The following is a 44,598-nucleotide window of genomic DNA, read 5'->3' on the forward strand; positions in this document are numbered from 1 at the left end:
CCCGACGCTATCGACCGGAAGAGATCGGGTGAACACGTGGAGTGACGGGAGGTTGACATGAATGTTGGGAATCAACGGCGGCGTGAACGGGCATTTGTGTGCTGCCGGCAGCGCGGCGCACCGCCCGACCCGATCGGTTGTGCCGGCCACCGCCGCGGCTGCGCCGCCATCGACGGACGCGACGGCTCGAGGTATGCGGGGCGCAACGGTGGCCCCCGTCGGCCGTGCGGTCAACGCAGGATCTCCAGTGCCTCTCGGAGTGGTCGCTCGACTCTGGGAAACTGCCGAGCCATCCTCGGCGGTTTCGCCGGTCATCGCCCGAACAGGATCGGGATCGATCAAGATCGGCAATCATGGCCCAGAGGGTGGCTGACCGCGCCGAGAGCGGCCAACTACCCGACGAAATCCTTGCCGTGGCGAAGCGGCTGGCCGACCTGATCGGCGGGCTGCCCACCGCCGACATCGCCATCCCCGGTGCGTCGTGGACCGTCGCCGAGGCGGCAGCACACTTGGCGATGGCCAACGAACTCATGGCGACGATCGCCGGCGGCCGACCGGCGACTCACGGCGACGGAACGAAAGCCGGGCTGGCCAGCGCGAACGCGCAGTCTCTGAGCTACGACGGGTTGACCGGCGGTGGCTGTGGAAGGACCGGGAGCACGACATCGCCATGGAGCTTCCGGTGCTGCCGGCGTCCCCGGCGAGTCGCCCGACCCGATCCAGCTTTGCCTGCCCGGGCGCGGCTGCACCGCCATCGACGGCCGGGAGGGCCCGAGCCCAGCAGCGATGAGTTGGACTGCGACCCGGCGTCAGTCACATAGCCCTCCAGCCCTGAGCCGTTGCGGTCCAGGTCCGCCCACGGCAGTTCCCGAGCAAGGCCGGGTCGGCGAGCGCGAACACCTGCTGCAGCACGGTGCCGAAATCCGAGGGAAGACGGTCGTCGAGGCGGTGCTTACGTCGCCAGGCCGCCCACCGTGATTGCGCCAGCGTCGCAAAGCCGACGAGGGCCTCGCTCAGCAGCACGGGCGTCACTACGCGATATTCGGCCACCCGCTGCACTGCCGCCGCCAGCTGGTCGCCGTCAACATCGTGGCGGCAGGACAGCAGGTAAACGTCGGCGAAGTCACGCCAGCGAGTGTTCGCCTCGCCTCGCTGCAACGCCGTCACCAACTTCTCCGCGTACACCATCGGGAGCGGATAGCCGGTGACCACGAACTCCCCGTCGAGCAGCCGCGGGAGTTTGATCGGCTGCGGATCGGGCCAGATCGGGTCGCCGACGTTGACGTCGACATGGAAGGTCAAGCGTGCGGCGGAGAGACTGCCGGTGAGGCTGACCCGCACTCCGGCATAGACGTCGTCGTCCCGGATCGTGTCCGCGCTGGCGCTCGCCGCGTCGAAGACCAGGCCGTCGTCGAGGTGCAGGGTGGCGATGTCGCGGACGATGCCGAGCACCTGATCCGTGTCATTCGAGATCCATCGGCCCTGAAGATCTACGTCGCGGGTGGGCCGGCGCGCGGCGTAGGCGGCCAGCAGAACCCCGCCCTTGAGGACGAGCTTGTCCGCGTACGGGGACTGGGACAGGCGGGCGAGGAAGCCTTCCAGGGCGTAGACCTGGTGCAGCTCGTCTGTGGGCCGACTGGTGCGACGAGCGAGGTTTTGGAGGTCGAGGTAGGCGCGGCCAGCGACGGTGGTACGCGTGGGACGTACGGTCACAGCAGGATCTCCAGTGCCTCTCGGAGCGGTCGCTCGGCTTTGGGGAACCGGCGAGCCATCGTCAGTAGTTTCGACGGCGAAGCGTCGCTCCGCCTCAGCCATCGCCGTAGCGCCGCGTACGCCACATCCGGCCCCTCCCGGTGCCGCAGACGAACGGCGTCGATGATGCTGCGTTCGGGGCTGTAGAGCCCGATCGAGGTCTCCGGGTCGAGTCGCAGTTCCGTGCGCCCAGTATCGAAGGTGGCCGGGTCGAACCAGTGCCAGGCGACCGGCGCGGTAGTGGCCGGTCGATGCCGCCCGCGAGGCAGCGCAACGTCGATACGGGAGGGGATCTCGTCGGTGAGGCCGTGCCGAGCCAGCGCGGTGGTCAGGCACAGGGTGGCAGACGGGGCGCGGCGGGCGACCTCGATGAGGTCGATATCCGCCGTCTGCGCGTCATGTCGCCGGTAGAGCCCCCGTCCGACAGGCTCGATGAGCCCGTGATCGCGCAGCCGGTACAGCTGCCGCTCTGACAGGCCAGCTTCAAGAGCTTGGGTGTAGCTGAAGGTGGCCGGGAGCATGCTCAGCAACACGCTCTCAGCCCCCGGTTCATCCGCTGACCCCATGGGGAAACTCTATACACGTTGCCGCCACCTGTAGCGGATTTCCTACCTGATGCGCTTCGGCCGATGGCGCCGGGATGGGGCGTGCAAGATCCGCGTTGACGTGAGACGAGGCGCCCTTGGTCTGATACCTGAAGCGGCCAGCGAAGTGCGCGAACCGTTCTCAATCATGAGCAGCTTCGGCCGCTCGGCTACGTCGCGCCCAGATGGGCGATCATCGTCTGGTTCGCGGCCCAGCCATCGGGGAACTTGACCGGCACGTCGAGGTGCACGGTCTCGGTCGAGGGGTGGGCGTCGAGCAGCTCGCCGATGCCCGCCCGGGCCACCACGATGCAGGCGTGCCGGTGCCGGGACGTCAGCACGCAGAGCCGCCCCGACTCCAGGTGGAAGGCCGTCGCGTCCCGCCGTCCGGAGAGTGGGTGCGGGACGATCGTCACGTCGTACTCGCGGCCCTGGAGCCGGTTGGCGGTGTCTACGGTGATGCCCGCGCCGGCCTCGCCGAGGTGTGCGCGGATGGCCGCGACTTGGTCGCGGTGGGCGGCCCCGACGGCGATCCGGTCCGCGGTGACCGGCGCGCCGGCCGGCGCGTGTTCGGAGAGCGCGACCGCTCCGCGCTGCAACACCCGCAGGGCGAGGACCGCGCAGGCCGCGGCGGCCTCCGCGTCGGTACGCAGAGTGTGCCGGGCCGGCAGCTCGTACAGCGCCCACCCGGAGGTGGCCGCCAGCTCCACCGCCGCGTCGACCGCGTCCCCTGGTCCGGACGCGGTGAACGCCAGGGCCCGGTCGTCGGGGCCGGTGCCGGCGCGGAACCCGGTGAACGGGTAGAAGGCCGCCGCGACGACCGGCGCCGCCGAGGCGGGCAGTCGCCAGGACACGGGCAGGCGGTGCACCGGAAGCTCCGGGTTGTGCCGCAGGAGCACCGCCACGGCCGACTGCATCGGATCCCAGGTCAGGCCGGTCCAGCGCGCGGTCTCGACCGTGGAGAAAGGGTCGAGCTGCCCGGGGTCGCCGACGAACAGCGCCCGCTCGAACCTGCCGGCCACGCGCAGCAGGGCGTCCGACCGCATCTGGTACGCCTCGTCGACGATCGCCCACGGCCAGGAGCCCTCGGTGACGGTGGCCCACTTGGCGGCCGTACCGAGGATGACGGCCGGACCGCCGAGGTCGATGACCTTGGCGGCGACCTTGACCGTCTCGTGGTCTCTGACCCGGGCGGAGGGCCGGTAGTCGGCGGCGGAGAGCCGGCCGATGCGCAGCTCGGGGGCCTTGCGGGCGAGGCGGTCGATGAGGTCGTCGACCTGCTCGTTGGTCTGCGCGATGATGATCAGGGGCTCGCCGGCGACGGCCAGCTCGACGGCGGCGCGGACCACGAGGGTCGACTTGCCGGCCCCTGGTGGGGAGTCGACCACCACGCCCCGATGCGTGCCGCAGCGCAGGTCGGCCAGCACCGCGCTGATCACGCGGTCGGCCTCCACCCCCGGCGGCACGGCCAACCCAGCGAGCATGGACCCGTCACCTCCCGACCCGGCACCCTACCGGCCGCGCACGCGCCTCCTGCGATACCGCCGGGTCGGGACCGGACGCGCCCTGCCTGAACTTCGACAACCTCGTCGATGGTCAGCGCACCTGGGAGTGCTCCCGGTCGCTCTACCTCCAGCCCGGCCATTCGAGTCACGCGCTAGCCGCGATTACCTCAAGAAGCAGTTTCGGGCGAATTCGCCTGCCGGTCCTCCACTGCCGATTCAGGCATACACCAGGGCGAGTCTGCGATGTTCGCGGTCGTCGGTGCGCTTGGCCAGGGCCCGCAACTGGGCCGAGGCGGTGGCGGGATGGCGCGCGCACCAGGCCTGCATGAGGGCGGCGGCGGTTTTCGGCGGGCTCCCGGTGGCGGTGGCAACCACCACCAGGACGAGCCCGGACCTCAGCGGACCGCCGAGCAGCGCAGAACCAGGCTGACCCCCAAGCCTGGCCGGCTCCTGGCGTTGTGGGGTCAGGGGTTCGAGTCCCCTCGGCTCCACTCCCGGAACGATGCCGTGGTCAGGTCAATGGAGGCATATGCGAACCGAGATCCGAGCGCGATCGGGGGGAGATGTCCGCGCCCCATCCTGCCGTTGTCGATCTGTCGAGGAGGCGGCCATGCACTGGGTCCGCACGAACTTGAGTCCGCCGGCGTTCGCCGCGGTCGCTCTCCTGTTCGCCCTACCGTTCGCGGCGCTGAAGGGTGAGGCCGGGGAATGGCGTGTGGCGGTGACCTGGACTGGTTGGGGCTTGACCGTCGGTGGCGGGGCTCAGGTCCACCTGGAGACCCTGCTCTGGGATGGCGACCGTGGTCAGTACGTCATGCAGGAGGTGCCGAACGAGGCGCCGCAGATCGGTCCCGAGGAGCCCATCTACCTGCCGGGGCAACCGCTCTTCATGGTCGCCGCGCTGGGTGTCCTGGCTGGCGTGCTTGCCAGGATCCTGGCCGGTGTCAAGTCCCGCCTGGTGGTATCGGCGGTAGCGGCATTCGTCGCGGCGGGGGCGCTTGCGCTCGGCCTACGGGGCGTACTGCGTCGCTTTGATCCGCCGCCTTACGACGAGGCCATGTCCGCCGTACCGGCCGTCGGGTTCTGGCTGGCGGTCGGCATCCTGGCATTGCTCGGCGTCGGCAATGCGATCGCGGCGTACCGGTTGCGGAGGCGTGGCGAAGCCCTCAAGCCTGAACTCGGTGACGAATTGACTGGGTAGGCCCCGTACCCGGACCTTGCCCGCTGGCTCTACGGCGGCTGATCCGCCTCACGTGGGTGGCCGACAGGAAAGCCGCGGAGCGTGGCCGCTACTGCGGTCAGTTCCCGCCGCGGTACGGGCCATCCACGTAGACGAGCGCGTCACCGACGGCCCTCGTCTGCAGGTGTAGCGGATTTCTCCCGCAGGGCTAACCGGGCGTCGCGTCGGCGGGGAAGCGCTCGTGCCCCAGCACGGCGAGCAGCTGCAGCTTCTCGCAGCCCTCGCTGCGCGGGGACGCGGTGAGCACGAGCAGTGCCTGGGACTGGTCCTCGGTGAACAGCGCCTGGCAGTCGAGTTCGATCGCACCGAGCTGGGGATGGATGAGCGTCTTGTGGTCCGCGAAGCGCTTGGCGACCTCGTGCCGTTCCCACAGCTCGGCGAACTCCGGGCTCGCCTTCTGCAGCGCCCGCACCAGCTCACCGGCCCGCGACTGCGGGCCCATCGATCCGTACGCGGCACGCAGGTTGGCGACCTGGGCGCGGCTCTGCCGGTCGCGGTCCTCCTCGGGGTAGCGCAGCCGCTCCGCGGGAGCCGTGAACCACCGGTAGATCTCGCTGCGGGCGAGGCCCGTGTAGCCCGACTTGTCGCCGAGCAGGGCTGCGGCCATCCGGTTCTGCACGAGCGTCTCGCCGAGGTTGGACAGGATGAGCGCCGGGGTGTCGTCGAGCCGGTCCAGCACGCGCAGCAGCGCCGGGGCGACGTGCGTCGCCGCGGACACGACTGCCGGGGCGTTGTGCCCCGCCACCCGGAACAGGTAGTCGCGTTCGTCCTTCGTCAGCCGCAGCGCCCGGGCGAGCGACGCGAGCATCTGCGCGCTCGGCTGCGGGCCGCGCTGCTGTTCGAGCCGGGTGTAGTAGTCGGTCGACATCGCGGCGAGGGCAGCGACCTCCTCACGGCGCAGGCCCGGTGCACGCCGGCGCGCGCCCGCAGCCAGCCCGACGTCCCCGGGCTGCAGCGCCTCGCGGCGGCGGCGCAGGAAATCGGCCAGTGCTGCACGATCCATGATCCCAGTATCCGGCTGCGGCGGGCGCGAACCAGGGATTGCGGATCCCCCGATGACCGGTCTCTGCCCCGAACCCGGGACGACGGCGAAGCTCGGTGCATGAACATCTCCGGAAACACCATCTTCATCCCCGGCTCCACGAGCGGGATCGGTCTCGCCCTGGCGCTCGAGCTGCGGGCCAAGGGCAACACGGTCATCGTCGGCGGTCGGCGCACCGACCTGCTCGAGCAGATCGCCGCGGAGCAACCCGACATCGACACCGTGGCGATCGACACGACGAGCGCCGCGAGCATCGACGCCGCCGCGAAGGAGGTGCTGGCGAAGCACCCGGACCTGAATGTCCTCGTCACGATGGCCGGCATCATGCGCATCGAGGACTGGCACAAGCCGGAATCGTTCCTCGCCTCGGCCGAGGCGGTGCTGACGACCAACGTGCTCGGCCCGATCCGCCTCATCGCCGCGTTCATCGAGCACCTGCAGGCGCAGCCGGACGCCACCATCGTCACCGTCTCCTCGGGCCTCGCGTTCGCGCCGCTCAAGGTCACCCCGAGCTACAACGCGTCGAAGGCCGCGATCCACATGCTCAGCGAGTCGATCCGGCTGCAGCTCGCGGACACGACCGTGAAGATCGTGGAGCTCGAACCGCCGGCCGTCCGCACCGCGCTGCTGCCCGGGCAGGAGACCAGCGAGTACGGGGTGCCGCTGGACGAGTTCGTGGCGGAGGTCGTCGCGCTGCTCGAGTCGCAGCCCGACGCGAAGGAGATCCAGGTCGAGCGGGTGAAGTTCCTCCGCTACGGCGAGGCGCGCGGCGACTACGACCAGGTCGTCGCGACGCTCAACGCGTCCGACCCCCACGGGAAGTAGTCTCGGCCGGCCCCGGCGGCGGGTGGCTCGCTTACGGGACCATGGAGCCGCCATGACGTCGGGAAACGGTCAAGCGTCACCTGAGGGTTGCCGAAGAAAAATAGCGCGCAGGTTGAAGGCCAAGATTAGGAAAGATTAAGAATCCGATTAGCGGAGTCTTACGTACGCACAATTCCGGCACCCAATGTGCCCGCTTGACAGCGCAGGGAATTGGCGTCACCGGCTCGTTGATTTCTCCGGGCCGTCCTCACTAATGTTGGTCAGCGTCCGTTCCGGATGTCGGTCTCCACCTGGAGTGCCCCGGGACGGCCACCGCCGAGTCGCTGGACGTCACTGGCGTCGCCAGGCGAGCCGGGGAACCACCGCAGGTTTCGGGGTGAATCCGCATCAGCGGTAGGGCGCCTTCCACGCCCGAACCCGTCAGCTAACCCGGCAGGCGGTCGAGGTCGGTGCACGTGGGGTGCGTCGGCCTCGAGTGGAAGGAGCCGAAGCCGTTGCCACCCGTGCGCACCCGGCCCGCCGGATCGCGTCTGTTCACCAGAATCCTCGCCGTCGCGGCGGCGGCCATGGTGGCCGTCGGGCCAGCGGCCCCCGCCCACGCCGCACCGTCGGCCGCCGATGTGCAGCAGCAGATCGATGCGGCGTGGCAAAAGCTCGAACCCGTCATCGAGCAGTACAACAAGGTCCGGTCGGAACTGGCCGTGGACCAGCGGAGGTCGGCCGAACTGAGCCGGAGGATCGAGCCGCTCGGCAAGTCGGTGGAGATCAGCAGGACCCGGGTCCAGGAGATTGTGACGGGGTACTACAAGCAGGAAAAATCGCTTTCCACATTCAACGCCCTGCTGTCCCGCGGCTCGCCGCCGATCGCGTTGGGGGATCAGCTCGCGCTCGTGAATCAGGTGGCAAATTCGGAGCAGCGACAGATCACCCGGCTGTCGGCCCAGCAGGCGAGCTACGACGCCGACAAGGAGAAGGTTGACGCGCTGATCGCGATACAGCAGCGCCAGCAGGCCCAGCTGGCGGCTCGCAAGAAGGCCATCGACGCCGAGATCAAGCGGCTGGATGCGCTACACAGACAGGTCGCCGCCGCGGAGGCGACCGCAACGGCCAAGGCGGCCGCGGACGCCGCGGCGGCCAGAGCCGCAGCCGCCGCGCAGACAGCCGCCACCGCGAGCAGCAGCTCACCCATCACGTCGACCAGTTCGCTGTTCATCGGTGGGAAGTGTCCCGCCGTCCCCATCACGGGAAGCGGCGGCGTCGCGGCGAAAACCGCGTGCAATCAGATCGGCGAGCCGTACGTGTGGGCGGCCGACGGTCCCGACTCGTTCGACTGCTCCGGCCTGACCCAGTACGCGTGGGCCTCCGCCGGGGTGCAGCTGACCCATTACACAGGTTCTCAATGGACCGCAGGTGTGGCGGTGAGCAGAGCAAACCTTCGCACGGGTGACCTCGTCTTCTTCTACTCCGATCACCATCACGTGGGCATCTACGTCGGCAACGGACTGATCGTCCACGCCCCGCATACCGGGGACGTGGTCCGAATGGCCCAGCTGGCGGATATGCCGTACAGCGGTGCTCGCCGCCCCGGCTGACCGTCCGGTCCCGAGCTGTAGGTTCTCAACCTCGATGACGCTTTCTCAAGATCATGCCGCCGCGGATGTGGGCAACGAGCCCGCTGGCGGTGCTCCGGCTCCGGGGCGTCACTCTGGAGGTCGGTGCTGGCGCCCGGCCTGATCGCCAAGAACGGCGCCAGGCTGAACGGGGCCCCGCTCGGGGACGATGCCTACGGCGTGCCGGGCAGCCGGACCGTGACGAGGAGACCGCCGACGGGGCTGGGGACGAGGTCGAGGGTCCCGTCGTGGGCGCGGACGATGCTGTGCACGATGGCCAGGCCGAGGCCGACGCCGGCGTGTTCGTCGGTGTGTACGCGTTCCGTTCCGCGCTGGAAGGGTTCGGTGAGGGTCGGTATCAGTTCTGGTGGGAGCCGACGACCCGTGTTCTCGACCTGCAGCACGCTCGTGTCGCCGTGCGCCTCGGTGTGGACCGTCACGGTGCCGTCAGCGGGGAGGTTGTGGACGACGGCGTTCTGGACGAGGTTGGTCACCATCCGCAACAGGAGCTCGGCGGAGCCGCTGGTCTGGGCCGCCCCGCCGGTGACGTCCAGCGTGATCCGGCGCTGTTCGGCGAGGGGAAGCAGCGTTTCGGCGGCTTCTTCGGCGATGAGGGAGAGGTCGACGCTCTCGCGGGTGAAGTTTCCGCGGTCGCCGCGGCTGAGCAGCAGGAGGGCCTCGGTGAGGTCGATCGCCCGCTTGTTGACGACGTGCAGGCGTTCGATGAGTTCGCCCCGGACTCGCGTGGGGTCCTGGCGGGCGACGTCCAGGAGCGTCCGCGAGATCGCCAGCGGGGTGCGCAGTTCGTGGGAGGCGTTCGCGGCGAACCTCTGCTTCTCGGCGACGTGGGACTCGAGTTGTTCGAGCATCGAGTCGAACGCGTCGGAGAGTTCACGGAATTCGTCCTGGCGGCCCTTCATACGGATCCGGTGGGACAGCGACCCCCTCCCGGCCATCCGTGCCGCATCCGTGATCTGTGTGAGTGGTGCGAGCATCCGGCCGGCGAGGGTCCATCCCCCGACGAGCCCGAACATGAGCAGGAAGACCATCGCTACGGCCGCGGCGGGGGCGAAGGTGTGCACAAGGAGGTAGCGGTTGGGCGAGATCCCGAGAAGGCCCTGGGAGGTGTCGGGTACGTAGCGCAGCAGGAACCCCCACACCACGGCCAGCAGGAGGGCGCCGGCGACGGCGAGGAACCCGGCGTAGCTGAGGGTGAGTTTCAGTCGGGCGCTGAGCCCTGGGCGTCTATGCATGCGTACTGCCGGGGGCGGTGGTGTCCCTGCCAGGGGCGATCGTGTTCATACCCGTGTCGATCCGGTAGCCGACGCCGGGAACGGTGGCGATGATCCATGGTTCGCCGAGCCGTTTGCGCAGTGCGGAGACGGTGATGCGCACGGCGTTGGTGAGGGGGTTGGCGTTCTCGTCCCAGGCCCGTTCCAGCAGCTCCTCGGCGCTGACGACCCCGCCCTCGGCGGCGACGAGGACTTCCAGCACGGCGAACTGTTTGCGGGTGAGCGCGACGTAGCGTCCGTCGCGGAAGACCTCCCGACGGAAGGGGTCGAGCCGCAGGCCCGCGATCTCGCGGACCGGGGGCCGGGCGTACGCGCGTCTGCGGTCGAGCGCCCTCAGCCGCAGGACGAGCTCCCGCAGCTCGAACGGTTTGGTGAGGTAGTCGTCGGCGCCGAGCTCGAACCCGGAAGCCTTGTCGTCGATCCGGTCGGCAGCGGTGAGCATGAGGATCGGGATGCCGCTGCCGGAGGCGACGATGCGCCGGGCGACCTCGTCGCCGGAGGGGCCGGGGATGTCGCGGTCGAGGACCGCGAGGTCGTAGGAGTTGACGCTGAGCAGTTCCAGGGCGCAGTCGCCGTCGCCGGCGATGTCGGCGGCAATCGCCTCCAGCCGCAGACCGTCACGAACCGCTTCGGCCAGGTAGGGCTCGTCCTCCACGATCAGTACGCGCATGCCTGAAGCCTATTGTCAGCACAAACTATCGCCGACGGGTGCATACCGGACACGCGCCTCAGCCTGCCGATGCCGGCGCGGGGCGAGGCTGGTCCGACGGCACCTCCGCCGTAGTGCGCCACCAGTGGCGCGACGCCAGCGCGGCCAGCACGGCGCCGGCGGCGTTGACCAGTACGTCATCCACGGAGGACACCCGGTCCAGCCGCAGGACGTACTGCGCGGTTTCGACCAGGACCGAACAGCCTGCCCCGAACGCCAGGATCCGCGGCACGGACGCCAGCGCCGCGAACCGCATCGGAGCGAAGAACCCCAGCGCCGCGAAGATCAGCAGGTTGCCGACGATCCCGACCGGCCCCATCGTGACCAGGTCCCGCAGCGGGACCAGACTCACCCGGCCGGGGACGATGCCGGCCCCAAGGCCCGGCATCATGGTCATCCACACGAACGGCACCGTCCCGTGGACCATGCCCACCTCGGCCAGCGACATCCGCCACGCCGATGTGACGCCAGCGGCACGCCGACGGCGCGCCAGAGCCCATACCACCAGAGCGGCCAACGGCACCGCGACCAGCATCATGAGCAGCACACCGTTGAACGTATCGAAGCAGCCGTGCCACCGCCCGGCCATGCACCTCGGAGCGGACATCATGAGCGGCCGCCGCACGGCGAACGCCACGCTCGCCACGCCCAGGATCGCCAAGCTGACAAGCACGATCCTGCGCGTGCGGCGAGGCGGTGCTGACAGGGATGCGCTGTGGTTCATGTTCCCATTGGAAACGGAGGGCCGTTGCGGTGGCGTATGCGATTTTGGATAAGTCCGCGATACACGGAATCCCCGGCGTCGTCGCCCGGCACCTCTGCCGCGACCAGAGCCCGCAGCCGGCTGTCGACATCGACGGGCAACCGGTCCACGACCCGGACGGTCAGCGCTTGCTCGACCCGGTGCAGCGCGGGAGCGCACGATCCGGTCGATCCGCCCGGCCACCGGCGGCTCGATCCGCTCCGTCCGGCAGCGCACCAGCAGCTCGTCGCGAACCGACTTCGGGCGCCGTTCGGCCTCGCACACCGCGGCATCGGCGGACTTCCGTCCCGTCGACGCCGCTCAACAACCCGCTGCGGAAAGCGCCATGATCTTGAGACAGCAGCGCCGACAGCAACCTGAGAAACCGACATGATGGCGCTGCCAAGTACACCCCACCCGCGACATCGGGTGTGAGAACCTACACGAGCCACCGGACACCGCTGACGCTTCCGCCGTAGTCAGGTGACGGTAGCGCCGACGTGGGTCTCGGCGCACACCGTTCGTGTGCGGTGCGCTCCTCCGCCCGAAGCGGGACCGCCGGGACGTACCCGACGGCCCCGACGGTCAACTCAGTGGACGACGACGGGCGTCTTCCCCTGCTCCCCCGGCTGGTCGTCGAGCAGGTACGACCGCTCACGCCGGCGGGGCAGGAACGCGGCCGGGATGAACGTCAGCAGCACCAGCGCGAACGCCACCCAGAACGTCGTGCCGAAGGAGCTGGCGGCGAAGTCGAGCCCGCGCTCGATGAGCGACGGGTCGACCGGGAACTGCTGGGTCAGTTCCGGCCGCTGCTGGGCGGCGATGGCCAGCCCGGCCTCGGTGATCGGCTTGCCGCTCGGGTCGGTCACACCGGGGATCGGCTGGGAGCCGTTCAGCTCGTTGGTGAGGATCACCGACATCACCGCGGCGCCGACGGAGCCGCCGATCTGCTGGAGGATGTTCACCAGCGTGGAGCCGCGGGCGACCTCCTGCGCGTGCAGGGTCTTCAGCGCAGACGTCATGATCGGCATCATCGTGCCGCCCATGCCCAGACCCATCACGAACAGCGAGCCGCAGAGCAGCACGTACGAGGTGTTCGGGTCGACCTGGGTGAAGGCGAAGAACCCGAGGACGATGAGCGCCAGCGCGAACGGCACCGTACGGCCGATGGGCACCCGGTCGGCCAGCGTCCCGGCGATCGGCATGGTGATCATCGCGCCGATGCCCTGTGGCGCCATCAGCAGGCCGGCGGCCAGCGTCGACTCGCCGCGCACCTGCAGGAAGTAGCTCGGGAACAGCAGGCCGGCGCCCATGAACGCGATGATGAAGACGAACATGGTCACCGCCGCGATGGTCAGGCTGCGGTTGCGGAACAGCCGCAGGTCGAGCAGCGGGTGCCGCGGCTTGAAGGAGTAGAGGACGAACGCCACCACCAGCGCGGCGCCGATCAGCATGGGGACCCACACCTCGGGGTCGGCGAACGTGCCGGCCTCGGGCAGCGAGGAGACGCCGTAGAGGAACAGGGCGAGCCCCGGCGAAAGCATCAGCATGCCGAGGAAGTCGAACGACTCCGACGGCTGGGGGCTGTCCTTCGGCAGGGCCAGCTGCGCGTAGATCAGCGCGATGGCGCCGATCGGCAGGTTGATCAGGAAGATCCAGTGCCAGCTCGCCACGTCGATCAGCCAGCCGCCGAGGATCGGGCCGCCGATCGGGCCGAGCAGCATCGGGATGCCGAGGACGGCCATCAACCGGCCGATCCGGTGCGGCCCGGCCGCCCGGGTCATGATCGTCATGCCGATCGGCATGAGCATGCCGCCGCCGAGGCCCTGCAGCACGCGGTACGCGATCAACTCCCCGATGGTGTCGGCGGTGGCGCACAGCACGGACCCGATCGTGAACAGCGCCAGGGCGACCATGTAGAGGCGTTTGGTGCCGAACCGGTCGGCGGCCCACCCGCTGAGCGGGATCACCGTGGCCAGCGCGAGCGTGTAGCCGGTCATCGTCCATGCGACGCGGGCGTAGGACGCGTCGAACTCGCTCTGGAACGTCGGCAGCGCGACGCTGACCACCGTCACGTCGAGGATCGACATGATCGCACCGAGCACGACGACGCCGGCCACCTTGAGAACCGCGGCGTCGAGCTTGTCCGATGTCGGGACAGGCTGCGGTGCCGCGACAGCTTGCTGTGTCACGAAGTCTCCTGAAGTCGGATCTGACCGAACGGGTGAGCGGTGGTGGCGGCGCGGCGCCGGCCGATGGGCGGGCGCGACGTGCGGAGGGGTGACGCTCGCAGGCAGATTAGCCGCCGCCACCGACACTCCGCGCTTGGATTAGCTCCCAGCGCCTCGACTTGTGAGGACGATTACGGCCGGCCCGGTGGCGAGCATGACGACAACGGCAAGGGCGGCGAGGACGTGACCCGCCGGCGCATTCACCACCGACCCGGTCAGCGGCTACCCACCCGGGACCCCGGACGCGCCGACCTGACACGGCCTCACCGGGGCTCCGCAAGGCGTGGCCGCATGATCGCGTTCCCCGCGTTGGTGGCGGCCTGCCCTGGCCGGTTCAGGCGTACGCCTGGGCGAGCCTGCGATGTTCGGGGTCGTCGGTGCGCTCGGCCAGTGCACGCAACTCGGACGATGCGGTGGCGGGGTTGCGGGCGCGCCAGGCGTGCATGAGGGCGGCGGCGGTTTCCGCCGGGCTGCCGGTGGCGGTGGCGACCACCACCTCTGCGGTCTCATCCGTCAGCTGGTCGATGGTCGGCACGGTGACGTCCTGCTCACGCAGGTGCCCGGCGAGCAGGCCGACACCCAAGGGGGTCGGTGCGACAACAGCTTCGCCCTTCTCGATCGCGCCGAGCCTGGCCAGCTGGTCGAGCAGGCGGTCGGTGTCGTTGTCGGCGAGCTGGCGCCAGCCCCGCTCCTGCTCCTCGCTGCCGGGGCCGAGCCCCAGTCCGTCGCACGCGGCCTGGTAGGCGAGCCGCCTCAGCTCGTCATTCTCGAGAGGTTCCGGCGCGATGAACAGGGCCATGGTCACGGCGAACACTGCGTCGTCGAACCGCCACCGCAGAACCGACTCGGCCCACCCTGCGCCGCAGACCGCCTCGCCGAGCTCGAACAGTGCGGTGAACGCCCGCCTGGCCAGCGCGAGCGGGTCCCCCAGCACCTTCGCCGCGCTCTTGACCGGCACGAGCCGCCCCTTCACCACCCGTATGACGCGGGCCGCCCGGGCCCAGGCGACCAGTACGGTGAGCCCGTACAGCTCGTCGCTGCTGCGGGTCTTGAAGACCCGGTCGCCGATCACCGCGTCGAGGACGTCGCCGGTTTCCAGCAGGGCGACGAGTTCCCGCGCGTCGGCCAGCCGCAGCCGGCCGGTGGTGGTGAGGATCCGCCCGTCACCGAGCCACCGCACAAGTTCCGGCAGTCGGCGTACGACAACGGACTCGGCGGCCAGCCCGCGGAGGGTGTCGTCGTCGGGCACGGCCACCAGCGGCAGCGGCGGGTGCCGGTCGGGATCCGCGCCGAGCAGGTGGTTGGCCAGCACCTGGTTGAGCAGGTCCTCGTCGACGGCGATGCGGCCGGCGTGCAGGTCCGCGATGAACCGCTCGGCGGCCGCCTGATCGCTTGGGTCGACGCCCTCGTGCAGCATCCGGCCGGTCCAGAACTTCGCGAGCCCGTACCGACTCTGGTCCGCCATCCCGTCGGCGAACGGCGCGGCAAGCTTGTCCAGGGCGACGTGCAGCAGGTGCCGGTCGGCGCAGCGCCGGTCGGCGAGGTCCTGGTCGAAGAGGAAGTCGACGAAGGCGCGTACGGTCGGCGTGACGGCGGCCCACTGCTCCGGCGGCAACGTCACCTGGCGGGGAAACCAGTCGAGCAGCGCGTCTTCCAGGTCCTCGGGTTGCCACCGCCCGAGCAGGCCGTCGCCGTCGGCCCAGCGGTGGTCGAGCAGCGACTCGAGGACGAACGCGTCGACCGGCCGGCGGTGCCGCCGCGCCCAACGGTCGAACCGCCGCACCAGCCGGTCGCGGGCGGAGATGAAGATCTGGTCCGGTGCCGAGGTGTAGACCATCCGCATGACGGCCGACACTACCGGCAGAGGCGGCTGGAGCGGGTCATGCCGGAGCCGGAAGGTACGACCACCTGGCCGTCCGCCGTCAACGGGTACCGCGTGTTCACCCCGAACAGCCCGGGCCGCACCGGTACGGACTCCGACGCAACTCGCCAGCCTGCAGACCCAGATCGACGCGATCGCCGGCAACCTCGGCACGGCTACTGTGACCCCACTCGACAGGGCGGGGGTCGCCTCGTACACCGACCCGGGCCAGCCCGGCGGCCAACCCGGTCATCCAGCCGTCGAGATCGGCACGCCGGTTGCCGACGGCCAGGCGTCGACGTCGTACCCCCTCTACGTGGCCACCCCGGAACTGCTCCGGCTCTACCGACTCGACCCTGCGGCGGTCGCGGCCGACACCGACGTGCATCCACTCACCCAGCAGGAGCTGGCAACGGCGCAGAACCTCGCCGCGAGCGCCGGCCTCACCGTCGAGTCCCGCAGGGAGCGGGCCTCGCTCGGGACGTTGCGGACCGGGGCGGTCGCCGCCGGTGCGCTGCTCGCCCTCGGCATCCTGGCCATGACCGTCGGCCTCATCCGAGGCGAGACGGCGGGCGGCCTCCGCACCCTGGCCGCGACCGGCGCACCGAGGCGCGTACGGCGCACACTGACGGCCACGACTGCCGGGGCACTCGCGCTGCTCGGCGCCATCCTCGGCCTGGCCGGCGCGTACCTCGGGTTGGTCAGCGTCCTGCACCGGGACCTCGGCGCGCTCACCGGCGTACCGGTCGCGCACCTGGCCGCGACAACCGTCGGGCTGCCGGTGGTTGCCGCGGTCGCCGGATGGCTGCTCGCCGGGCACAACCGCAGTCGTTAAGAGGGCGCGCAGATAGGTGGGTTTCATGGTCGGCGGGTGGGGCGGGTGTCCCACCGGTGCGAGATCCAGGCCTGCCGGATGAGGCTACGTATAGTGATGATCGCGTCGGCGAGGTCGAAGTAGGCGTGGACGACTGACTCCTTGCGTTCGTAGCAGCGTTGGAGCCGGTTGAAGGCGTTGTGCCAGGCGTTCGTGCGTTCGACGTGCCACCGCTGGGTGGCCTGGATAGGGGCTTTGACGCCCTTGCGGGCGATCTCGCCGGTCAGGCCGCGTTCGGTGAGTAGGTCGCGGCTGGTGGCCGAGTCGTAGCCGACGTCCAGGTGGACGGTGATGTCGTCGGGTAGCGGGCCGGGGCCGTCGAGTTGTTCCAGGGTGGGTTTGAGCAGTGGGGAGTCGTGGCGGTTGGCGCCGGCCAGGACGCGTCCGAGGGGGATGCCGCGGGCCTCGACCATCAGTGAGCGTTTCATGCCCTGCTTGCCGCGGTCGACCGGTGATCGCCCGGCGATCTCGCCGCCGCCGGGCGCTTTGGTGATGCACCCGTCGATGGCGAGGTCGTCGAGCAGGAGTCCGACGATGCGGTCGTAGGCGTCGAGTGTGATCTTCCTGAGCTGGGTGAACACGCCCAGGCGGATCCACTCGTCGCGGCGGTTGCGGATCGTGGTGGCCGAGCAGGTCGAGTCGGCGATGGCTTCGTAGGAGCAGCCGAACCGCAGTACTTGCAGGAGTTTGTCGAACACGACCCGGTCGGCGATGCGCCGACGGTGACAGCCCAGCGGGTGAGTCGCGGCGGTGGCGGGTCGTGCGGGCAGCAGCGCGGCGAACTGGTCCCACAAGGGGTCGCTCAGCCATGATGGGACAGCGGGCACAGGCGTTCCAGTGATCACTAGGCGTAGGAACCTTCATGATCACTGATGCCTGTGCCCGTCTCCTACCCGCCCGTGCCCCGCCAACCTATTTGCGCGACCTCTAAGCCGCCCCAGACTGGACTGAAACGCCTCGGGACGACGGCGCTACCTCGCGGAGTGTTGCCCCCTCGCCGGCTCGGTCAGCGCGAACGCTGGTCGGTCGACGGCTGGGCCGCCAGCCGAGGTTCCACATCCTCCGGCAGCTCAGCACCGCAGAGCGCGCAGATGTAGTCGTCGTCGCGGACGAGGTTGCGCTCGCCGCAGTCAAGACAGCGCCGGAAGACGACGGCCGCGGTGAAGCCTTCCGGGCGGCCGATACCCGCCCGGTCAAGGGCGCCCGCCACCGGTGCCCATGAGGTGGGATCGGGGCAGTAGCCGGTGGACTGATTGCCCACCTCGGTCACGGCCCAGCCGCCCCGCTCGCCAGCGAAGGCGATCTTCCCCGCTCCGAGGACCTCCCCACCGCCGGCGCAGGCGACGTGCTCGCTGCGTCTCGGCGCGAGCCGCAACGTACCGCCAAGGTCGATGACATAGGTGAACGGCTCGTCACGGTCACGCGGATCTGCGGCCGCCAGGTAGGTGTCGAGATCGACCGGTGATCGGATGGGCCAGCCCTCGGGAGCGTCGGCGACCGACGCCTGCACGTCCGCCGGGCCGACGTAGCGGTATCGACGCCCCGCCCCTACCACGGCACCGACCCTACGCCCGCGCAGCGGCCGCTGTGGACGATCGCGCCGATCCGGCCGCCTGGACCTGACCGCCTGCCCCTGGCGATCCCGTCCCCCGGGGCCTGGCCTCGTTCCGCGTCAATTTTCGGTGCTAGGGCGTCGCGGTTCAGCGGGTGAGCGCGGCGAGGAAGTCATCGACGAGTCGGGTCTGCGTGGCGGCCGGCAGCCGGTCGGGGTCGAAAAGCGCCTGAACCACCAGGCCGTGGGTGAACGCCAGCACGGTCGTCGCGAGCCGGCCTGAGTCACCGTCGGGAAGCTCGCCCAGCCGTTGGGCGTCCTCGATAGAGGTACGCAGCCCTGCCCGAATGCGTTCGTAGCGAAGGGTCTGGGCGGCAAACAGGTCGGGGGCGGACAGGGCGACGTCCCAGGAGCCGACCCAGATCCGGTTCATCGCCGCTGCATCCGGGGTCAGCGGGAGGATGTTGAGCATCTGCGTGCGCAGCGCCGCCAGTCCGGGTGCGGGAGCGGCCTGCCGGGGGCGCTGCGCCGTGCGTACCTCGAGGATGTCGAGGGCGTGGGCGATCAGCTCGCGCTTGCCCGCGAAGTAGTGGGTGACCAGTCCGGTCGAGGAGCCCAGGGCCGCCGCAACGGCGCGCATGGTGAGGCCGCCGAAGCCGTGCTCGGCCAGGACCTGCCAGACCGCCTCCGAGACGTCCTGGCGGCGGGAGTCATGGTCGGTGCGTGCAGGGGTCATGGCCTGTTAGCGTACATGCCAAACGTTTGTTATGTACGGAGGTTGTGATGATCGCGCTGCCCCTCGCCCCCTCGGTCATGCTGCGCCCGCTCGAGTCGTGGCACGCCGAGGAGTTCCTGGCCCACCTGGACCGGGCGCGCGAGCACATCGCGCCGTGGGTCTCACCTGCGTTCGTCGCCCGCGATGTCGACGAGGCTCGCGCGGTACTGCGGCGTTACGCGGACAAGCGGGCTCAGGACAGCGGCGGCATCTGGGGCATCTGGCTGGACGGCCGCCTGGTCGGCGGCGTCATGTTCGTCTCCTTCGACACCGCGCTGGGCGTCTGCGAAGCGGGCTGCTGGCTGGAGCCCGGCGCACAGGGCCACGGCCTGATCACCCGCGCCGCAGAACAAATCATCGACTGGGCCGTCGAGGAACGCGGCATCGCTCGCGTCGAGTGGCGCACCAAGTCGCGCAACGCGCGCAGCATCGCCGTCGCGCAGAGGCTGGGATTGAGCCACGACGGAACGCTGCGTCAGGTCTACCCGGACGGCGAGGGCGGACGGGTTGATCTCGAGATCTGGTCCGTGCTGGCCGACGAGTGGCGGGCCCGCCGCACCGGCCGCCCGGGCCTCGCGCCCAGCGTCATGTCTGCTGAGGTGAAGGCCGAACTCGACGGCCTGATGGCCACCTTCCTGGGCGCCTTCGCCAACCCGGGCGGCACCAGGCCGAACGTCGAGGCGATCGAAGAGGTGTTCATCCCCGAAGGGATGATCATCAGCAACGTCGGCGCGACCTCGGTGATCTACGATCTGCGCCAGTTCGTCGAACCTCGCGAGAAGATCCTCACCGACGGGACGCTGACCGAGTTCCGGGAATGGGAGACCTCGGAGACCACCGAGATCTACGGCTCGATCGCCCACCGGTTCAGCGAGTACCGCAAGTCGGGCTACCTCAAGGGCGAGTGGTTCGAGGGCCGGGGCAGGAAGACGACCCAGTTCGTCAAGACCCCGTCGGGCTGGAAGATGAGCTCGCTGGCCTGGGACGACGAGCCCGCCTAACGATCGCTGCTCCTGGTCGAAGCGCCGACGTCCCGGAGACCCGGGGCCCGGGCAGGTCCGATTGGTCCTGGCCGGGCCCCGCTGGTCAGTGGGGCGTGCTGCGCGTGTTCAGCACGATGGCGATGGTGATCAGCCCGGCGCCGACGACCCCGGTCGAGCTGAGGCGATCGCCTAGGAACAGCGTGGCCAGGAGTGTGGCGACGAGTGGTTCCAGGAGCGCGATCAGCGCTGCCGTACTGGCCGGAGTGGTGCGCAGGCCCCGGAAGTAGAGGGCGTACGCCATCGCGGTGGGTGCGATGCCCAGTAGGAGCAGCAGTCCCACGGCCGCCGGGGTCGGGACGAAATCCATGCCGGATGTCACCGTGGCCGCAGGGGCGAGCACGGCCGCGCCGATCGCGAAGCTCACGCCGGTCCCGGTGAGATCGTCGAGGCCGGCGACGGGCCGGGTGCCGATGAAGGTGATGGTGGCGAAGCCGGCTGCCGAGAGCAACGCGAGTCCGGCTCCGGTGAGCGCATCCTTGGTGGTGATACCGCTGGCCGGCGTACCGACGAGCAGGGCCAGACCGCTGACGGCCAGCGCCACCGTGGCGAGCATCGACGCGCCGACCCGCCGCCGTCTGGTGATCCGTTCAGCGGACAGGACCAGGGCTGGTGAGGCGCCGATGGTGAGCAGGGTGGCGAGGCTGACGTTGGTCACTGACACCGCGGCGAAGAAGCAGGCCTGGAAAACAGCGGCGAGCAGTCCGTTCACGACCAGCCGGGCCCAGGCGTGCCGGCCGCGTGGCAGCGGCTGCCGGGTCAGACAGAGCCAGATCAAGACGAGTATGCCGCCGGCGGCGAGCCGGTAGGCGGCCACAGCCAGCGGTGACAGCCCCGTTTCGTGGGCAAGGAGGCTGCCGGTGGGGCCACCGGTGCCCCACAGCACGCCGGCGAGGACAAGCGACCACAGGCCGGTGACGGGGCGTCGGGCGGCAGCCACCGGTCGTTCGGAGACAAGCATGAGGAAATGGCTCCTGCGACGAGAGGAATGGGGGTCGCGGAAGCGGGGCGTACCGGACTCAGCGCTGCACGGACCGCGCGTCCAGCCGACACCGGCTGGACACGATGAGCAGAGGCGCCCCGCTCAGGAGCGCGGCGGGCTGATGATGTCGAAGGTCCGGGCCATGTTCCGATCCTATTCACGGCCGCCGCACGGCACGAACCCGTTTCGCGAGCCGACGCATTCTCAGGTCCCCGAACCGGTGCGACACTTCTACCGATGCCGCCCGCTGTGCGAGACGACACACCGCCGGGTCATCACACGTCCGACCAGTACCCCGTCCACAAGGGAGAGACCTACAGGAAGGGACCGAAGCCATGAGAGTTCTGCTCGCCGGCGCCTCGGGCGCCATCGGTACGCCCCTCACCCACCAACTCGTCGCCGCCGGCCACCAGGTCGTCGGCATCAGCCGCAGCCAGTCCAACGCCGAGCGGCTGCGCAGCGCCGGCGCCGAGGCCGTGGTGGCCGACGTGCTGGACCGCGAGAACCTGCTCGCCGCCGTACGGGGCGTGCGGGCCGACGCGGTCATGCACCAGTTGACCGCGTTGGGCACCACGAACATGCGGGCGGCGCTTCAGGGCACGAACAGCCTGCGTACCACCGGAACCGCCAACCTCCTCGCGGCCGCCCGGGCGGTCGGCGCCCACCGCTTCCTCACCCAGTCGATCGCGCTCGGGTACGGCTACCACGACCACGGCCCGCACGTGATCACCGAGGACGACCCGTTCGCCGAACCCGTGAGCGGCAAGCTCGGAGAGGCCGTCGCGGCCATCCGCTCCACCGAGGAGCAGGTGTTCTCCGCCGACGAGATGGAGGGCATCGCGCTGCGCTACGGATTCTTCTACGGGCAGGACAGCATGACCAGCATGATCGTCAACCTGCTGCGCAAGCGCCGGTTGCCGGTGCCCTCGTCCGGCGGCTTCGCCAACTTCATCTACCTGGAGGACGCCGCCGCGGCGACCGTGGCCGCCATGGAGAAGGGGCGCGCCGGACAGGCGTACAACATCGTCGACGACGAGCCGGTGCGCTGGGGGGACTACCTGGACACGTTCGCGGCCGAGTTCGGGGCACGCCGGCCGTGGCGGGTCCCGAGCTGGATGCTGCGGCCCATCCCGTACGTCCACGCGATGATGACCACCTCGATGCGCGTCTCCAACGCCAAGGCCAAGCGCGAGCTGGGCTGGGCTCCGGCGGTGCCGACCTACCGCGAGGGCATCCCGCTGGTGGCGCAGGCGAGCCGCTGAACGCCCGTTGTCAGGGCGCCCTGGACAGGAGGTTCGGGATCGGTCAAGATTCGCGGTCATGGCCCAGACGACGGCTGACCCCACCGAGCGCGGCGACCTGTCCGGCGAAATCCTTGCCGTGGCGGGGCGGCTGGCCGACCTGATCGGCGCACTACCCGACGCCGACATCCCCATCCCCACCCCCGGCGCGGAGTGGACCGTCGCCGAGGCGGCGGCACATCGGGCCATGGCCAACGAACTCATGGCGACGATCGCCGCCGGCAGACCGGCGACGCACGGGGATGGAACGAAGGCCGGGCTGGCCGCCGCGAACGCCCAGGCGCTGAGCGAGGACGGCGAGCGCGCCCCCGCCGTCCTCGCGCAGCGGATCGCCGGACAGGCTGCCGCGTTCCTCGAGGCGGCCCGGGCCCGCCCCGCCGCCGAGGTCGTCGACACCCCCATGGGCCCGATGCCGCTGGGGGTGTTCGGCTGCTATCTGCTCGCGCACATGCTGGGTGGCTGGCCTTCCGGTTTCTCGGCTTCTTCGCCATCCGTGATGACGTGACATACCCCTGGCCGGGACCCGTCAGCGGGGTACGGTCACCTGTTGCTCCGGAGTCGGCTTGCCGGCGCCCGGGAAGTGCACCTCGGTGTCGAAGGCGAGCACGCCGTAGTGACCGCCCGAGGTGTATCCGGTGAATCGGATCGTGTAGGCGTCGCTGCCCGTCGTCGCGGTGACCGCGTGCGGCACCAGCCGACCGCAGGACGCGGTGTGCCCGGGACCGTTCCCGCTCGGTGAGGTGGCGGTGAGGGAGTAGTCCTGTTCGCCGGCGTGGCTGACCCGACAGGTGATGGTCAGGCTCAGCGGCTCACGCGAGTCCGGGAGCCATCGGCCGCTGTCGAGGAAGAACGGCTCGACGAAGACGTAAGGGTTGAGGTAGTAGCTGCCCGTGTCGTTCTTGCGCAGCCGTTGGGTGCAGAAGCGGAAATTTCCCTTCGTCTTGCCGCTGCGCGAGACGTACACCTGTTGGCCGGCCTGGAGGGTGCACGTCTGCGACAGCAGGGTGTAGCCGCGGGGGAATTCCGGGGCCGGAGTGGCCCTGGCGGCCGGGGCCGGCGGGGCGGCGGCCGAGCCGCCCTGCGTTGCCGCCGGCGGGCGCGGTTTCGGCGTGGGGGAGGCGCTCGCGGACAGGTTGCTCGGCGTTGGTGTCACCGCCGCACTTGTCGTCGCCGCAGCGGCACTCGCCGTCGCTGCGGCGGTGGGCGCCGGGGTGGTCCAGGCGGCGCCGGCTCCGGCGGCACCGGATCGGGCGCAGCCTGCAAGGCCGGTGGCGAGCAGCAGCAGCGTCAGTGCGCCGCGGCGGACGAGCGGGCAGCGGCGCCGGATCTGTGCGCTCACCGCTGCAGCACCGCGGTTGCGTAGCCGTCCGGGTAGAACTGGTAGTAGTCGCGGTACCGGACCGTGAAGGTGGTGGTGCCGCGTGGCAGCGAGTAGGTGAGGGTGTATCTGCCGCTGGCGTCCAGCTTGCCGCGCCAGAACTCCCGCTCGGCACCGCCGTTGGTCGACGCGGTGATCCACCAGTAGTTGTCGTCGCCGATCGGCGAGCTCCAGGTCACCGTGAGCTGCGCGGTGCCCTTTTCCTTGCCGGTCCCGACCTGGGCGGTGACGGCCAGGTCGGTAACCGGCGGCGCCGGCGGGTGCGCCGGCCCGAAGGAGTGCAGCAGCTGCGTTTCCTGGTAGGGATCGGTCGAGGTGACCGCCCAGGCCCGGGTGCCGTCCTGGTTGACCAGCAGCGTGCCCTCCCAGAGGCTGTCGCCGCTGCGGAAGTCGACGGCGTACGTCGGGACCGTGCTGCCCTTGGCATAGAGGTAGACGTCGGCGTCACCGGAGGCGGTCGAGGCGCGGCCGATGGCGACGGTGGAGCCGTCCCCGGACCAGGCGGCGTCCTGCGGATAGACCCTGCTGGGGTAGACGGTGGCGTCGGCGAGATCCGGCAGCCGGTACGCGTGGTGCTCGTACGGGTGGCCAACCGTCTCCACCACCTCGGTGCCGTCGGGGCTCACGGCGTAGTCGATGAGGTTGCTGCCGGTGTTGTCCCGCCGGGCGACGATCGTCGGGCTGTCACCGGAGACGTCGATGACGTACGTGGTGACGGGCGAATAGTCGGTGTCGCCGGCGACGAGGAGACCGGGCGCGCCGGGGCTGGCGTCGATGATCGGGTGGTAGTTGGGGCCCCCGGTGTAGACCACCGGCGGGGTGCCGGGCGCGGACCAGATCAGCAGACCGCCGGAGCCGATGCCGGCGTCGATGAACCCGCCGACGACCTTCTCGCCGGTCGGTTCGACCGTGTACAAGTGGGCGCCGGGGGGCGCGGGGTAGCTGGCGATCATGGTGACCGTGGCGGCGTCCAGCGCAATGATCCGGTTGAAGCCCTGGGCCGCGTACAGGATCCGCCCGTCGTCGCTGAGGACGAGGTCGGAGATGTCGGCGACGGCCGTGACCCGGTTCAGCAGCCGGCCGTCGAGGTCGGTCACCACCAGCGGCAGCCCGCCGCCGACCCCCTGGGCGATGTAGAGGCGGCCGCGCGCCTCGTCGAGTTCGATCGCCCGCAGGTCGTCCACCGGCAGCTGGACGCCGACGCTCTTCAGCGGGGCCGTCTCGGCGGCGGCCGGCGCTGCTCTCAGTAGCTCCCCGGCGCTGAGCCCGATCGCCGCGGTTATTCCGGACGCCAGCAGTTGACGACGCCGCATCACACCTCCCCGTGTCGGCCAGCCGCCGTACCGACGGCCAGACGAGACCCTAGTACCGAGCTCGCGGGGTTTGGAAGCAGCGCGATGACGTGATCTGACGAAAGGACCAGGGCACCTGTCGCTGGTCTGGCCGCGGGCGCCCTGGCGGGTAGCACTCCACCGGACTGGCGTCAAGGTTCGGTGACCGAGCCGCACGGAAATCGGGGTTGACTTCACGGGTGTTCCCGGGGCGTACTCGATATACGTTCCCGCACCGCCGGCTGGCGCGGTCGGCCACAAGGCGGCGCGCAGGCACTCTCAGGACGGGGTGCCTGCTGTTGCTCGCGCTGGCGTTGCGGAGGACATCGAGAGATGGGAGGTCCCACATGAAGGATCACTCGTCGGCGAGTTGAGTCGCACCACTGTGGCGCTTGTCGAGCGCTGCCGGTGGCGAGAGTCGCGACCCCTTGTGGCTCGGCTTGGCCGTCTGCCCCCGATTTCCGCCCGTTGACCTCAGCCTGCAGTACGGGTTGTGGCGGCCACCTGCTGCCCGGCTGTCTTCCCCTGCGCGGGGCTTGGATTGTTCACGGGCTCGATCACAGAGAGGTATTGCCCGACCTCTGCACGCACAAGGGGTCCGCCTTGCCGGCATTCCCCGGCAAGGCGTCGCACCGGCCGGAGAACTGGCCCTGTGCGGGTAGGCGCGACCTGGACGGCCGTCGCTCTTGAATCCCTACAAACGAAGCTGGACCACGAACATGATTTCAACTCTCATCAATACAAACAGGCTGGCGGTTGCCTTCTCGGTCCGCCGGCCCATGGTGAGGCCATTCGAGGCTCTACCCGGACGACGCGTCGGCAGGTGGTGGGCCGTTGGCACCACTTGAGCAGCGGCCGCCTGACCTGCCCAACGAGATGCGGTCGGGGCGGGAGCGGGTGGAGAATCGGATCCAGGTGCTGATCATGCTGTTGATCGGCGGCGCGGCCAGCGCAGCCTCGTTCCGTCACGTCCATGACGTCGCGGCGGCGCACGGCCAGCCGGGCTGGCTCGCCTGGGCCAACGCGGTCGTTCTGGAACTGGCCTCTATCGCCGCCGGTCTGGAATTGCGCCGCAACCGGCGCCTAGGTGCCGACCCCACCCCGCCCGACCACACTGCCCGGCCCACACCGGGCAAGCCAGGACCGCCGCTGATCGTGGACGCCGCGGTCCCGGACACCCGCGAGCCGGTCCCCGGACCGCCGCTGCCGGTCCCCACGGGCACTGCCACGGTCCAGGACCCCACCACCGCGGTCCCGGACCAGGACCTGGCGGTCCCGGACCGCCGCGACAGCGACCCGCCGGTCCGTGACGGGGGCCCCGAGATCACCGCGCTGGTCCCGGCCGCCCGGACCGCCGCGCACACGCTCGCCACCCAGGGGACGCCGCTGTCCCGCAAGGAACTAGCCCGGCAACTACGCGCGGACGGGCACCACCTGTCCAACGCCACCGCCTCAGCGCTCGTGCGCGTCCTACGCGCCGAGGCCGCCCCACCGGCCCCGGCCTCGCCGAACCTGTCGCATCAGGAGGCCGCGTGACAGAACCACAACGGGCGACTTCTGTCAGACCAAGCCGCCCCTGTCAGACCAGTGCCTGTCAGGAAGCCCGCCTCCTGACAGAACCTGACCCGACCTGTCAGAGCGAACACCACCCCGCCCGCAGCCAGTGCACCTACTGCCCCTCCACCCGCACTCCGATCATTAAAGGAGCGACGAGCATGCTGACCCAGCTCAACGACCCCCACCGGCGCGACCAGCGCTGTCACCGACCCGCATCACACGCCCGCTCACACCACGATTACAGCGGTGTGACCGGCCATGCCGGTGTCGGTGTCGATCCCCGTTTCACCGTCCGCCTTGATACTGACACCCAAACCGACCCCCCGTTCTCGCTCACCGCCCAGGGCAGGCCCGCTCTCACCGAGCCCGATCGGTTCCAGACACACCCTCATGTGTGGGGTGTCCCCCCAGGGGCCGCCCATGCGTAAACCACTACCGGCACCGGATCCGCTGCTGCGCCTGCAGGCCAGCATCACCGCCCGCGACGACCGCCTCCTCGGCTGGCTCTACGACCACGGACTGCTGACCACCGACCAGATCGCCGCCGCCCTGTTTCCGTCCCTCGATTTCGCTCAACGCCGGCTACGCCGCCTCACCGTTCTTCGCACGGTGGACCGGTTCCGACCCAACAAACCTGACGGTGGCTCCTACCCGTACCACTACCTGCTGGACCAGCTCGGCTACGAACACGTCCGCGCCCAGCGCGGACTCGGCCCGCCACGCCGGGACCAGGCACGGCGCCGCAAACAATCCCTCACGTCACGTCCGGACCTGCCCCATCTGCTTGGCGGCAACCAGGTCTTCATCGACCTGGCCGCCCACGCCCGCACCCATGCCAGCAGCCATCTGGACCGCTGGCAGCCCGCGTCCGCTTTCCATGACCCGGGCGTGTTCTACCGCAAAGGCGGGGACCTGCAGATCATGGTCCGCGGACCGAGCGGCTTCCCCCGCCCGGACGGCGCCGGGGTGTGGACCGAGCAGGATCGTTCGGTGCCGTTCTTCCTCGAATACGACACCGGCCGCGAACGACTCGACATCCTCACCGAGAAGATCGCCAAGTACGAACGCTTGTATGCGATGAGCACTTGGGCATGGCCGGTGCTGTTCCACCTACCGTCGGCGCGACGTGAGGCGAACCTGCACCACCGTCTCACCGGCGCCACGCCACGAGCGTTCATCGCCACCACCACCGCCGACCTACGCGCCGCCACCGGCGCCAGCCCCGCCGAGCAGGTGTGGCACCTGGTTGGTCTCGGCGCCGGCCGTCGCCGCCTCATCGACCTGCCCTACATCGACACTCACCACGACCAAGAGTTCCTCACCCGCACCGCGCCCGGCCCGCACGGGCCAGCATCCTGATGGCCGTGACGGTGTGAGCAGCCCGGTTGACCGGGCTGCTCACACCGTCTATTCCGTAGCGGCGGGTGCGGTAGGACCGGAAGCCGGGCGGGCACCTGCGACCAAGCGGCGAGCCAGCCGTGAGATCACGGAGCTTGGTACGTCCGCTGCTCCGACTGCCACGCCCGTAGCGCACCCTTGATCCGCTGGTTCTCCGCCCGCACGTCGTCCCGCTCGCGAATACGCCGCTGCAGCTCGAAGGCAAGGCGGTGCAGCAGGGCATCGACTTCGTCGACCCGGTAGCCGCGCCGCCCTCGTCGGGTCAACGGCAACGGCAGCGCGGCGATCCGGTCCGGGGTGAGCGGGCCGCGCAGGGCGTGCCGGCTGCGGTAGACGGTCATCGCCACGGAATCCGATCCGGCAGGTGGATCCGCTCGCCGGGCACCCCGGCGGCGAGCAGCCGCAACCGCGACCCGGCCAGCATCACCGGCGGACCGCACACGTAGACCTGCTGATCACCGCGCAGATGGTCGAGGGCGACGGTCAACGCGTCGCCCCGCTCCCCCGGCTCGGCAAGGGAGTCGTGGGAGAACGCCGGCACGACGGTCAGCCAGTCGTGGGGCTGCTGGAGCTTGTCGAGGGTGATCGCGTCGTACAGGCTCGCCACGTCACGACTTCCCACGATCAGCGTCACGCGCCGGCCGTCCGGTGCGGCGGCGACCTGCTCGACGATCGCGCGCAGCGGCGCCAGCCCGGTGCCGCCGGCGATCAGCAGCAGATTCTCGCCGTGCAGGCTCAGCCCGGTGTCCGCCGGCGGGCCGAGGTGGAGCAGCTCTCCGGGGCATACCTGATGGACCAGGCTGGTGGAGACGGCGCCGCCGCGGACCGCGCGGACGTGCAGCTCGACGGTGCCGTCCGGGCGCGGCGCGTTCGCGGGGCACAGCCAGCGCCACCGGCCGGGCCGGCGCGGTGTGCAGACCGGCACCGCCTGGCCGGGCCGGTAGGGCAGCCGCCGCCACGGCCGTACCGTGATGACGGCAACCCCGTCGCAGGCCAGATCGTGGTCGAGCACCTCAACCGGCCACCAGGCCGGGCCATCCCCCGCTGTTGTGGCTGCCGACTCGACTTCCTGCCAGGACACGGCGGTCCGTAGCGCATCGTCGATGACCGCCTGATGCTCTGGTCGCAGGCCGAAGCGGCGGTACGCGCGGCCCAGGACGCTCAGCAGCGCCAGCCTTTCGGGGCGGTCCGGCCCGTCGGTGAGCCGGCGTAGGGCGGCCTCGATCAGCGGGGCGTCCCGCTCGGGCAGCAGACCCGGGCAGCGGTCCTCGACCTCCTCCCAGAACGAGCGCCGCCGCAGATAGCTCTCCGCGCGGCGATGCTCGGCCTCCGACCAGCCGAGATACGGCAGGTCCGTGTTGGTGGCCAATGCTCTTGCCACCTGCTCCGCCAGCCGGTTCCGGTCCACCCCGATCAGGTACGGGGACAGCTCCGCATCCGCCGCGACGAGACTGAGCCAGCGGGCTACCGCCTCGGGGGTCTCCTGTTCCGTCACGCCGGCTCCCCGAGCTGCTCCTCCGTGAGGCCGGCGGCGTGGATCGTCGCGTGAGCCCAGCGGACAAGGGGACACGGGTACGGGACGCGTTCGCTGCGGCACAGCTGGCCCTGCGGCCACGGCTCGGGGGCGTGGACGCGGACCGCCTGGGCGGCGAGCGCCAGGTCCTCGTCGGTGACCGGGGTGAGCACGGGAAAGTCGGCGAGTACGGCGGACATCGGTGGGCGCCTCCGGCGGTGGGGAGCGTGGAGTGGCGCCGGGGCGGGCGGGGACGGCCACCGCCGTACGGGGGAACGACGCGGCCGGGGCCCAGCACCCGCCCCGGGCCATGCGATCAGCCTCGTGTTCGCGCTGAGCCGAAACTACAGCGCCGGAGGAGCCTCAATGACGCAGAAGTGAGGCGTCTGCGTACCCGCCGGATCGACGGTGGTGTTACTACAGTGGCGGCAGAACGGAGGGAGATCGGGCGTGGCCCTGAAGCGGCACCGGCTCTGTCAGCGACGCAAGGCCCTCGGGTTCAGCCAGGAGCGCCTGGCCGAGCTTCTCGGCGTGGAACGGTCGACCGTGGTGCGCTGGGAGAACGTCGAAACAGATCCCCAGCCGTGGCATCGAACCCGGATCGCCTCCGCGTTGGGAGTTACGCTCGAACAGCTCGACGACATGCTTGTTGACGTGTCGGTGGCAGCACATCGAGGGCAGGCCATGGGAGATGACGCTCGCAGTGCCGCCTCCGGCGCTGCACGGCTGGAACTTCTGAGCGGCCTACGCACGTTCCTCACCAGCTACCTGACGGCGCCTGAGGGGCCGATGCCATCACTTGCCGACGTGCGGCGGGGCGTTGGCCGGGTACACAACCTCTACCAGCGGGCGAGCTACACGTCGGCTGCTCGTCTGCTGCCGGACGTGCTCAGCCAGGCGACAGCCCTGACTGGCCACGCCAGCGGACTGCATCGCAGCAGCGCCTTTCGGCTGCTCGCTGCCGCCTACATCGCGGCATCGAAGCTGGCAGCCAAGGTCGGTGACGGTGACACCGCCCTGCTGACCGCCGATCGGGCTTCCACCGCCGCCCGGTTGGCGGACGACCAGGCCTTGGCAGCCGTGGCCGCCTATCAGGCGGCATGCGGCCTCATGCGGCTGCCTGGGAGAGCGGGCGACGCCGAACAGATCGTGCTCACCAGCGTTAACCGCCTCGGTGCCGTTGATAACCCGGACCTGCTGTCTGCGCAGGGAGCGTTGGTACTGCTGGCTGCCGTGATGACCGCTGGACAGGGCAGCTCTAAGGAAGCGGGCCAGTTCCTTACGCAGGCCGGAAACCTGGCGGCGGTGCTCGGCTCAGATCGCAACCGGCTGTGGACCGGGTTTGGTCCGACGAATGTCGTCATCCACGCGGTCTCCGCTGCGGTTCGAGCCGGCAATGCGGATCAGGCGCTGGAGATCGGGTCGCGGCTCGACACGTCGCGGTTGCCGGCGGTGCTGGTCGGTCGAAGGGCCCAGGTACACGTGGACTTGGCGGCAGCGGCGTTCATGTCCTCCGGCGATCGATCAGTCTCGGTGCTGCACCTTCTTGAGGCCGAGCGGGTGGGCGCCGAGGTGGTTTACACCAATGTGCAGGCGCGAGCGCTGCTGCTGGACCTGCTGGCTAAGGAACGGCGGGCGCCTACGCCAGGGCTGCGGCCGCTGGCGGAGCGGGCTGGGCTGCTGGCATGACTCAACGGGGTGTGCTGGCTCTGGTGGTCTGTGCCGCTCCTCCGGTGCTGCGGATCGGTGAGCTGATTGAACTGCTGCTCGCAGACGGGTGGGCCGTCTGCGTGACCGCTACGCCGACAGCAGCGACGTGGATTGATCGGAGGGCTGTGGCGCGTCAGACGGGGTATCCGGTGCGGGTGGAGTGGCGGATGCCCGGCGAGCCGGAACTTCACCCGTCGGCGGATGTCGTTGCCGTGGTGCCGGCGACCTTCAACGTGATCAACAAGTGGGCGCTGGGGATCAACGACACGCTCGCGCTCGGTATCCTCAACGAGGCACTCGGCACCGACATCCCGGTGTACGCCTTCCCGAACGTCAAGGCTCAGCTTGCCGCCCACCCGAGCTACGACCGACACCTGAGACAACTGGAGAGTGCAGGCGTCCAGGCAATGTCGATGACGAGCGATCCCAACTGGCAAATGATCGGCGACCGACTCCACGCGTCCACTCGACTTGGGCCTTCTGTTTGATCGAATTGACGCCGGATCGTCGTCGAAACGGCGAATGCTTCAGCCTGTCGGCGAGAGTGACCGGCGTGGGTGCTCGTAGAATGCTCGCTTGTTTGTATTCAAAGCCTGTCTGCTACCCTGGTGATAGACGGGGCGGTACGGGTTGATCCCGCGACCCGGCCATCGCAGCGGTTTAGGAAACCGATGCTCTATCCCCTGAGCTACGAGGGCGCGAGTGCCCAGCCTACCTGCCAGCAGATACTCACGAGTGCCTAGGAGTGCCCTCCCGTATCCACCGGTGTGGGCTGCCCTTGCGCCGACCGGCGGAGCACACAGGGAGCATGCGATCGTCGACCGGCCGGGTCCATGCCCGTCACTGCCCAGCGCTGACCAAGACTGCCCGGCAGCGCCCACGACTCACCGAGCAGATTTCGAGCAGAGCGGCAGGGACCAACAGCCTCCAGGCCCGCCGCCAGAGTGCGGTCCGGCAGGCGCCCCATCTGGCAGACGGAGCTCCAACCGTCGTCCCGCCATCCTCACTGTCTGCCGCCGACCCACACCGTGGAGCGGGCCGCCTACGGACCCATCGGCGAAACCACGAGCGTGGTCAGGTACGTTCGGAGCAGGATCGGCCCGTTGGGCCTCACCGCTCGCTCGTGGGCTGGGCAGGCTCGAAGAACAGGCAGGCCGCGCTTGCCGGGGTGATTCCACAGGAGGGTCACAGGTGCACCCGAAACCAGCGGCATTGAGCCCGGCCGTCTCGGCGCAGATGAGTCGGATGCCGAGTGCACGTACCAAACCCGAGATGCTCCTGCGACGGGAGCTGCATCGACGGGGACTGCGGTTCCGGGTCAACCATCCTGCCCTGCCAGGGCGTCCCGATGTCGCGTTTACCAGGGTTCGCCTCGCCGTCTTTGTCGACGGCTGTTTCTGGCACATGTGCCCACAACACTCGACGATGCCCAAGAACAACGCTGCTTGGTGGAGCCAGAAACTGCATCGGAACGTCGAGCGGGACAGGGAGAAAGACGCCCATCTGCGCTCGCTCGACTGGCACGTGCTGCATGTCTGGGAACATGAGGATCCCGTGGTTGTGGCGGACGAGGTGGAGAGGCGCTGGCGCGCGCTGAGGAGTACCCCTGCCATGTGAGGGTCGGTTTCGTGATCTTGGACCGGCTGTGGCATCCTGGTCGTCATCGAGGACGTGACGGAGGGGATTGTGGCCGGCAAAGCGTGGTACGACGTGGCCCCATCGGCGGCGCGGCTCACCGGATCGTTGCGGGACATCGGCTACGACTTCTCCACCGCCGTGGCCGACATCGTCGACAACAGTGTCGCCGCCGGAGCCACCCGCGTAGAGATTCTGATCGAGCACGACGGCGCAGACTCGAGGGTGTTCATCGCCGACGACGGCCGCGGCATGTCCGCCCCAGCGGTGCTGGAGGCGATGCGCTTCGGCACCCGACGGTCCTACGACCGCGGGGAACTCGGCCGATACGGACTCGGATTGAAGACCGCCTCCCTCTCCCAGTGCCGCCTCCTCACGGTCGTCAGCCGCAGTTCGACGTCCGTGGTACGGACATGCGCCCGATCGCTGGACCTCGACCTGATCGAGGATTGGGACCAGTGGGTGGTGGTCGATCCGTCACCGGCGGATCAGATGGTCGGCCGCGCCCGACAGTGGTTGGCCGAGGGAACCGGCACCGTTGTTCTCTGGCGGTCCCTTGACAGGGTGCTGCCCGAGAATCGACCGGAAGGTGGGTGGGCTCGCCGGCGGCTCGAGTCACTGGCCACCCGCGCCGCCGAACACCTGGGTATCGTCTTCCACCGATTCCTCGATGGCGTCCCGGGGCGTCCGCAGCTCGTGATCACAGTCAATGGGCAAAAGGTCCGTTCCTGGGACCCGTTCGCGCAGGACGAACCGGCTACAGTCGAGTTGCCCCCGCAGAGGTTCGAAATTGAAGCGCCCGGCGCCGGCGGGCATGTCCGGTTACGGCGTTTCGTCCTGCCCTCCCGTGACCGTTTCACCAGCCCGGCAGAGTTCGAGCGCATGTCCGGGCCGATGAACTGGAACCGTCAGCAGGGTCTCTACGTCTACCGGGCGGACCGGTTGGTCCAGTGGGGTGGCTGGAGCGGTATCCGAGGGATCGACGAACACACGAAGCTCGCGCGGGCGGCGTTGGAGTTCGACACGGATCTGGACGCCGCGTTCAACATCAACGTGGCGAAGATGCGCGTCGCCCTGCCTGCTCAGCTGCGCACGCTGCTCGAGCCGCCGCTGAACGAGCTGTGCGTCCTTGCCGACGACGCCTACCGCAAGACGTCGCGCTCCGGCAGCCGCCCTCTTCCTTCCGACCTGTCAGAGCCTCCCGAGTCGCGGGCCGCGACGCACGCGGCCGCGAGGGCGGGGCTCGCCCTGAGAATGGCGGCGATGCAGGCCGGTCAGTGGGCGGCGTGGGAGGCGATCGAGGCCCTGCTGCGCCAGCAGTCTCCCGAGGTGGTGGAACTGCTGGGTCTCGACGCAAACTGACGGGGCATCAGAACAGCTGCTGTGACTGCGTGCGCGCGCCCGCGCACTTCTTCAGCAGCGGGCACACGTGACAGGCCGGCTCCACAGGACGGCACAGGGTGTTGGCCAGTTCAATGAGGCCGAGGTGGGCGCGCCTCGCGTCGGTGTCGATGCCGATCATCCGCGCCACCTCGAGGCGTCCGTCCGTGAGCCGGTTCTTCCGGTCGACCGGATGACCGCTGAACCGGGCCGCGACACGCAGGACGCCCTTGGTGACCAGGACGGGCTCCTCGGAGTCATCCTCGGTGCCCGCGGGGACGACGAGGATCGCCAGGTCCGCCACCGACTCGTTGAGTCCCGGAATCCGCCGTAGCGCGTCGTCGTCGCGCAGGGCGGCGGGGGTGTCTGCCAGGGTCCGGGCGAGTTCGGCGACTGTGCCGGCCCGGCCGGCGCGGGAGATGAAACCGCCGGTCAAACGGAGGTTGTCCTCCTTGGCGAGGGTGTCCTGCGGTTGCCGCCACGTCTCGAGCAGTTTCCAGACCTGCTTCGTGACGTCCGGGTGTGCACGGTCCAGCAGGATCTCCGCCTGGATCACCTGCCAACGGGTGTCCGCCCGCAGCCATGGGATTCCGCTGACGTATTCGGCGTCGAACCAGCGCGCGAGTGTGTCCGCGACTTCGCGGGTGTTCGTGTGGGCCGGTGCGTGAGTCTGCAGGGAGGCCCTGACCGCGCGCGCCAGATGCTCGCCGAGGACAGGAGGAACGGCGTTGCCGATCTGCTTGAACGCCGCGGACGGCGGCCCGGCGAAGCGGAACCCGTCAGGGAATGTCTGCAGCCGTGCAGCCTCCCGCACGGTGATGGTGCGGTTCTGGCGGGGATGGATGTACCAGTAGCCGTCCTTGGCGATGTGCGCGGTGATGGTCCGGGACAGATCGTTCTCGTCCAGGCGCTTGTACTTGTCGTCGAAGATGTCGTCGCGGTAGCGCTTCATCTCGTCGGGTAGGTCCGAGTAGCGGGTTCGGGCGTCCATCAGCTCGAACGCACGCATGTCGTCGTCGCGGACTGGCCGGGTGATGTGGTCGAAGACCTTCATCGCGTCGTCGGTGGCCACACCTTCGCGCATGCGCTGCTGGAATTCGCTGACGGGTCCGCCGTATTCGGCCCATCCCTCCGCGCCGCCGTCGGGCCGCCATCCGCCCTCCACCTCGGGAAGGTCCCCGATGGCGTTCCAGACGCTGACCCGGTCGGGCTGCTCGGCGGGCCAGTCGAATGACACTCCGTCGTGCAGGGCCACGAGTATCAGCCGCTGCCGGAACTGGGGGACGCCGTAGCGGAAGGTGTCGACCACCTTCTCCTCGACGGCGTAGCCGAGGGCCTCCAGTTCGTGGACCATCGTGCGGAGAATGAACATCTCCTTGTCGAGGGCCATGTCGGGCACGTTCTCCATCAGAACTGCCGGCGGTCGGGCCAGCTTGATCACCTCGAGGAACGACCGCCAGAGATCCCGCCGCTCGTCGTATGGGTCACGCAGCCCGTGGCGCACCTTGTGGCGGATTATCGACCGCCCTGCTTTGGAGAACGGTTGGCACGGCGGTCCCCCGGCGAGAAGTTCCACCCCGGCTGCGCGGATCACTTCGGCCACCTGCCTGATCCGGTCCGGGTCGCCGAGGTCCCAGTCCACGCTGAGGCCGGCGTGGTGATGCCGGTGCGTCTCCACCGCTTCGGGGTAGTGGTCGACGGCCAGAACGACACGGTAACCGGCCTTTTCCAGGCCCAGGCTGAGACCTCCGGCGCCGCTGAAAAGGTCGGCGGCCAGACGTTCCCCGCGCGCCCTGGCCTGCTCCGCGTAGCGCAGCAGCCCTTCGTCGTTTTCGCATGCGTCGGTGTGGGGAGGTAGCTGGACGAATGGTCCGCGGACCAGTCTGACGCCGTAGGCCCCCCGCCGGGCCGACGGGTCCCGTGCGGGCCGGCCCTCGTTGTCGACAGCGTCGTTCACGTGCACGCACGTTACCCGTGCGGGCCCGGCGGACCCAGTGGGACCCGTCGGCCGGCCGCCTGATCCTCCACCCGGACATACGCACGACCCTTTCGGCGGCGGACACGGGACAAGCGTGGAGCGATTCCGTCCCACCGGTGGGTGGCCCCTGCCGGGCGGTGGTACCGACCGGCGCCATTAGGTTCGTCGGGAGGGCGAGGGCGGAGGTAGGGATCACACGTCGGGGCGGCCGCCGACGACCGGACGCACCTGACCGCAACTTTCCGACGGTTCCTGTCGTGTGCTCCACTTATGCTGAAAGATGGCTCCGGTACCCCAGCCGGGCCTGCCGGTCCAACCCCCGAGCCGCACGCCATTGTCCGGAGAGGTCCATGCCCACCCTCAGCCTCTGCACGAACACCTTCGATCCGGCGTCCGCCGGTACGCCTCTGCAGGCGGAGGCGGCCGGTGCGTGAGTCGGACCTCGACTTCTACGCCTACAACCTTCTCGAGGAGGTCCGGGCGTACGCCGAGATCAACGACTCCGATCCGCAGGAGGCGTTCGCGGGTCTGGTACTCGAGCAGCTCTCCGGCGAAGGCCTGACCGAGGACGCGACCGTCGTCCGTTTCAAGGACCACGGTGTCGAGGTGAGCGGTTTCGGTCTGTCATCCGACGACAGATGCCTCGACCTTTTTCTCACCAGCTACAGTCCCCGGGCGGACGAGGACCACAAGATCAACCGGTCGGACGTCGAGGCGGCGTTCCGACGGCTGGAGAACTTCCTGTCCCGGTGCCTCGCCGGCACCCTCGTGAAGAATGAGCCGTCGTCGGAGCTCGCCGGCATGGCCACGACGGTCACTGAGAAGTTCTCCGAGGTCGACAAGGTCCGCTTCATTCTCATTTCCAACGCCCGCAGCGTCGTCCGGGACCCGCTCGCCGCGCTGACGTTTCAGGACCGGCAGATCATCCGGGACGTCTGGGATCTGCGCCGACTCGCCAACTGGACAATGTCCGGAAGCCGCGCCGAACCGATCGTCGCTGAGTTCCCCGACGGGCTGCCGTGTCTGGGAACCCCCGACACGAGCAAGGACTATTCGGTCTTCCTCGCCATCGTGCCGGGCAACGATCTGGCCGACCTGTACGCGCGCCACGGCGCCCGGCTGCTCGAACGCAACGTGCGCTCCTTCCTGCAGGTCAAGGGCGCGGTGAACACCGGAATCCAGAAGACGCTTCGCGAACATCCGGAGCGGTTCCTCGCCTACAACAACGGCATCGCCGCGACAGCCACCGCCGTCGACTTCGACACCGACGGCACCAGCCAGCGGGTGATCCGCCGCATCCATGACCTGCAGATCGTCAATGGCGGACAGACGACCGCCTCGATCCACCACGCACGCCGTAGCACGGACATCAGCGCGGTGCTGGTCCAGATGAAGCTCACCGTTGTGTCCCCGGACCGGCTCGACGACATCGTTCCGAAGATCTCCGCGTATTCGAACACCCAGAACAGGGTCACCGCCTCCGACCTGAAGGCGAACGCAGGGTTCCACGTCGACGTCGAGCGCATCATGCGGACGCTGTGGGCGCCGCCCGGCCCGACCCATGACAGCGACACCCACTGGTTCTACGAACGCGCCCGTGGCCAGTACGCCAACGCGGTGACCGGCGAGTTGACGAGGTCACGGCAGAAGATCTTCAAGGCCATAAACCCGCCGGACCAGAAGTTCACCAAGTCTGAACTTGCCAAGTTCGAGGTGTCCTGGTCGATGCGGCCGCAGCAGGTCAGCCTCGGTGCCGAGAAGAACTTCACGTTGTTCTCCGAGTGGCTCGACCAGCATTCGGTGACCGTCGACAAGAACTACTGCCGTCATCTGGTGGCCAAGGCCATCCTCTTCCGCCGGTCGGACAAGCTCGTCGCCCGGCAGAACTTCGGAGGGTACAAGGCCAACATCGTCGCCTACACGGTCGCCAAGCTCGTGCACGCCACCGGGGGTCGTCTCGACCTCGACCGGATCTGGCGGACGCAGGACCTGTCCCCGGCGACGAGGGAGGCGGTCATCGAGCTGTCGGCGCTCGTCCAGAAGGTCATCACGTCGCCCCCCGGCGGTAGAACCCACGTCGGCGAGTGGGCCAAGAAGGACGAGTGCTGGGACGCCGTGCGGGACATCGACTGGGTGATTCCCGGACATCTGGAGATCGAACTGGCCGAGATCGACACGTACGCCGCCGACGTCGAGGCGCTGCATGCCTCCACTCCCGACAACTGGCACGACCTGGCCGCCTGGGGCGATGCCACCGGTACGTTCGACGCTGCCCAGCGGGCAACGGTCCGGGAGATCGCGCAGGCGCTCATGCAGGGCTACACGCCGGCCGGCAAACAGCTGCGGGCCGCCTCGGTCCTGATGGAACTCGCCCGCAAACGGGGCTTCCGCCCCATGGGCGGTGACGGACAGCAGCGCCCTGGCGCGCCCTCAGTGGGGAGCAGATGAGATGACCGGTTGGCGCCAGGACGTGCCCGTCCTCGGATCGGTGGAACTGCCACCCGACCCGCACGCACTCGATGCCCTGGGTCGTAACCACTCCCTCGAGACCGCCCTCGCGGACCTGGTCGACAACTCCGTGGACGCCGGCGCCAGCAACGTCCTGATCCGGTTCATCCAGCACCATGCCCGGCTGATCGGCCTGTACGTGGTCGACGACGGACGGGGTATGACGCCCGGATCCATCGACACCGCTCTGACCCTCGGCGGTCGACGCGATTACCGGGCGACGGACCTCGGCCGCTTCGGCGTCGGCCTCAAGGCAGCATCGTTCAGCCAGGCGGCAAGCCTGACGGTCCTGTCCAGAGCAACCGGCAACGATGCGGTCGGTCGCCGGTGGCTGCACGGGGAGAACCGCGATGGCTTCCACTGCGACATCGTCCCCGGAGACTTCGCCGCGGCCGAACTCGATCGGCCGTGGCCGTTCAGCACCTCACCGTCGGGCACCGTCATCCGGTGGGACCGGGTTAGCGGCTTCCCGGCATCCGACGATCCTCAGCAGGTCGGCGTCTTCCTTTCACGAACGATGGACCACCTGCGCGGCCATCTCGGACTCATGTTCCACCGCATCCTCGCGCAGGGAAAACTGCGCCTCACCGTCGACGTCGAGGACGTCGACCGCGGCGTCGGCATCCCCGCCGACGTGGAGCCGATCAACCCGTTCGGATACCGAAACGCACCGGACGGCTGGCCCAAGACGCTCACCGCCGCCGTTGACGGCTCCCTCCTGACAATCCAGTGCCACATTTGGCCACGCCGGTCCAACGCCGTGGAATACCGGCTGCCGGGCGGCGCCGAGCAGCGACAGGGCCTCTACTTCTACCGACGCGACCGGCTCCTGCACGCCGGCGGTTGGGAAGGCATCCACGCGCCAGACAAAAAGCTGCAGCTTGCGCGGGCGGCCATCGACATCGACGGTGACGTCGCGGGGCTTTTCACCATGAACCCCGAGAAGTCACGGGTCACCGCCGGAGCCGGATTCGCCCTGGCCGTCGGCGCCGCCCGAGCCGAGGACGGCACGACGATCGCCGACTATCTCAGGGCGGCCGAGGCGACATGGGGAGTCAGCAACCAGCGCAGCACCGCCCAACGCCGCCCCGTGACCCCGCCCGGACGCGGCATCAACCCGAGGGTGTGCCGCGAGATCGTGGACGAACTGCCACAGCTCAACAGCGAACCGCTCAACATCATCTGGGCGAAGTTCGACAATGACGACCTCTTCCAGATCGACCGCGACGACATGACCTTGCTGCTCAACCGGCGCTACCGGGCGGCGCTGCTCGGTGGCCGCCGCGGAGGCCTCAACGACGCACCCCTGGTGAAGGCCCTGATGTTCCTCCTCATGGAGAACGTCTTCCAGGGCGTCCACCTCGGCGCCCGCGACAAGGACAACATCGACCTATGGCAGGAGATCCTCACCACGGCGGCCAAGGCCGAACTGTCGTCCTTCGGTGCCCTGCCGTGACCGTCCCGGACCGCCACCTCAGCGGGGACAGCTTCGCCAGCTATCTGGCGACCGGAGTGCCGATGGAGCACCCCGTCGAGGGCATGCCCCGGGTCATCTTGTTCACCGACCCCGCGAACCACCGCATCGGTCTGCGCGGACCTGCCCGCAGCAATGAGACGCCCCGTCCCACCGGGCTCGAGCACCTCAGCATGAAGGTCGTCCACCAGGGTGCGGACCGGCTGATCGAGATCGCCGTCGACAACCCCCGGCTGTTCGCCGACGCCTACCCGGTGTTGTGCGGTGTGGCCGACCGCGCGCAACTCGACGGCATGCCGCTCAGCTCCGCGCTCGCCGAGACACTGCGGCGGCTCGGCCACCTGATCAGGGCCGAGGACGCGCTCACGCGCGAGGTGGAGACCGGGCTGATCGGAGAACTCTGCCTCGTCGCGGGTCTGGCGGGGACGAACTCACCGGAGCTGGCGGTGCGGGCGTGGCGTGGCGGTACCGAGGAACACGACTTCGGGCTCCCGGATGTCGACGTCGAGGTCAAGACCACGACATCGGAGAACAGGATCCATCGCATCTCCTCGGCCACCCAACTGCAACCCACCGGCGACCGTCCGCTCTGGTTGCTGTCGCTGCAGATCACGAAAGCCGGGAGCGGTGGAACCACCGTCGCCGCCCTGATGGCCCGCGTTCGGCAGATGATTCCCGCGGGGGCCGTCCGGGACGACTTCGACGCCTGCACCCGACACGCGGGATGGCGACACCGCTACGCCGACGGCGTGCTGCAGCGGTGGCGGCTGCGCAGCGCGCCAACGCTGTTCGAGGTCACCGACACGTTTCCCCGGCTGACCGAGGACTTGCTCAAGGCGGCCGGGGTGGACCTGCATCACGTCACCGACATCCACTACCGGCTGGATCTGACCGGCAGACCCGCCGACACCCCGCCCGAGCTTCTCCGGGCTGCGGTAACGGCTGGACGACAGGAGCTGCAATGAGCGACGCCGTCACCATCGCCTACAGCGCCGCCCTGGACGCGATGCAACGCACCGGCCCCATGCAGATCCACCCGCTTGCTGCGATGATCGGCAACGACGCGGGCCTGACTGACGGGGCGGCGCTGCGCGCGCATCTGCACTCTGCCGGACCTGAGGACGCGCTGCGCCAGCAGTTCGCCCAAGCGCTCGCCGGTTGGGACCACGCGGATTCCGACGCGGTGTGGGTTGCAGGCACCGAGCGCAACACTGCGGCCCGGCGCACCGCCATCGTCGCCGCCCTGCAGCTGGACCCGGCGACGCAGCAGGTGATCGCCGGGCTGTTTCCCTACGCCGCTGCCCCGATCGTCATCGCCGACGACTGGCAGGAGTGGCGCACCCCTGAACGCCGCAACGAGCGCGACTTCTACTGGGCGCATTACCGTCGGTACCTGCTGGACAAGGGCTGGGACCCGGGCGTCGTCGCCGGGCTCGACCACGCCACCGAGGATGTCGTGAGACGGCTGTCCGACCCGACACGAGAGCTGGCCTATCAAGCAAAGGGCCTCGTCGTCGGCTACGTGCAGAGCGGCAAGACCGCGAACTTCACCGGCGTCATCGCCAAAGCCGTCGACGCCGGGTACCGGCTCGTCATCGTTCTGACCGGCACCACCAACATGCTGCGCGCCCAGACTCAACGCCGCCTCGACATGGAACTGGTCGGCCGGGAGAACCTCGAACCCGAGATGTCCGCCCACGACAACAAGGGCCACGAATACCAGGACGACCCGGACTGGGAAGCCGACCGCTTCGTCCGCCACGGCGGGCGGCCCTCGGACGCCGGCTACCCCGACATCCGCCGCCTCAGCACCCACGGCTGGGACTACCGGCGTCTGCGCCAGGGATTCCTGGCACTGGAGTTTCCCCGACGGGAACGTAACCTGCCCCTGTTCACACCCGCCAACCTCTACACCAGCGACGCGCGGCTTGTCGTGGCCAAGAAGAACAAGACAGTCCTGCAGGACCTCGTCGCCGACCTCGGCCGCATCAGCGAACGCCTCGGTGAAGTTCCCGTCCTCATCATCGACGACGAGTCCGACCAGGCGTCTGTCAACACGACGAGTCCGAAGAAGTGGAAGGACGACAGCAAGGAACGTACGGCGATCAACCGCCTCATCGGCCAACTGCTCACGATGATGCCGCGGGCCCAGTACGTCGGATACACCGCAACGCCCTACGCCAACGTCTTCGTCGACCCGTCCGACGTCGAGGACATCTTCCCCCGCGACTTTCTCGTCTCCCTGCCACGGCCGTTGGAGTACATGGGCGCCGAAGACTTCCACGACTTCGACACCGACGTACCCCTCGCGCAGCGCCCACTCGACGAATCCCAGGAGAAGCGGCACGTGCGGCTCCTCGGCGAGGAGGCACAGGACAGCGACCTGCGTACCGCACTGGACATGTACGTCCTGACCGGTGCGGTGAAAATGCACCGCCAACGCCACGGACACGGCCCCTACCGGCACCACACGATGCTCGTCCATGAAGCCATGGCAAGAGCCGCGCACGGGCACGCCGCCAAGGTCATCAACTCCCTATGGGACGGCGGCCACTACCGGGAAGCGGAAGGCCTGGCGCGCCTGCGGGCCCTCTACGAGTCGGACGTCCTGCCCGTCAGTGCGGCGGTGGAACCCGACCTGCCCACACCCGCCGACTTCAACGACCTCAAGCCCGACATCGGTGCAGCGCTGAACCTGATCAGCCCACCCGACCGGGACACCGGGCCGGTCATCGTCGTCAACAGCGATCCCGACCTGGACCGGCAGCAGGAGAGCCTCGACTTCGACCGTAGGCGAGTGTGGCGGATCCTCGTCGGCGGCAACAGCCTCGCCCGAGGCTTCACGGTCGAGGGCCTCACCGTCACCTACTACCGGCGGGTCACCAAGCAGGTCGACACCCTGATGCAGATGGGCCGCTGGTTCGGCTTTCGACCCGGGTTCCGCGATCTCGTCCGGATCTACACCACCGAGGAACTCCACGACATGTTCGCCGCCGCGTGCAGGGACGAGGAGTACCTCCGCGCAGAACTCCGGCGCTACTCCCAGCCTGCCGACGACGAACGGCAGATCACGCCGCGACAGATACCTCCCCTCATCGCGCAGCACCGCCCCGACCTCAGACCGACCGGACGCAACAAGATGTGGAACGCGAAACTGGTCGAGAAGAGTTCGCCGGGCGAGCCCATGGAACCCGTCGCCCACCCAGACCCGGCAAAGGGAGGCGCGCAGAAAACGCGGGACAACACAGCCGCGTGGCTCCCCATCCTGGCCCATGCCCGGACAACGGTCGAGTTCAAGAGCGTCCGTGTCGGCAAGATCGACGACATCTCGGTCACGCAGGATGCCGGCACCGTCTACTCAGCACGCATCGCCGTTCTCGCTCACCGCGACCTCATGGACGTGCTGCGCTCCTTGAAATGGCTCACGCCGGACACCTTCCAACCCGAACTCACCTGGCTCCGCAGCCTCACTCCCGACCAGCTGGCACGCTGGGTCGTCATGTTCCCGTACCAGGTGTCGGACAAGAGTCTGCGAACCATCCGCGGTCACGGGCCCTTCAGCATTTTCCGGCGGGTCAGGACGACGACCGGGGCCCTACGGGCCATCAGTGAATCGCGGCACCGTAACGCGGCCAACCGGATCGCCGGCCTGAACACGTCGGTCGTCGATCCGGAAGCCGACCGACTGCACGCGCCAGCGACCGGAGCTCTGATCGTCTATCCCTCAGTCGAGGACCAGGTGCCGGACGCACAGTCCATCGACGACGGCCTGGTCACCCTGGCGTTCCACCTGGTCACCCCCATGAGCACGATGCCACTGAACGGGAAGTTGATCAAGTGGCAGACGGAGGACAGCGTCAACCGGTCCGCGATCGTCGTCGATGCAAAGCGTCAGACTGAAGCCCGACACCAGTAGGCCAGGTTCTAGATAGCACCAGCAGGCCAAGCTTCGGTTTCCTTGCCGGCGGCAGCTGACCGGACAACCATCATCGAAATGGCGGAGGCGGTCGGGATGTCCGCCGCAAGAACCAATAGCCAGGGGCTGAAGCGCAGCAGTGTGCCCGCTCAGTGCTGGAGACGATGTCGAGCTGATCAACGAGCGCAGAGACGATGTGAAGAGCGGCCCGGAGGTCGACTGGCTGGGCATGCCCGTCCCTGGACCCAAGAGGAATGATCAGCCAAGGGCTGTCCCCATGATCAGCCGGGGTCAGCAGCCAGCCGCCACAGGTCGAAGATCAACCCAGGCCGGCGTGCGCGACCTAACCCGCCTTCGTTGCCCCGGTTTCCGGATGGTGGGTGCCGGGGCGATGCGCAGCCCGGCCTTCATCACGTACACCTCTCGCTTGTTGACCGCCTCGCCCCGTTTGCTGAGGACATACCCGGTGAGCCGGATCCAACCGTGGTAGGTCGGGGTCGAGTCGACGGACACCACCCGCATCCGGAGCGCCCGTTCTCCCGCGAACTGCACCGAGCACCCTCGGCCGATGAAGACCACGTCACCGGGGCGAGGTGTGGTCACCTCAGCCATCCGAGGAACCTGTGGTGGAGGGTGCCTGCCGGTGCCCAGCTCATGTCCTGAGTCGCGGCCACCAGGTGCGAGCCCATGTAGATGCTCAAGGACACCGGAGCGCCGGCGTACTCGGCGAGCAACTCTTGTCGACGAGTACGGCAGGGCCAAGGGGCGCCACACCCGCCGCAGGTCCAGGTCGGCAGCACCGGCCCGTGCGTGGTCATCGGTCCTCACCCGGCCAGTGCCCCCGGTTGATCGGCAGGCGGTGCGTCGCCCGGCAGGGCAGGTCGGTCCCGCAGCGGCAGATCC

37 protein-coding genes, 1 pseudogene and 1 riboswitch are annotated in these 44,598 nt (G+C 69.2%); of the genes and pseudogenes, 17 read left to right on the forward strand and 21 right to left on the reverse strand.

The features are described from left to right. Positions 1-813 precede the first annotated feature (813 nt). The 4 genes from JNW87_RS00905 to JNW87_RS00920 all read right to left on the reverse strand — a co-directional run bounded on the left by JNW87_RS00905 (position 814) and on the right by JNW87_RS00920 (position 4,219). Positions 814-1,815, reverse strand: a complete 1,002-nt coding sequence (locus JNW87_RS00905; protein WP_238452711.1) for a nucleotidyl transferase AbiEii/AbiGii toxin family protein — start codon at positions 1,813-1,815, stop codon at positions 814-816. Further along, complete coding sequence (locus JNW87_RS00910; protein WP_109802871.1) at positions 1,710-2,273, reverse strand: type IV toxin-antitoxin system AbiEi family antitoxin domain-containing protein; 564 nt, start codon at positions 2,271-2,273, stop codon at positions 1,710-1,712. The genes JNW87_RS00905 and JNW87_RS00910 overlap by 106 nt, the downstream gene beginning before the upstream one ends. Positions 2,274-2,506: 233 nt before the next feature. Continuing rightward, positions 2,507-3,820 carry an AAA domain-containing protein gene (locus tag JNW87_RS00915; RefSeq protein ID WP_109802839.1) on the reverse strand — a complete coding sequence of 438 codons (1,314 nt, stop codon included), beginning with the start codon at positions 3,818-3,820 and terminating at the stop codon, positions 2,507-2,509. A gap of 237 nt (positions 3,821-4,057) precedes the next feature. Then, complete coding sequence (locus tag JNW87_RS00920) at positions 4,058-4,219, reverse strand: hypothetical protein (RefSeq protein WP_161557883.1); 162 nt, start codon at positions 4,217-4,219, stop codon at positions 4,058-4,060. Positions 4,220-4,451: 232 nt separating this feature from the next. Between JNW87_RS00920 and JNW87_RS00925 the strand changes: the two genes are divergently transcribed. Beyond that, positions 4,452-5,042 carry a hypothetical protein gene (locus JNW87_RS00925; protein ID WP_109802840.1) on the forward strand — a complete coding sequence of 197 codons (591 nt, stop codon included), beginning with the start codon at positions 4,452-4,454 and terminating at the stop codon, positions 5,040-5,042. A 187-nt stretch (positions 5,043-5,229) separates the two neighbouring features. On the opposite strand, the gene JNW87_RS00930 is transcribed toward JNW87_RS00925, so the two are convergent. Next, positions 5,230-6,084 (reverse strand): helix-turn-helix transcriptional regulator, encoded by an 855-nt coding sequence (locus JNW87_RS00930; protein WP_238452712.1) that lies wholly within the window; start codon positions 6,082-6,084, stop codon positions 5,230-5,232. A gap of 99 nt (positions 6,085-6,183) precedes the next feature. On the opposite strand from JNW87_RS00930, the gene JNW87_RS00935 reads away from it, so the two are divergent. Together JNW87_RS00935 and JNW87_RS00940 are read left to right on the forward strand one after the other, a co-directional pair. After that, a complete protein-coding gene (locus JNW87_RS00935) occupies positions 6,184-6,948 on the forward strand; it encodes an SDR family oxidoreductase (protein ID WP_238452713.1) in 765 nt (254 codons plus the stop codon). Between the two features lie 303 nt (positions 6,949-7,251). Beyond that, positions 7,252-7,402, forward strand: a riboswitch (cyclic di-AMP (ydaO/yuaA leader). A gap of 1 nt (position 7,403) precedes the next feature. After that, positions 7,404-8,540, forward strand: a complete 1,137-nt coding sequence (locus JNW87_RS00940; protein WP_109802843.1) for an NlpC/P60 family protein — start codon at positions 7,404-7,406, stop codon at positions 8,538-8,540. 191 nt (positions 8,541-8,731) lie between these two features. Here JNW87_RS00940 and JNW87_RS00945 read toward each other — a convergent pair whose 3' ends face one another. The 5 genes from JNW87_RS00945 to JNW87_RS00965 form a co-directional block, all read right to left on the reverse strand. Further along, positions 8,732-9,811, reverse strand: a complete 1,080-nt coding sequence (locus tag JNW87_RS00945; protein WP_238452714.1) for a HAMP domain-containing sensor histidine kinase — start codon at positions 9,809-9,811, stop codon at positions 8,732-8,734. Beyond that, a complete protein-coding gene (locus JNW87_RS00950; protein WP_238452715.1) occupies positions 9,804-10,520 on the reverse strand; it encodes a response regulator transcription factor in 717 nt (238 codons plus the stop codon). The genes JNW87_RS00945 and JNW87_RS00950 overlap by 8 nt, the downstream gene beginning before the upstream one ends. A 58-nt stretch (positions 10,521-10,578) precedes the next feature. After that, a complete protein-coding gene (locus tag JNW87_RS00955; protein ID WP_238452716.1) occupies positions 10,579-11,283 on the reverse strand; it encodes a VanZ family protein in 705 nt (234 codons plus the stop codon). A 608-nt stretch (positions 11,284-11,891) separates the two neighbouring features. Next, entirely contained in the window at positions 11,892-13,493 is a 1,602-nt protein-coding gene (locus JNW87_RS00960) for a DHA2 family efflux MFS transporter permease subunit (protein ID WP_238452717.1), read from the reverse strand. A 373-nt stretch (positions 13,494-13,866) separates the two neighbouring features. Continuing rightward, positions 13,867-15,375, reverse strand: coding sequence for a hypothetical protein (locus tag JNW87_RS00965; RefSeq protein WP_238452718.1), 1,509 nt, complete (start codon positions 15,373-15,375; stop codon positions 13,867-13,869). A 199-nt stretch (positions 15,376-15,574) separates the two neighbouring features. On the opposite strand from JNW87_RS00965, the gene JNW87_RS00970 reads away from it, so the two are divergent. Further along, positions 15,575-16,228 carry a hypothetical protein gene (locus JNW87_RS00970; protein WP_238452719.1) on the forward strand — a complete coding sequence of 218 codons (654 nt, stop codon included), beginning with the start codon at positions 15,575-15,577 and terminating at the stop codon, positions 16,226-16,228. A 23-nt stretch (positions 16,229-16,251) separates the two neighbouring features. Here the strand turns inward: JNW87_RS00970 and JNW87_RS00975 are convergent, their stop codons facing one another. The 3 genes from JNW87_RS00975 to JNW87_RS00985 all read right to left on the reverse strand — a co-directional run bounded on the left by JNW87_RS00975 (position 16,252) and on the right by JNW87_RS00985 (position 18,555). Beyond that, positions 16,252-17,094 carry an IS5 family transposase gene (locus JNW87_RS00975; protein WP_238452720.1) on the reverse strand — a complete coding sequence of 281 codons (843 nt, stop codon included), beginning with the start codon at positions 17,092-17,094 and terminating at the stop codon, positions 16,252-16,254. A 179-nt stretch (positions 17,095-17,273) separates the two neighbouring features. Then, on the reverse strand, positions 17,274-17,777 hold the full coding sequence (locus JNW87_RS00980; RefSeq protein WP_238452721.1) for a TFIIB-type zinc ribbon-containing protein: 504 nt from the start codon (positions 17,775-17,777) through the stop codon (positions 17,274-17,276). A 190-nt stretch (positions 17,778-17,967) separates the two neighbouring features. After that, positions 17,968-18,555: a TetR/AcrR family transcriptional regulator gene (locus tag JNW87_RS00985; protein WP_238452722.1), complete on the reverse strand. Its 588-nt coding sequence runs from the start codon at positions 18,553-18,555 to the stop codon at positions 17,968-17,970. Positions 18,556-18,602: 47 nt separating this feature from the next. Here JNW87_RS00985 and JNW87_RS00990 point away from each other — a divergent pair. Beyond that, positions 18,603-19,151 (forward strand): annotated as a pseudogene (locus JNW87_RS00990) (GNAT family N-acetyltransferase); the annotation flags it as partial. 529 nt (positions 19,152-19,680) lie between these two features. Here JNW87_RS00990 and JNW87_RS00995 read toward each other — a convergent pair. Then, positions 19,681-20,595 (reverse strand): DMT family transporter, encoded by a 915-nt coding sequence (locus JNW87_RS00995; RefSeq protein WP_238452723.1) that lies wholly within the window; start codon positions 20,593-20,595, stop codon positions 19,681-19,683. A gap of 356 nt (positions 20,596-20,951) precedes the next feature. Here JNW87_RS00995 and JNW87_RS01000 point away from each other — a divergent pair, with 356 nt between their 5' ends. Further along, positions 20,952-21,878, forward strand: a complete 927-nt coding sequence (locus JNW87_RS01000; RefSeq protein ID WP_238452724.1) for an NAD(P)-dependent oxidoreductase — start codon at positions 20,952-20,954, stop codon at positions 21,876-21,878. 58 nt (positions 21,879-21,936) lie between these two features. After that, positions 21,937-22,422 carry a maleylpyruvate isomerase N-terminal domain-containing protein gene (locus JNW87_RS01005; RefSeq protein ID WP_238452725.1) on the forward strand — a complete coding sequence of 162 codons (486 nt, stop codon included), beginning with the start codon at positions 21,937-21,939 and terminating at the stop codon, positions 22,420-22,422. A 21-nt stretch (positions 22,423-22,443) separates the two neighbouring features. Here JNW87_RS01005 and JNW87_RS01010 read toward each other — a convergent pair whose 3' ends face one another. Together JNW87_RS01010 and JNW87_RS01015 are read right to left on the reverse strand one after the other, a co-directional pair. Then, positions 22,444-23,256 carry a hypothetical protein gene (locus JNW87_RS01010; protein WP_238452726.1) on the reverse strand — a complete coding sequence of 271 codons (813 nt, stop codon included), beginning with the start codon at positions 23,254-23,256 and terminating at the stop codon, positions 22,444-22,446. Continuing rightward, positions 23,253-24,608, reverse strand: a complete 1,356-nt coding sequence (locus JNW87_RS01015) for a hypothetical protein (RefSeq protein ID WP_238452727.1) — start codon at positions 24,606-24,608, stop codon at positions 23,253-23,255. Before JNW87_RS01015 ends, JNW87_RS01010 begins: the two co-directional genes overlap by 4 nt. A gap of 852 nt (positions 24,609-25,460) precedes the next feature. On the opposite strand from JNW87_RS01015, the gene JNW87_RS01020 reads away from it, so the two are divergent. Both JNW87_RS01020 and JNW87_RS01025 read left to right on the forward strand, forming a co-directional pair. Further along, positions 25,461-26,162, forward strand: a complete 702-nt coding sequence (locus tag JNW87_RS01020; protein ID WP_238452728.1) for a DUF2637 domain-containing protein — start codon at positions 25,461-25,463, stop codon at positions 26,160-26,162. A gap of 441 nt (positions 26,163-26,603) precedes the next feature. Next, positions 26,604-27,542 (forward strand): replication-relaxation family protein, encoded by a 939-nt coding sequence (locus JNW87_RS01025; protein ID WP_238452729.1) that lies wholly within the window; start codon positions 26,604-26,606, stop codon positions 27,540-27,542. Between the two features lie 125 nt (positions 27,543-27,667). On the opposite strand, the gene JNW87_RS01030 is transcribed toward JNW87_RS01025, so the two are convergent. The 3 genes from JNW87_RS01030 to JNW87_RS01040 are packed head-to-tail and all read right to left on the reverse strand — an operon-like array spanning position 27,668 to position 29,294. Further along, positions 27,668-27,922 (reverse strand): DivIVA domain-containing protein, encoded by a 255-nt coding sequence (locus tag JNW87_RS01030; protein WP_238452730.1) that lies wholly within the window; start codon positions 27,920-27,922, stop codon positions 27,668-27,670. Further along, complete coding sequence (locus JNW87_RS01035) at positions 27,919-29,076, reverse strand: FAD-binding oxidoreductase (protein WP_238452731.1); 1,158 nt, start codon at positions 29,074-29,076, stop codon at positions 27,919-27,921. The genes JNW87_RS01030 and JNW87_RS01035 overlap by 4 nt, the downstream gene beginning before the upstream one ends. Then, positions 29,073-29,294 (reverse strand): hypothetical protein, encoded by a 222-nt coding sequence (locus JNW87_RS01040; protein ID WP_238452732.1) that lies wholly within the window; start codon positions 29,292-29,294, stop codon positions 29,073-29,075. Before JNW87_RS01040 ends, JNW87_RS01035 begins: the two co-directional genes overlap by 4 nt. Before the next feature lie 250 nt (positions 29,295-29,544). Between JNW87_RS01040 and JNW87_RS01045 the strand changes: the two genes are divergently transcribed. The 4 genes from JNW87_RS01045 to JNW87_RS01060 all read left to right on the forward strand — a co-directional run bounded on the left by JNW87_RS01045 (position 29,545) and on the right by JNW87_RS01060 (position 33,801). After that, positions 29,545-30,783 (forward strand): helix-turn-helix transcriptional regulator, encoded by a 1,239-nt coding sequence (locus JNW87_RS01045; RefSeq protein ID WP_238452733.1) that lies wholly within the window; start codon positions 29,545-29,547, stop codon positions 30,781-30,783. A gap of 11 nt (positions 30,784-30,794) precedes the next feature. Further along, positions 30,795-31,292: a flavoprotein gene (locus JNW87_RS01050; RefSeq protein WP_238452734.1), complete on the forward strand. Its 498-nt coding sequence runs from the start codon at positions 30,795-30,797 to the stop codon at positions 31,290-31,292. Positions 31,293-32,040: 748 nt separating this feature from the next. Beyond that, positions 32,041-32,421 (forward strand): very short patch repair endonuclease, encoded by a 381-nt coding sequence (locus JNW87_RS01055; protein WP_255543263.1) that lies wholly within the window; start codon positions 32,041-32,043, stop codon positions 32,419-32,421. Between the two features lie 54 nt (positions 32,422-32,475). Further along, a complete protein-coding gene (locus JNW87_RS01060; RefSeq protein ID WP_238452736.1) occupies positions 32,476-33,801 on the forward strand; it encodes an ATP-binding protein in 1,326 nt (441 codons plus the stop codon). A 7-nt stretch (positions 33,802-33,808) separates the two neighbouring features. Here JNW87_RS01060 and dcm read toward each other — a convergent pair whose 3' ends face one another. Next, positions 33,809-35,782: a DNA cytosine methyltransferase gene (dcm, locus tag JNW87_RS01065; RefSeq protein WP_238452737.1), complete on the reverse strand. Its 1,974-nt coding sequence runs from the start codon at positions 35,780-35,782 to the stop codon at positions 33,809-33,811. Positions 35,783-36,223: 441 nt separating this feature from the next. On the opposite strand from dcm, the gene JNW87_RS01070 reads away from it, so the two are divergent. Genes JNW87_RS01070 through JNW87_RS01085 form a run of 4 tightly spaced genes read left to right on the forward strand, consistent with a single transcriptional unit; the run spans position 36,224 to position 43,695 of the window. Next, a complete protein-coding gene (locus tag JNW87_RS01070; protein WP_238452738.1) occupies positions 36,224-38,245 on the forward strand; it encodes an AIPR family protein in 2,022 nt (673 codons plus the stop codon). 1 nt (position 38,246) lies between these two features. Then, positions 38,247-39,761, forward strand: coding sequence for an ATP-binding protein (locus JNW87_RS01075; RefSeq protein WP_238452739.1), 1,515 nt, complete (start codon positions 38,247-38,249; stop codon positions 39,759-39,761). Then, complete coding sequence (locus JNW87_RS01080; RefSeq protein ID WP_238452740.1) at positions 39,758-40,744, forward strand: PD-(D/E)XK motif protein; 987 nt, start codon at positions 39,758-39,760, stop codon at positions 40,742-40,744. The genes JNW87_RS01075 and JNW87_RS01080 overlap by 4 nt, the downstream gene beginning before the upstream one ends. Then, positions 40,741-43,695 (forward strand): Z1 domain-containing protein, encoded by a 2,955-nt coding sequence (locus tag JNW87_RS01085; protein ID WP_238452741.1) that lies wholly within the window; start codon positions 40,741-40,743, stop codon positions 43,693-43,695. Before JNW87_RS01080 ends, JNW87_RS01085 begins: the two co-directional genes overlap by 4 nt. 291 nt (positions 43,696-43,986) lie before the next feature. Here the strand turns inward: JNW87_RS01085 and JNW87_RS01090 are convergent, their stop codons facing one another. Then, positions 43,987-44,307 carry a hypothetical protein gene (locus tag JNW87_RS01090; RefSeq protein WP_238452742.1) on the reverse strand — a complete coding sequence of 107 codons (321 nt, stop codon included), beginning with the start codon at positions 44,305-44,307 and terminating at the stop codon, positions 43,987-43,989. Between the last annotated feature and the right edge of the window lie 291 nt (positions 44,308-44,598).

Source organism: Micromonospora sp. ATA51, from assembly GCF_016802855.1.
Lineage (GTDB): Bacteria > Actinomycetota > Actinomycetes > Mycobacteriales > Micromonosporaceae > Micromonospora > Micromonospora sicca.

Coding starts and splice junctions, on each gene's coding strand:
- JNW87_RS00905 (WP_238452711.1), bottom strand. CDS start 1,815: ATGGCTGAGGCGGAGCGACGCTTCGCCGTCGAAACTACTGACGATGGC.
- JNW87_RS00910 (WP_109802871.1), bottom strand. CDS start 2,273: ATGCTCCCGGCCACCTTCAGCTACACCCAAGCTCTTGAAGCTGGCCTG.
- JNW87_RS00915 (WP_109802839.1), bottom strand. CDS start 3,820: ATGCTCGCTGGGTTGGCCGTGCCGCCGGGGGTGGAGGCCGACCGCGTG.
- JNW87_RS00925 (WP_109802840.1), top strand. CDS start 4,452: ATGCACTGGGTCCGCACGAACTTGAGTCCGCCGGCGTTCGCCGCGGTC.
- JNW87_RS00930 (WP_238452712.1), bottom strand. CDS start 6,084: ATGGATCGTGCAGCACTGGCCGATTTCCTGCGCCGCCGCCGCGAGGCG.
- JNW87_RS00935 (WP_238452713.1), top strand. CDS start 6,184: ATGAACATCTCCGGAAACACCATCTTCATCCCCGGCTCCACGAGCGGG.
- JNW87_RS00945 (WP_238452714.1), bottom strand. CDS start 9,811: ATGCATAGACGCCCAGGGCTCAGCGCCCGACTGAAACTCACCCTCAGC.
- JNW87_RS00950 (WP_238452715.1), bottom strand. CDS start 10,520: ATGCGCGTACTGATCGTGGAGGACGAGCCCTACCTGGCCGAAGCGGTT.
- JNW87_RS00955 (WP_238452716.1), bottom strand. CDS start 11,283: ATGAACCACAGCGCATCCCTGTCAGCACCGCCTCGCCGCACGCGCAGG.
- JNW87_RS00965 (WP_238452718.1), bottom strand. CDS start 15,375: ATGCGGATGGTCTACACCTCGGCACCGGACCAGATCTTCATCTCCGCC.
- JNW87_RS00985 (WP_238452722.1), bottom strand. CDS start 18,555: ATGACCCCTGCACGCACCGACCATGACTCCCGCCGCCAGGACGTCTCG.
- JNW87_RS00995 (WP_238452723.1), bottom strand. CDS start 20,595: ATGCTTGTCTCCGAACGACCGGTGGCTGCCGCCCGACGCCCCGTCACC.
- JNW87_RS01000 (WP_238452724.1), top strand. CDS start 20,952: ATGAGAGTTCTGCTCGCCGGCGCCTCGGGCGCCATCGGTACGCCCCTC.
- JNW87_RS01005 (WP_238452725.1), top strand. CDS start 21,937: ATGGCCCAGACGACGGCTGACCCCACCGAGCGCGGCGACCTGTCCGGC.
- JNW87_RS01015 (WP_238452727.1), bottom strand. CDS start 24,608: ATGCGGCGTCGTCAACTGCTGGCGTCCGGAATAACCGCGGCGATCGGG.
- JNW87_RS01025 (WP_238452729.1), top strand. CDS start 26,604: ATGCGTAAACCACTACCGGCACCGGATCCGCTGCTGCGCCTGCAGGCC.
- JNW87_RS01030 (WP_238452730.1), bottom strand. CDS start 27,922: ATGACCGTCTACCGCAGCCGGCACGCCCTGCGCGGCCCGCTCACCCCG.
- JNW87_RS01040 (WP_238452732.1), bottom strand. CDS start 29,294: ATGTCCGCCGTACTCGCCGACTTTCCCGTGCTCACCCCGGTCACCGAC.
- JNW87_RS01055 (WP_255543263.1), top strand. CDS start 32,041: ATGAGTCGGATGCCGAGTGCACGTACCAAACCCGAGATGCTCCTGCGA.
- JNW87_RS01075 (WP_238452739.1), top strand. CDS start 38,247: ATGACCGGTTGGCGCCAGGACGTGCCCGTCCTCGGATCGGTGGAACTG.
- JNW87_RS01085 (WP_238452741.1), top strand. CDS start 40,741: ATGAGCGACGCCGTCACCATCGCCTACAGCGCCGCCCTGGACGCGATG.
- JNW87_RS01090 (WP_238452742.1), bottom strand. CDS start 44,307: ATGGCTGAGGTGACCACACCTCGCCCCGGTGACGTGGTCTTCATCGGC.